The following is a 56773-nucleotide window of genomic DNA, read 5'->3' on the forward strand; positions in this document are numbered from 1 at the left end:
CAGCCACGGCGATGTCGATGCCGATGACAGTGGCGACGTGGAAAGCGGCCATACCTTCCTGTTCACCCTCAACGACGACTGGGTGATCGATGCCAACTACAAGGGCAACGACGCGCGCTGGATCAACCACAGCTGCGACCCGAACTGCGAGGCGGTGATCGAGGAAGACGAAGACGGTGACAGCCGCGGCGACAAGGTCTTCATCGAGGCGCTGCGCGATATCAAGGCGGGCGAAGAGTTGACGTACAACTACGGCATCACCCTGGCCGAGCGCCACACGGCCAAGCTGAAGAAGATCTGGGAGTGCCGCTGTGGCTCGCCCAAGTGCACCGGCACGATGCTGCAGCCCAAGCGCTGATCCGGTAGCGCCGGGCCATGCCCGGCGAGCGCGAAGCGCGGGCGGAACCAGAAGCCGCCGGGCACGGCCCGGCGCTATCCGGGCGATTCTCCACCTGCCGTGCACGTGAGGGTCACCGCCGTTCAAGGGCCACTCGGCCACCCTGTGCGCTCCCCCCTATCTGGAGCACGACATGGCACAGCGTCTACGCGGCAAACAGATCGCCATCCTCGCCACGCATGGTTTCGAGCAGTCCGAACTGATCGAGCCCAAGCACCTGTTGGAAGCGGAGGGCGCGCGCGTGAGCGTGGTGTCGCCGGCCAAGGAGGCGAGCATCAAGGGCTGGAAGGACAAGGACTGGGGTGATTCGGTCGCCGTGGATCAACCACTGGATGGCGCCGACGCCGGCGGTTTCGATGCGCTGGTCTGCCCGGTGGCGTGATCAATCCGGACACCCTGCGCACCAACGAAGCAGTACTGGATTTCATCCGCAGCATGGCCGGTGCCGGCAAGCCGGTGGCCGCGATCTGCCACGGCCCCTGGCTGCTGATCAACAGCGGGCTGGCGGAGGGACACGAGGTCACCTCGTGGCCGTCGCTGCAGCAGGACCTGGCCAATGCCGGCGCGCGCTGGCGCGACGCGGAAGTGGTGGTGGACGGCAACCTGATCACCAGCCGCAAGCCCGATGACATTCCGGCCTTCAGCGAGGCGGTGGTGAAAGCGCTGGCGGCGTAATGCGGCGCTGGTAGTGCCGGCCGCTGGCCGGCACGTGCGTGAAAGGATTGCCGGCCAGCGGCCGGCACTACCTTATTTGCCGAGGATGCCCGCCGGCACCAGGTCGCCCAGGTTCTGGTTGAAGGTCACCACCAGCTTGCCGTTCTTCACCTGTGCCGACTGCACCTGCAGGGCGCCGAGCAGTCCGGCCACGGCCGGGTCCAGCTTGTAGATCGGTTCGCGCTGGGCGTAGTCGCTCAGCCATGCGTTCAGCAGGCCACGGGTCCGTGAATCGAGACGGCCACCCTGGCTGGCCGGAGTGAAGTCATCCACGCTCGGCTGCTGCAGGTGGAAGCCCTGGGTCTGCGCGTCATAGCGCAGGCCACTGCTGAGCTTCACCGTACCCAGCTTGGCCGGGTTGCCGCCGGCGGTGGCCAGCGCCACGTCCATGCCCAGGTTCAAGCGCTCGCCTGCGGGCAGGCTCAGCTGCGGGTGGCTCATGGTCAGCGCGATCAGGCCGCCCAGCGCGTCCTGCGTGCGCGGGAAGCTGCCGTCCAGATACTGCTGCACGTCGCTGGCGCCAACCGCCAGTTCGCGACCGGAGATCGAAGGGGCGGCCTGCGCACCGATCGCAGCAGCAATCAGCACGGTCGAGGCGGCTAGGCGGGTCATCAGGGAACGCAGGCGCATGGCGGTGACCGGAAGAAGGATCCAAGAGGCCTACAGAGTAGCTTTGCCCGCTGAATCGCGGGTACACACGGTTGCAACGGTTCAGTCCAGCGTTGGTTGCAGGCTGGCCGACTGGATCTGCCAGCTGCGGCCATCGGCGCTGGGCTGCACCCGGTACCAGCCGTGGTAGCGGAAGGTGCCGTTGGCGGTCACCGCGCGGATCTTCACTGGCACCTCCAGCAGGCGTGGCGGCTGCCCATCGTCGCGTGGCAACGCCACGTCACTGTCCAGGCGCAGGCTGCGCACGTCGGGCAGCAGGCGCAGCACGGCATCGTCGGCACGGCGCGGGTCGGCGGGGGCATAGGCCCAGGCTGCATCGCTGCGCGATGTGTTGCGGTTGAGCAGATCCAGCATGTAGCGGTTGAGCATCGCTGCGGGCGTTTCGCTGCCGTTGGCAACGGCGCCATACAGCGGATCGATGGCGATCGCGTCAACGGTAGCGGCCTGCGGTGCCGCTTTCGTCGTCGGCACCGACGGGGCGGTTGTGGCGGCGCTCGCGTCGCGCCCGGTGGCATCGACCGGGGGCGCCGGGTTCGAACACCCCGCCACAAGCAGCGGGATCAACAAGGAAATAAAACCGCGCATGTCTGCCTCCTCCCCGAGGCGACCTGAAAGGCGGCAGTGTAGCGGCCGGGGGCCGCTCAGCGCGAAGTGGTCAGCGCGAAGAGGGAAGCCGTTCCAGCGCGTCCAGCGCCGGCAGGACCTGCGCGGCGACCGCTGCCAGTGCATGGCCGTCGGTGTCGGCATGGCGCTGCACGATGTCACGCAGCAGCTGGGTGGCCACCACCAGGGTGGCACGTTCGTCACCGCTCAGGCCTGCCGTGCGCGGGGCCGATTCCAGCAGGCGCATCAGGTCGCGGCTGGCGCGGTGCTCCAGTTCGATGGTGCAGCGCCCGGTGCACTGGTGCCCGTCCTTTTCGATCGGGGTCACCGAGATCCGGTAGCGGGTGGAAGGGCTGGCCATGGGGGTGCTCGCGCTGGTGGGGAGGAATGGGACCACCATAGGCAAGGCGTCGGCCGGCGGCGATGGCCGGCGCTGCACGCAGTGTTCCACCCGGTTCGTTCCTGCGCTGGAAAAACAGCGGCGCGGCCATGGGCGGCGGGCCTGTGCGGGAAATTGCGTGGGCGCGGGAAACGCTGTGTTGCGGGGGCGCAGTGGACGGCATCCACGCATGGCGTGGATCTACTGCAGAGCGAGCGCGGATGCGGGGCAAAAAAAACGGGACGGCCAAGGCCGTCCCGTCAGGTATCCGCTGCAGGGCGCGCGCTTAGAGCGCAGCGTCCTTGAGCTTCTTCAGCGGGCGAACCTTGAGCTTGGTGGTGGCCGGCTTGGCGGCGAACCACTGCTCTTCCTTGGTGAACGGGTTGATGCCCTTGCGCTTCGGCTTGGCCGGCACATTGACGGTGGTGATCTTCAGCAGGCCCGGCAGGGTGAACGAGCCGGCGCCCTTCTTGTGCACCGAGGAAGCGACAGCGCCTTCCAGCGAGGCCAGCACAGCGCGGACGTCCTTGGCAACAACGCCGGAGACTTCAGCGATGTGTGCAACCAGGCCCGACTTGGTCAGCACTTCCTTGATCGGCTTCGGAGCGGCCGGCTTGGCGGCTGCCTTCGTCGCGACTTTCTTCACTGCCTTCTTCGGGGCAGCCTTCTTAGCGGTCTTTGCCATGGTTTCCTGTTCCGTGAACGGTTGGTTGTTTGGTCGGCGCCGAACCCCGTCGGCAAGCGCAATGTAGGGCAACTCTTGGGCGCCGCCAATAGCCTGGAGCGCTGAAAGTGCATGTTTTTTCATATCCAGGCCGATTCAGTACATGGCCGGCAGTAGGGGGAGCGGGTGCGGTGGTGCGCTGCACCGCAGTGTCGGTGATTGCGACTGGATGGGCGAAATGACTGAAAACAAGGGGGAAATCGCCAGATTGCTGGCGAAGAAGTGTCCAGTCGTCGGCTCGGGACAGGCGCGCCGCATGCGGCGGGGCGACGCAGGGCTAACGCGGCGCGTGCCAGGGTATTGGTTCATCACAGCCACAACGGAGCAGGACATGGGAATCTCGCGACACGCTACCGCGCATTGGGAAGGCGACCTGAAGTCGGGCAAGGGCCAGTTGAGCACGCCGCAGAGTGGTCTTCTGGACAAGACCCGCTACGGCTTCAACAGCCGTTTCGGTGATGAAAAGGGCACCAATCCCGAAGAACTGATCGCTGCCGCGCACGCCGGTTGTTTCACCATGGCGCTGTCGGCCAAGCTCGGCGAGGCAGGCTTTACCCCGACCTCGCTGGATACCGAAGCCAAGGTCGATCTGTCGATGGAAGGCGGCCCGCAGCTGTCGCAGATCCGGCTGAAAGTGAAGGCGGTTGTGCCGGGAATCGAGGCGACGCAGTTCCGCGCGATCGCTGATGACGCCAAGCAGAACTGCCCGGTTTCCAAGGCGCTGAGCGCGGTGCCGATCAGCCTGGAAGCCGAACTGGGCTGAGAAGGTAGTGCCGGCCGCTGGCCGGCAACCACATGAAACCGGGTATAAGGTGGCAGCCGGCCAGCGGCCGGCTCTACCGCCTTGCGTTCACCAATCGATGGTGCCGGAAATCACCGTCTGCACCTGGCCGCCGGACCAGACCTCGCCCTCTTCATCGACCAGCAGCGTCAGCCGCGCATCGTGGCCGACTTCGCGTCCCTGGCTGACGTCGAAGGGCTGGCGGCCGCGCGGAAGGGCGTCGCGCAGGTCCAGCCAGGCCGCCAGCACAGCGTTGGCCGCGCCAGAAGCAGCATCCTCGAAGCGGCGCCCATTGCCGACGAAAGCGCGCACGGCCAGGTCGTAACCATCGCTGCCATCGGCAAAGGCATAGGCGAACACGCCCATGCTGTCGGTCGATTCAGCCAGCGTGGCGATCGCATCCCAGTCCGGGTGCAGGGCGCGCAACGCGGCCTCATCCGCGACCTCTACGACCCACCAGCTGCGGCCACCCTGCATGCGGGCCGGTGGCAGCGAACCCAGCGGCCAGGTGTGCAATGCGGCCTGCAGGCGTGGGTCATCGGTGGCGGCGATCTCGGCCAGCTGCGCACGGGGCGTGCGGATGGCGATGCGCTGCTGCGCGCCTTCGCCGGTCACGCGCAGTGGCAGCGCACCGGCGATGCCGTCCTGAACCAGTACCCCGTCGACCGGCATGGCCAAGCCCGCCTGCAGCACCGCGTGGGCGGTGCCGACGCTGGGATGGCCGGCGAACGGCACTTCCTTCTGCGGGCTGAACATGCGCAGCCGATAGCTGGTGCCGGCCGTCTGTGCCGGGAACACAAACGTCGTTTCGGGCAGGCGGGTCCAGCGGGCGATGGCCTGCATCGCTGCATCGTCCAGGCCTTCGGCATCGAGCACGACGGCCAGCGGATTGCCGGCGCCCGGGCGCGGGGAAAACACATCCAGCTGCAGGAAACGGCGGGTGGTCATCGGGCAGGAACTCCAGGAAACAGGCGGCATAGGGTAGCGCGGGGCCATGCCCCGCGAGCGCGCAGCGCGGCAGGCCGCCGGGCTTGGCCCGGCGCTACCAGGTGATGTTGCCGTCGATCACCAGCTGCACCTGGCCGCCGATCCACACCGTGTCCTGCGCATCCACAGTGACCTGGACGCGGCCGTCGCGGCCGACCTCGCGGCCCTGGCTGGCCACGTAGCTCCCGTCCTTGCCGGGCAGGGCGTTGCGCTGCCGCAGCCAGGCGCCGATCAGCGCGTTGGCGCTGCCGGTCACCGGGTCTTCCGGCACGTTGGGCGCATCGGCGGGGCAGAACGCGCGCACCACCAGGTCGTGCCCGGTATCGGCTTCGAGCGCGAACACGGCGATGCCGAGCGCGTCGGTGGCAATGCTCCAGTCGCGCAGGGCCGCCATGTCCGGTGCCAGCGTGCGTACGGCCTCGGCGTCGCGCAGCGGCAGCAGCCACCAGCGCGGGCCGTTGTCCCACAGCTCGGCGCGCTGGCCCTCGGCGGCAGCAGCGCGCAGGGCGTCAGGAATGTCGCCTGGCAGAGCCGGCAGCGGCCGTGCCTCTGGGCTCGCCAGGCGGATGGTGGGCGCGTTGGCTGGCCCGGTGACCTGCACCGGCAGCAGGCCGGCCGCGCACTGCTGCACCAGGGCCCCGTCGCGTGGCTGCACCAGGCCGCAGGTGACCGCAGCCCAGGCGGCGCCCACGCTGGGGTGCCCGGCGAAGGGCAGCTCGCTGGCAGGGGTGAAGATGCGCACGTGGTAGTCGGCGCCGGCAGCGGTGGGGCGAAGGAAGAATACGGTCTCGGACAGGTTCAGCCAGGCGGCCAGGGCCTGCATGCGGTCGGTGGACAGTCCATCAGCGTCGAACACGACACCGAGCGGGTTGCCGGTACCGGGCTGGTGGGCGAAGACATCGAGCTGCAGGTAGCGGTAGGCGGTCATTGACGGGTGTATTGGGCTTAGAATCGAAGGTTCCGCCCCCTCGGGCGGCTTCCCCACATTACACATAGCCTATCCATGTCAGCTTCCCCCCTTGTCGATCGTTGGATCGTACTGAAGTTCGGCGGCACCTCGGTGTCGCGTCGCCACCGCTGGGACACGATCGGGAAGCTGGCGAAAAAACGGGCCGAAGAGACCGGTTCGCGCGTTCTGGTGGTGGTTTCGGCGCTGTCCGGGGTCACCAATGAACTGACCGCGATTGCCGATGGCGCGCCGGACAGCCGCGATCGCGTGGCGGCGCTGGTCGAACGCCACCAGGCCTTCCTGGACGAGCTGGGCCTGGGCGCGGAGGTGCTGGCCGAGCGGCTGGCCGCGCTGCAGGGCCTGCTGGACGACCCGCGTGCGCCAAGCCGTCCTCTGGACTGGCAGGCCGAAGTGCTCGGCCAGGGTGAACTGCTGTCTTCCAGCCTGGGCGCGGCCTACCTGCGTGCCAGCGGCCTGGATTTCGGCTGGATGGATGCGCGCCAGTGGCTGGACGCGCTGCCGCCGCAGCCGAACCAGAGCGACTGGTCGCAGCGCCTGTCGGTGAACTGCCAGTGGCGTGCCGATGCGGAATGGGCGCAGCGCTTCCGCGCGCAGCCCACGCGCATGCTGATCACCCAGGGGTTCATCTCGCGTCACGCCGACGGTGGCACTGCCATCCTCGGCCGCGGCGGCTCGGATACCTCGGCGGCATACTTCGGTGCGCTGCTCGGCGCCAGCCGCGTGGAGATCTGGACCGATGTGCCCGGCATGTTCAGCGCCAATCCCAAGGACGTGCCGGACGCGCGCCTGTTGACCCGCCTGGACTATTACGAAGCGCAGGAAATCGCCACCACCGGTGCGAAGGTGCTGCACCCGCGCTCGATCAAGCCGTGCCGCGATGCGGGCGTGCCGATGGCGATCCTCGATACCGAGCGTCCGGAGCTGCCGGGCACCAGCATCGACGGCAATGCCGCGCCGGTGCCCGGAGTGAAGGCAATCAGCCGTCGCAACGGTATCGTGCTGGTGTCGATGGAAGGCATCGGCATGTGGCAGCAGGTCGGCTTCCTCGCCGATGTATTCGGCTTGTTCAAGAAGCACGGCCTGTCGGTGGACCTGATCGGTTCGGCCGAGACCAACGTCACCGTATCGCTGGATCCGTCCGAGAACCTGGTCAACACCGATGTGCTGGCCGCGCTGTCGGCCGACCTGTCGCAGATCTGCAAGGTCAAGGTGATCGTGCCGTGCGCGGCGATCACCCTGGTCGGCCTGGGCATGCGCTCGCTGCTGCACAAGCTGTCGGACGTGTGGGCGACCTTCGGTCGTGAGCGCGTGCACATGATCTCGCAGTCGTCCAACGACCTGAACCTGACCTTCGTCATCGACGAAGCCGATGCCGATGGCCTGCTGCCGATCCTGCACGCCGAACTGATCGACAGCGGCGCGATGCCGGTGGAAGAGACCGAAGTGTTCGGCCCGCGCTGGCGCGAAATCGCCGGCACCGTGCGTCCGCGTGGTACGCCGTGGTGGCGCGGCCAGCGTGCGCACCTGCTGCAGCTGGCCGATGCCGGCACCCCGCGCTACGTCTACCACCTGCCGACGGTGCGGGCGCGTGCCCGCGCGCTGGCGGCGATCAAGCCGATCGACCAGCGATACTACGCGATCAAGGCCAACAGCCATCCGGCCATCCTGCAGTTGCTGGAGGCCGAAGGTTTCGGCCTGGAGTGCGTGTCGCACGGTGAGCTGAAGCATGTGTTCCAGGCCATTCCGGAACTGTCGCCCAAGCGCGTGCTGTTCACTCCCAGCTTCTGCCCGCGCAGCGAGTACGAAGCGGCGTTCGCGCTGGGCGTGACCGTCACTGTCGACAACGTGGAAGCCCTGCAACGCTGGCCGGACCTGTTCCGCAACCGCGAACTGTGGCTGCGCGTGGACCTGGGCCGTGGCGAAGGCCACCACGCCAAGGTCCGCACCGGTGGCAAGGAATCCAAGTTCGGCCTGCCGATCGCGCGCGTGGACGAGTTCGTGCGCGCGGCCACCGAGCTGGGCACCCGCGTGGTCGGCCTGCATGCGCACCTTGGCAGCGGCGTGGAAACCGCCCAGCACTGGCGCCTGATGTGCGATGAGCTGGCGGGCTTCGCGCGCCGCATCGGCAGCGTGCACACCATCGACATCGGTGGTGGCCTGCCGATCCCGTACAGCGAGGAAGACGAGCCGTTCGACCTGGATGCCTGGGCCGAGGGCCTGGCCGAGGTCAAGGCGCTGCATCCGGCGTTCCGCCTGGCGATCGAGCCGGGCCGCTTCCTGGTGGCCGAATCGGGCGTGCTGCTGACCCACGCCACCCAGGTGGTGGAGAAGGATGGCGTGCGCCGCGTCGGCCTGGATGCCGGCATGAACACGCTGATGCGCCCGGCCCTGTACGACGCCTGGCACGACATCGAGAACCTCAGCCGCCAGGGCGGTTACGCCGAAGCGGCGTTCGATGTGGTCGGCCCGATCTGCGAATCCAGCGATGTGTTCGGCAAGCGCCGCAAGCTGCCGGTGTCGACCGCGCCGGATGATGTGATGCTGATCGCCGACGCCGGTGCCTACGGCTATGTGATGTCCAACACCTACAACCAGCGGGCGATGCCGCGCGAAGACGTGATCGAATGATCGCCGCCTTCCGCGCCCTGCACCCGCCCACCGACACGTCCCGCGCCTGCGCGCGGGCACGTGCCTGACCGTGCTTGAACTGGATTCACCATGACTGCTTTCGATAAACACCAGGTTTCCCGCTTCCGTTTCGTCCGCTGCGAATTCGCCGCGGACACCGGCGTGGCCAAGCTGGTCTACGCCTTCGATGACGGCCCGGAAATGGTGGAAACCGTTACCGTGCCCGGCGCTCCGTTCGTGCTGGAACCGGCCCGTGCCGATGCCGTGCAGCGCGCGCTGCGGCTGCTGCACCTGATTGCCGGTGTGAGCTACTACAAGGCCGGCGTGCCCGATACGGTCAGCATCGACAGCTACAGCATCGATGCCGATACCGCAGCGCTGGTGGAGACCATCTACCTCAACGGCCTGGGCGAATTCGCTTACCGCAACGGCCTGAACCTGCGTGGGCGCTTCCGCCTGCCGGTGCAGGGCGAAACGGTGCAGGCACCGGTGCTGGGCCTGCAATCGCACGCGCTGGTCGCCATCGGCGGCGGCAAGGATTCGCTGGTCAGCATCGAAGCGCTGCGCCGCGCCGGCGTGGACGAGACGGTGACCTGGATCGGGGGTTCGCAGTTGATCCGTGCCTGTGCCGAGCGCACCGGGCTGCCGACGTTGAACCTGGGCCGCGCGCTGGCGCCGGAGCTGTTCGAACTCAACCGCCAGGGCGCATGGAACGGGCACATCCCGGTCACCGTGGTGAACTCGGCGATCATGGTGCTGGCTGCGCTGCTGCACGGTGTGGACCAGGTGGTGTTCTCCAACGAGCGCTCGGCCAGCTACGGCAGCCAGATTCCGGGCACCGGTGAAGTGAACCACCAGTGGTCCAAGGGCTGGGCCTGCGAGCAGGCCTTTGGCAACCACGTGCGCAAGTACGTGGCCGCCGACCTGCAGTACTACTCGTTGCTGCGGCCGATGTCGGAGCTTGCGGTGGCCCGCCAGTTCGCCAAGAGCGATTTCTACGACGCGCATTTCTCCAGCTGCAACCGCAACTTCCACATCCTTGGCGAGCGCCCGGTGAACCGTTGGTGCGGCGTCTGCCCGAAGTGCCACTTCGTTTTCCTGGCGCTGGCACCCTTCATGCCGAAGACCCGCCTGGTGCGCATCTTCGGCCGCAACCTGCTGGATGACATCGAGCAGGCTGGTGGCTTCGATGCGCTGCTGGAATTCCAGGACCACAAGCCGTTCGAATGCGTGGGCGAAGGCCGCGAATCGCGTGCGGCGATGGCCACCCTGGCGCAGCGCCCGGAGTGGAAGGAAGACGTGCTGGTGAAGCGCTTCTGCAATGAAATCCAGCCGCAGCTGGATGCGGCCGAGCTGGAGCTTGCACCGCTGATGCAGCTGCAGGGCGAACATCGTATTCCGGCGGCGCTGTGGGAACGGGTGCGTGAAGATTTCGCAGCTTGAAGGCAAGCGCGTAGCGCTGTGGGGCTGGGGACGTGAGGGGCGTGCTGCGTATGCGGTGCTGCGCGCGCGCCTGCCATCGCTTGGCCTGAGCCTGTTCTGCCCGGCCAGCGAGGTCGCGGCCGCGCGTGCGGAGACGCAGGGCGTGCTGGACGTGCGTGGTGAACCGTCGGCCGAGGCCTTGGCGGCATTCGAGGTGGTGATCAAGTCGCCGGGGATCAGCCCGTACCTGCCGATCGCGTTGGCGGCGGCGGAGCAGGGCACCCGCTTCATCGGCGGCACGGCGTTGTGGTTTGCCGAACATGCCGATGCCGATGGCACCGTGCGCGACACGATCTGCGTGACCGGCACCAAAGGCAAAAGCACCACCACCGCGCTGGTCGCGCACCTGCTGCGCGCGGCGGGGCATCGCACCGGCCTGGTCGGCAACATCGGCCTGCCACTGCTGGAAGTGCTGGACCCTCAACCGGCGCCTGCGTACTGGGCGGTGGAGCTGTCCAGCTACCAGACCGGCGAGGTCGCGCGCAGTGGTGCGCACCCGCAGGTGGCGGTGGTGCTGAACCTGTTCCCGGAACACCTGGACTGGCACGGCAGCGAACAGCGCTACATCGAAGACAAGCTGCAGCTGGTGACCGGGGCCGCGCCGCGCGTTGCCGTGCTCAATGCCGCAGATCCGCATCTGGCGGCGCTGTCGCTGCCCGGCAGCGAGGTGGTCTGGTTCAACCAGCCGCAGGGCTGGCACATGCGCGGTGACATCGTGCATCGCGGCGGGCAGGCGGTATTCGATACCCGCAATACGCCACTGCCGGGCCGCCACAACCGCGGCAACCTGTGCGCGGTGCTGGCCGCGCTGGAGGCGCTGGGCCTGGATGCCGTGGCGCTGGCGCCGGCGGTGCAGGATTTCCGGCCGCTGCCGAACCGCCTGCAACGCATCGGCCAGGCCGATGACCTGACCTACGTCAACGATTCGATCAGCACCACGCCGCATGCCAGCCTGGCGGCGCTGGAGTGCTTTGCCGGCCAGCGCATCGCGTTGCTGGTCGGTGGTCACGATCGTGGCCTGGACTGGACTGATTTCATGCAGCACATGGCGCACGACGTGCCGCCGGTGGAGATCGTGACCATGGGCAGCAACGGTCCGCGCATCCACGCGATGCTGCAGCCGCTGGCCGACGCCGGCCGTTTCGGCCTGCATGCCGCTGCCGATCTGCCCGATGCGATGTCGCTGGCGCGTCGCGCACTGGGCGAACAGGGTGGGGTGGTGCTGCTGTCGCCGGGCGCGCCGAGCTATGGCGCCTACCGCGATTACGTTGCACGCGGGCGGCATTTCGCCGAGCTGGCCGGGTTCGACCCGGATACGATCAGCGCGATTCCGGGTATCGGGATCGCCTGACGGTCGTGCCGGCCGGTGGCCGGCAACCCGGGGATTTCATCCACGCATGGCGTGGATCTACTGGAGAGCCGAGCCCACGCCGGCTGCCGTCACCACGACGCGGTCAACGTTCCTCGTCGAGGAAGCTGTAGTCGCGGTCGATCAGCTGCTGCAGGTAGGCATCGAAGCTGGGGGCGATGACCGCGTAGCTGTCCGGGTCGTGCAGGTAGCGCACCACCTGTCCAACGCTGCCGCCGGGTGCGGGATCGAAATCCAGATACAGCATCGAGGTGCCGCCGTTGTTCATGCAGTGCGAGAAGCACAGGCGGCGGCTCATCGGCAGGTCGGCATCGATGCCGGCATCGAGGATCTCCGGTTCTTCTTCCAGCCATTCCTCGTAGATGGAACGGATGCTGTCGTCCCATTGCTGCTGGTCTTCGAAGATCTGCGCGATGGAGCGCAGGTAGTACGGGTAGTCGCCCACGTCCGAGCCCAGCATCAGCACGCAGACCTCGCCCTTCGGATAGTCGCGGAAGTGCGTGCCGTCCACGCGCGAAAGCAGCTCGACCAGGCTGTCGGGCACCTGCGGCCACTGCGCGCGCAGCCGTTGCAGGTCGGCCTCGCTGGCGCCTTCGGTCCACGCCCATTGCGGGGCATCGTCCTCGGGCAGCCGCGGGATCAATCCAGACAGAAAGCGATCAACAAGATTCATGCAGAAAAAAGGGGACGGAGGGGATCAAGTCGTATCCAACCACACCTGCGTCACGCCGCCAATGCAGAATGCGACGCGGGAGGGGCGATTACGGCTTAATCCCCTCCGTCCCCTTTTTCTGGAGCAGGCGCATGAACCGTTGGCGTTGCGGCGTGGCGATGGTACTGGGGCTGGCAGCGATGCCAGCGTGGGCGGCGATGAAGACCCAGCCGGTGGAGTGGAAGCACCAGGGCACGACCTTCATTGGCGTACTGGTCTATGACGATGGAGATGCTGACAAGCGTCCCGGCCTGGTGATGGTGCCGAACTGGAAGGGCGTGAACGAATCGGCCATCGAGAAGGCCAAGCAGCTGGCGGGCGATGACTACGTGGTGCTGGTGGCCGATGTGTACGGCAAGGGCGTGCGGCCGAAGACCGATGCCGAGGCCGGACCGGTGGCGACCAAGCTGCGCAATGACCGGCCGCTGCTGCGGGCGCGGGCGCTGGAGGCGGTCAACGTACTGAAGGCGCAGGCGGGCAAGGCACCGCTGGACGCCAGCCGGATCGGCGCAGTGGGCTTCTGCTTTGGCGGCACCACGGTGCTGGAACTGGCCCGCGCCGGCGCGCCGCTGGCGGGCGTGGTCAGCCTGCATGGCGGGCTCGGCTCCCCCTTGCCGGCGCAGGCCGGCGGCAGCCACCCGTCGGTGCTGGTGCTGAACGGCGCCGACGACAAGAGCGTGACCGCCGAGGATATCGGCAGTTTCCAGAAGGAAATGGATGCGGCCAAGGTGGACTGGGAGTTCACCAACTACAGCGGTGCGGTGCACTGCTTTGCCGAGCGCGATGCCAACAGCCCGCCGGGCTGCCAGTACAACGAACGCGCCGCCAAGCGCGCCTGGAAGGCACTGGATGAGTTCTTCGAGGAGCGGTTCGAGAGGCGTTGAAAAGGTGTGCCGACCAACGGTCGGCACCCACCCGTTCTTGTAGGTGCCGACCGTTGGTCGGCACTCCTCCATCAATGCGAACGCTGTACCGCGTAGCGGGCCAGGCCGCGCAGGGCGGCGACGGCATCGTTGTCGCCCAGGCCGTCAAGCGCCCGTTCGGCGGCCTCTGCATATTCCTCGGCACGACGGCGGCTGTATTCCAGACCTCCCGTGGCGTGGATCGCCGCCAGCACTTCCGGCATCGCCGAGGCATCACCGTTCTGCACGATCGCGCGCAGGCGCTGGCGGGTGGCCTCATCGGAATGGGCCATGGCATGGATCAGCGGCAGCGTCGCCTTGCCTTCGGCCAGGTCGTCACCCAGGTTCTTGCCCAGCTCGTCGGCGTTGGCCGAATAATCCAGCACGTCATCGGCGATCTGGAAGGCGTAGCCCAGGTGCATGCCGTAGTCGTACAGGGCCTGCTGGGTGGCTTCATCGACGCCGCTGGCCAGTGCACCCAGGCGCGTGCCGGCGGCGAACAGCACCGCGGTCTTGCGCTCGATCACGCGCAGGTAGGCGGCTTCGTCGGTGTCCGGGTTGTGCACGTGCAGCAGCTGCAGCACTTCGCCTTCGGCAATGCGGTTGGTGGTGTCGGCCAGGATCTGCATCACCGGCATCCGGTCCAGCTCGACCATCAGCTGGAAGCTGCGCGAGTACAGGAAGTCGCCCACCAGCACGCTGGGCGCGTTGCCCCACAGTGCATTGGCGGTGCTGCGGCCGCGGCGCAGGCTGGATTCGTCCACCACGTCGTCGTGCAGCAGGGTGGAGGTGTGGATGAACTCGATGATCGCTGCCAGCTGGTGGTGCTCGGGGCCGGAGCCGCCGACCGCATGGCCGGCCAGCATCACCAGCATCGGCCGCAGGCGTTTGCCGCCAGCGGAGATGATGTGGTCGGCGATCTGGTTGATCAGCACCACATCCGAGGACAGCCGGCGGCGGATCAGGGCATCGACGGCAGCCATGTCGACTGCGGCAAGCGACTGGATCTGGGACAGGCCCAGGGCGGGACGGGTGTCTTCAGTGATGGTCATGCGATCAGGCTTTCAGGCTCATCCCTGATTATAGGCGTTGCCTGTGAATTGGGGAGGAAACCGGGGGCCAGGCCACCGCCGCGCGCCACCGGGCGTGGCGTCTGGCGTGAATACGTATGCAGGCAGCGCCATCGTCGTGGGCCGCCGCTAAGCTTGCGGGAGTTGGTTTTCGGCCCGCTTCCAGCGGGTCCCGCATGCCCGGAGGGGGGCTGTCGATGTCGCACTATCCATGGTGGCGCGGAGCCGTCATCTACCAGATCTACCCGCGCAGTTTCCTCGACGCCAACGGCGACGGGGTAGGCGACCTGCCCGGCATCATCCAGCGCCTGGACCATATCGCCGCGCTGGGCGTGGATGCGATCTGGATCTCGCCGTTCTTCCGATCGCCGATGGCCGACTTCGGGTATGACATCGCCGACTACCGCGATGTCGATCCGCTGTTCGGCAGCCTGGACGACTTCGACCGGCTGCTGGCCAAGGCCCACGGCCTGGGCCTGAAGGTGATGATCGACCAGGTGCTCAGCCACACCTCGATCGAGCACGCCTGGTTCCGCGAGAGCCGCCAGGACCGCAGCAACCCGAAGGCGGACTGGTATGTGTGGGTGGATCCGCGCGAGGACGGCACGCCCCCCAACAACTGGCTGTCGCTGTTCGGCGGCGGTGCCTGGCAGTGGGAGCCGCGCCGCGAGCAGTACTACCTGCACAACTTCCTGGTGGACCAGCCGGACCTGAATTTCCACAACCCGCAGGTGCAGCAGGCGACCCTGGACAACGTGCGCTTCTGGCTGGACCGGGGTGTGGATGGCTTCCGCCTGGATGCGATCAACTTCTGCTTCCATGACGCGCAGCTGCGCGACAACCCGCCCAAGCCGGCCGACAAGCGCGTCGGCCGCGGCTTCAGCGCGGACAACCCGTACGCCTACCAGTACCACTATTACAACAACACCCAGCCGGAGAACCTGCCGTTCCTGGAGCAGCTGCGCGCCCTGCTGGACGAGTACCCGGGGGCGGTGAGCCTGGGCGAGATCTCCTCGGAGGATTCGCTGGCGACCACCGCCGAATACACCCAGGATGGCCGCCTGCACATGGGCTACAGCTTCGAGCTGCTGGTCAACGATTACAGCGCGGCCTACATCCGCGACACCGTTTCGCGCCTGGAAGCGGCGATGACCGAAGGCTGGCCGTGCTGGGCGGTGTCCAACCACGATGTGGAGCGGGCGGTCAGCCGCTGGGGTGGCCATCCGGCCGACCCTCGCCTGGCGCGGATGCTGGTGGCGCTGCTGTGTTCACTGCGTGGTTCGGTCTGCCTGTACCAGGGCGAGGAACTGGGCCTGGCCGAGGCCGAAGTGCCGTTCGAGGCGCTGCAGGACCCGTATGGGATCACCTTCTGGCCCAACTTCAAGGGGCGCGACGGCTGCCGCACGCCGCTGCCGTGGATCGACGCGCCGCTGGCCGGCTTCACCACCGGCAAGCCGTGGCTGCCGATCCCGGCCGAGCACCAGGCGGCGGCCGTGGCGGTGCAGGCGCAGGATCCGCATTCGGTGCTGTCGGCCTTCCGCAGCTTCCTGGCCTGGCGCCGTACCCAGCCGGCCCTGCTGCACGGTGACATCCGGTTCCTGGACAGTGCCGAGCCAGTGCTGCTGTTCGAGCGTATGCTTGCAGATGAAACTCTCCTGCTGGCCTTCAACCTGTCGGCCGAAGCGGTGAGCCATCCGCTGCCGGCGGGCAACTGGCAGCAGGTGGCTGTGCCGGGCCCGGATGCGGGGACGGTGCAGGGCAATGAACTGCAGCTGCCGCCGCGTGCGGTGTATTGCGCACGACGCAGCTGACCGATTTCTCCGGTGGCGGTACTTGCGGGGACGGGGCCGAAGCGCCCCGTCCCTTTTTTGTGGGCGCGGTTCCGGCGCAGAGCATTCACGCATGGCGTGGATCTACCAGGGGGGCGAATGGATGCCCGGCACGCATCGATTGCGATGCGGCGGGGGAGAACCACGGCATGCGTGGATGGGGCCGTACCGATCACGCTTCACTGGCCATCGCGTTGTGCGCACAAAGGAAAACCCGCTGCCTGCGCAGCGGGTTTCCGGTCCTGTTCGCTGTGTCCTGTCGCCGGGCGTGGCCCGGCGCTACCGATGGCGGTACCGGCCAGCGGCCGGCACTACCGAGTCCGGGTCGCCGGGCATGGCCCGGCGCTACCTCAGAACTTGTAGTTCACGCCCAGCATGTAGGTGCGGCCCCACTCGATGTACTCCAGCGGGCGATCCTTGGTGCCGGCGTAGGTGCGGTACGGCTCGTTGGTCAGGTTGCTTCCCTGCAGCAGCAGGGTCAGCCCACGCAGGCTGCTGCTGTCGCTGAAGGTATAGCTGACCTGCGCATCGGTCACGTTCTCGCCCACGACATAGCGCAGGGTGCGGTTGCCGTTGAAGTTGCCGATCTCGCCGATGAAGTCCGAACGGCGGCGCTGGCTCACGCGTGCCTCAAAGCCACTACGCTCGTAGTAGGCGGTGAAGTTGTACACGCGCTTGGACAGGCCGGGCAGGCTGATCGGGTCGGTGCCCACGCTGGACGCGCTTTCCGGATCCAGGATCTGGATGTCGCTCTTGTTGAAGGTCGCGCTGGCCTGCACGCCGAAGCCACGCAGGCTGTCGGTCAGCATTTCCAGCGGGAACGACGCGGTCAGCTCCAGGCCCTTCAGGGTGCCGCCCTTGCCGTTCACCGGAGTCGAGAACGTGCCGGTCGGCAGCACCGGCACCACCATGCCCGGCGGCGGCACATAGTCGCCCAGCAGGCCGGTGAAGTCGTAGTTGTCCACCGACTGGGTGTAGACGTAGCTCTTCAGGTCCTTGTAGAAGATCGCGGCGGCCACGTAGGCCTTCTCGCCGAAGTACTTCTCATAGGACAGGTCCAGCGCGGTGGCGCGCCACGGGTCCAGCAACGGGTTGCCGCCGCTGCCGCCGGGGCGACCGGTACCGGTATCCACGCCGAACTCCAGGCCCGCGCGCATCTGGTCCACGCGCGGGCGCGCGACCTGCTTGGCTGCGGCAAAACGCAGGGTCTGCTCATGCGGGAACATGAAGGCCAGGTTCAAGCTGGGCAGCCAGTCGTTGTACTTGCGGCCGTCCGAGTAGGGCTGGATGTTGTTGCCGGCCGCCTGCGAGCTATCCCAGTAGCGCGAGTCCGAGCTCTGGTCGGTGTGCTGCATCTGCACGCCGATATTGCCGCGTACGCCCACCACACCGATGTCGGTGTTGATGTTCAGGCGCGCCCAGGCGGTGGTGATCTTTTCCTGCACCGTCCACGACTTGGGAATCAGGTAGTCCAGGTTGTCGACCGGATTGAAGGTCATGTAGCGACCGACCGCGCCAGGCACGTTCCAGGCCGGGATGGTGCCCAGGCCGGCGAAGCCGAGGTTGACCGGGCGGTACTGCAGATCCGATGCGATGTTGGCATCGCCCTGCGCGCCCAGCAGGATGTTGCCTTCGGACTGGGTCTTCACCTTGCGGCGGTCGGCATAGTTCACGCCGATATCCAGATCCGGTGCCCACGACGCCATTGCTTCGGGCAGGGCGATGGTCGCGGCCAGCTTGCCACCCTTCAGGCGGTCTTCCACCTTCGGCACCTTGCCGTAACCAGAACCGTAGATGGTGTTGGTCAGGAACAGCGCGTCCGGGTTGGAGTAGTTCAGGCCCGGGCTGATCTGCGAGAAGCCATCCTGGCGGAACTGCACACCGACCGTATCCAGCTGCGGCATCGGGGTCAGCTGCAGGTTGTTTTCCAGGTTCAGTTCGTCGCGGGTGGCCTTGGAATAGTTCAGGTCGGCAACCAGCTTGACGCTGCCGAAGGTGAACTCGTTGTTCCAGCCGAACGCATCGATCTTGTCCTTGCGCTTGTTGTACATGCCGCGCACCAGCGGGTACACGCCACTGGCGGTGCCACCGGTGAAGGTGCCATTGGCGTTGACCTGCGGGTTGCTGACCAGCAGTCCCGGGGTGTAGCCGCCGTTGTAGTTGCTGAGGTTGAGCTCGAACTGGTTGGCGGTGTCGATCTGTTCCGCTTCGGTATGGAACGCGTCGAAGGTGCTGGTCCAGCTGTTGTTCGGCCGGAACTGGATCGTGGCCATCACACCGTCGCGCTTGTTGTTGCCGGTGCGGCGCAGCGCCTTGATGCCGTCGGTGAAGTAGGTGCCAGCGGCAACACCGGGGCGGTCGCCGTTGGTGGTGTGCTCGGTGGTCCACGGCTCGTACAGGCCCACCTGGTTTTCCTGGATCGGCATGTCGCTGTGCGCGTAGCCGATGGCGATGCCGAGGGTCTTGTCCAGGAACTGGTCGATGTAGCTGGCGCTGAAGCGGTTGCCGTACGGGTCGGTGTCGGCGGCGCGGCCCAGCGAGCTCTTCTGGTAGCGGCCGCTGACGGCGATGACGCGGTCGGGGAAGCTGAGCGGACGTGCGGTCTGCATGTCGATGGTGCCCGACAGGCCCTGGCCGACCAGCGCTGCATCGGGGGTCTTGTACACGGTCACGCCGTTGACCAGCTCGGACGGATACTGGTCGAACTCGACGCCGCGGTTGTCGCCGGTGCTGACCACTTCACGCCCGTTGAGCAGGGTGGTGGCGAAATCCGGCGACAGGCCGCGCACGCTGATCACCTGCGCACGACCGGCCACACGCTGTGCGGCAAGGCCAGGCAGGCGCGAGATCGATTCGGCGATGCTGACGTCGGGCAGCTTGCCGATGTCCTCGGCGGAGATGGCTTCGACCACCGAGGTGGCGTCCTGCTTGGTGGCGATGGCGCTTTCGATGCCGCGACGGATGCCGGTGACCTGCACCGTGTCCAGGTTGGTGGCGGCGGTGCCGGTTGGCGGGGTTGCCGTGCTCTGCGTGGACTGCGCTGCTGCCAGCGATGGCGTCAGTACGACGGCCAACGCGATGCTCAGCGCACTGCGCTTGTGGTTCAACATTTTCCCCTCCCAGGCAATGTTGTAGTGCGATTCGTGGTCGTCCCGATGGTGTCGAGGACGTGCGACGCGGTGGCCGCTGTCGTCGCCGCTATGGTAGGCAGCGCGTTCTTCGTGGGAATCACCCTGCATACGTATTCAATGGCGTTTGCAGGGTTGTAATCGCTTCCAGATCATCATTCCGGTAGTGCCGGCCACTGGCCGGCAACCATCCACGTCGCAACGATGCCGGCCAGCGGCCGGCACTACCTGCGCATTCACAGCGGGGTGAAGCGGATGGCCTGTCCGCCGCCCGGCGCCAGCACCAGGGTGAGTGAATCGGTGCTGCTGACCTCGCGTGTTTCGCGCTTGAAGGCGAAGGGACTGCTGCGGAAATCCGCGCCATCGCCATCGCGGTAGACCTCGGCGCGGTAGCGCACGCCCGGCTCCAGGAAACCCAGCGACACCGGCAGCACGCGGCCGTTCTCGTCGGTGATGCTGCCCAGGAACCAGTCGCGGCTGTTGCGGTCGCGGCGTACGATCGTCACGTAGTCGCCGACCTCGCCATCGAGCACGCGGCTCTGCTCCCAGTCCACCGCCACGTCCTCGATGAAGCGGAACGCTTCGCGGTGCTGCAGGTAGTGCTCGGGCAGGTCGGCAGCCATCTGGATCGGGCTGTACAGCACCACATACAGGGCCAGCTGGCGGGCCAGCGTGCTGGGAATGGCCTGGCCGTGGCGGCCCTTCAGGCTGAGGATGCCGGGCGTGTAATCCATCGGCCCGGCCAGCATGCGGGTGAACACCAGGTTGACCTCATGCTCGGGCGGGTTCGGTGGCTGGCCCCAGGCGTTGTATTCCATGCCACGTGCGCCTTCGCGGGAAATCCAGTTCGGGTAGGTGCGGCGCAGGCCGGTGTCCTTGATCGGCTCGTGCGGGTTCACCGACAGGTGCCGACGGGCGGCTTCCTGCACCACCTTCAGGTGATGGCGGGCCATGAACTGCCCGTCGTGCCACTCGCGCCACAGCGGGCCGCCGGCCGGATTGCGGCGATCAACCTGGCCGTCGTCGCAGACGTAGCCGGTCTTGAACTGGTCCACGCCCAGCCGCGCATACAGATCCAGCGCAGCACCCAGCTGGTCTTCGTAGTGTTCGATCGCACAGCCGGTTTCATGATGGCCGATCAGGTGCACGCCCTTCTTCAGCCCGTACGCCGACAATGATTCGATGTCGAAATCCGGCGTGGCGCGGGTGAAGTCGAAGTCGTAACCGTTGCCGACCCAGTTGCCGTCCCAGCCAGGATTCCAGCCTTCCACCAGCACACCACGGAAGCCGTGCGCGGCGGCGAAATCGATCACTTTCCGCGTCTTTGCGGTGGTGGCCGCATGCTTCGGTCCGGTGGCCCAGCTCTCTTCATCCAGGTGCATCGACCACCACACGCCCAGATACTTGGCCGGTTTCACCCAGCTCACATCGCCCAGCGCATTGGGCTCGTTGAGGTTGAGGATCAGGTCGGACTCGACCAGGCCGCCGGCACGGTCGGCGATCTGCAGGGTGCGCCATGGCGTGGCGAAGGGCAGGGCGCGGCGCACCTTCCAGCCTTCGGCCGAAGGCGAAAGCTGGGCGCGCAGGCGCTGGCCCTCGGTGCGGCGCAGCCACATGCCCGCGTAGTCGACCAGTGCCGCCTCATGGATGGCCACGTGCAGGCCGTCGTGGCTGCGCAGGGTCATCGGCGTGTGCACCAGCGGCACTTCGCGCAGCGGGGTGCGCTGGTACAGGTATTCGTAATGGATCGGCTCGCCCGCGGGTATCCACCATGCGGTGGACTCCGGCGCGATGGCGAACTCGGTCAGCTCGTCATCGATGATCGCTTCGCGCAGGTTCGGTTGCTCGGGGAACACATAGCGGAAGCCCAGGCCGTCGTCGTAGGCGCGGAACACCAGGTCCAGCCGGCGCTTGCTGCCGGTGCCTTCGGCCAGGTGCACGGTCAGTTCGTTGAAGTGGTTGCGGGTGAGCCGGCGCTCGCCCCAGGGCTGTTCCCAGCTGTCATCGACACTGCGCCGTTCCTGCGCCAGCAGGCTGAAGTCGCGGTCGAGGCGACCATCGCGCAGTTCAAAACCCAGCTTCGAATCGGCCACCACGGTCTGGCCGAGGCGCTCGACGCGGTAGCGCGCGGTACCGCCGTCCAGCACCAGGCTGACCTTCAGCACCTTGTCCGGTGATTCTACGCTGGCGATCTGCGGTGCCGCCGCCTGTGCCAGCGCGGCCCATCCCAGCAGGGCCAGGCCGAAAGCGTGCGCGAACACTGCGCGTACCATTGTGGGTGACGTCGGCATTTCCCCTCCCAAGGCGCCGTTGACAGACCCGGACCATAAGCCAGGCCGACAGGCCTGCCGGTACTGCACGCCATGAATACGTATGCAGCTGGACGCAGTCGACAGCCCCGCGTCTACCATGGGGCCAGGGCACCTTGAGGGAGGTGCCGCGCCCGCACGCCGGCAACGGCAGTGCGGACCCACAACGGTGCAGAGAGGGAGGGAGGTCGACGGGCGCAAGCCGGTCTGCCGCTTCGATGCTGAAGATCATTTGCCTGACCGCTGCCCTGGGGGCAGCGCTGGGGACGACCGCGCACGCGGCCGACCTGACATTCGACGGCCGCCAGGCGCGCGCCGAATCCGCTGCCAAGGGCAGCTTCGTGCTGCATGCGCCGAAGGGTGAGGTGCGCATCGCCGCCGCGCCCATGCGCAGCCAGACCGGCAGCGTGATGTTCGATGCGCTGTTCGCGCTGGCCCAGCAGGAAATGGACCAGGACCGGGTGGATGCCATCCGCGATCCGGCCTTCGACGAAGGCCGTCCGGTACCGTGCGAGTGCTTCCAGACCGGCGCGCGCTGGCCGTATGTGTGGACGCGTGACGTCAGCTTTGCAGCCGATCTGGCGCTGGCGAAGCTGGACCCGAAGCGCACCCGTCAGTCGCTGCAGTTCAAGTTGTCGGCTGCGCGCGACGGGCATACGCCCGGCCTGTTCGTGGCCCAGGACACCGGCTCCGGTGGCAGCTGGCCGATCAGCAGCGACCGCGTGGTGTGGTTCCTCGCCGCACGCCACCTGCTGGATGATCCTGCGTTTGCCGAGCAGGTCTGGCAGGCCCTGCAGGGCACATTGGCGCAGGACCGGGCGATGGTGTTCGACGCGCAGATGGGCCTGTATCGCGGCGAGACCTCGTTCCTTGACTGGCGCGAGCAGACCTATCCGGACTGGACGCGCGAGGACGTGCGCTTCATCGGTGATTCCTACGCGCTGTCCACCAACGTGCTGCATTACCAGGCGCTGCGCCTGGCGCAGCAGATGGCCGCGCAGCTTGGCGACGAGCGCAGCGAGCAGTACAGGGCCTGGGCCGATGCACTGGCGGTGCAGATCGACGCGCGCTTCTGGCGCGAAGACATGGGCCAGTACATGAGCTACATCGGCGAGGCGGCGCACCCGGTGCCGTACGCCAAGATCGATCTGCTCGGCCTGTCGCTGGGCATCCTCGCCGACGTGCTGCCTGCTGAGCGTGCGCGGCGGGCGCTGGCGGGCTATCCGATGGGTGCTGCCGGCAGCCCGGTGGTGTGGCCGCAGGAAGCGCAGCAGCCGATCTACCACAACCGTGCGATCTGGCCGTTCGTCAGTGCGTACTCGCTGCGCGCGGCGCGCGAGGTGGACGATGCGCCGCGCATTGCTGCCGAGATCCGCTCGCTGATGCAAGGGGCGGCGCTGGCAGGTTCCAACATGGAGAACTACGAGCTGGTCAGCCAGGCCGTGCACGTGGACGAAGGCGCGTTGAGCGGGCCGGTGGTCAACTCCGAGCGCCAGCTGTGGTCGGTGGCCGGCTATCTGTCGATGGTCACCGAAGGCGTGTTCGGCGTGCAGGACGACGGTCGCGTGCAGCCCAAGCTGCCGGCCGAGCTGGTGCCGGAGCTGTTCGGAAAGCAGAAGCGGATCAGTCTGGAGGCGGGCGGCAAGCGCTATGTGCTGGAGCGCCCGAAGCAGGTGGGCGCTGGCTTGTTGATCGCGGGAAAAACGCGTACGCGCGGCACCACGACCACCGTGCAGCTGGTCGCTGCGCCGGCAGCCGTGAGCCGTGATGTGCCGCGTGCCGATGCCAATGCGCGAGCACCGGCCACGCCGCTGGCACCGCAGGCAAAGCGCAGTGGCAAGGGCTGGTCGGTCGCGGTGGCTGCCGGCCAGGTCCTCTGGCAGGACGGTGTCGCGGCCACGGCCAGCAAGGGCCAGGTGCGCGTCGGCGATGATGGCCTGCAGCACTGCCTGAGCCTGACCCGGCGCGAAGGTGCGCTGGAATCCCTGCACAGCCCGATGGTCTGCGTCGGCCCGCAGCAGGTGCTGCGGGGCAGCCGGCAATGGCAGTTCAATGCAGCCAGCGCGGGCCACGTGCGCCTGCGCCTGCAGTACAGCAACCCGAACGGCCCGATCAACACCGGTGTGACCGCGGCGGTGAAGCAGCTGGCCGTGCAGTGCAAGGGCCAGCCTCCGCAGCGGCACACGGTAACGCTGCCGCACAGCGTGGCGGCGCAGGACTCGACCGCGGCAACCTTCGCGGTACCCAAAGGCCGCTGCACGGTGACGCTGGAAGAGGGCTTCAACATGAGCGCGCTGCAGCACTTCGCGCACTACACCGGCGGCAAGGGCGGGCGTGATGGCGTGCTGAACCAGGCCCAGGTCCAGGCGCTGAAGATTGCGCCGGTGGCGGCAGCAGAGGACGCACGATGAGCCGTCCTGCAAAGCCGCAGTTGTCGTTCTGGCAGATCTGGAACATGTGCTTTGGCTTCCTTGGCATCCAGTTCGGCTTTGCCCTGCAGAACGCCAACGCCAGCCGCATCTTCGAAACACTGGGTGCGGACATGGACGCGGTGCCCGGACTGTGGATCGCCGCACCGCTGACCGGCCTGCTGGTGCAGCCGGTGATCGGCTACCTGTCCGACCGCACGTGGACACGCTGGGGACGGCGCCGCCCGTTCTTCATGATCGGCGCGGTGCTGACCACGCTGGCCCTGCTGGTGATGCCGAACTCGCCGACGCTGTGGATCGCGGCTGGCACGCTGTGGGTGCTGGACGCCTCGATCAACGTGTCGATGGAGCCGTTCCGCGCTTTCGTTGGCGACCAGCTGGCACCGCGGCAGCGCCCGGCGGGCTATGCCATGCAGAGCTTCTTCATCGGCGTCGGCGCGATCGTTGCCAGCTTCCTGCCCTTCATCCTGGCCCACTTCGGTGTTGCCAACACGGCAGCGGCGGGCGAGGTGCCCGATACCGTGCGCTATGCGTTCTACTTCGGCGCGGTGGTGCTGCTGGCGGCGATCACCTGGACGGTGGTCAGCACCCGTGAGTATTCGCCCGACGAGCTGGCCAGCTTCGATGATGCCGAACCACCGGCGCATCACGCCGGGGCCGCGGTCAGCGGGCCCGCACCGTGGACGCAGGTTGCGCTGTGGCTCGGTCTCGGCGTGCTGCTGGCGGCACTGATCGCGTGGCGCCAGGGCGACAAGATGCTGTACGTGCTGGCCGGCCTGTGCGCGGGTTACGGCGCACTGCTGGCGGCGGCGCGGGTACTACCGGGTACGCACATGCTGGCCGCCATCGTCGGCGACCTGCGCGCGATGCCGATCACCATGCGCCGGCTGGCCTGGGTGCAGTTCTTTTCCTGGTTCGCCCTGTTCGCGATGTGGATCTTCACCACGCGCGCAGTGGCCGGCATGCATTTCGGCTCCACCGATGTCGAATCGGCGGCCTACAACGAAGGTGCCAACTGGGTGGGCGTGCTGTTCGGTGCCTACAACGGTTTCGCCGCACTGGCCGCGCTGCTGATCCCGCCGATGGTGCGGGCGATCGGCCTGCGCTGGAGCCACCTGGTCAACCTGTGGCTGGGTGGGGCAGGGTTGATCTCGATGATGTTCATCGACGATCCGCAGTGGCTGCTGCTGTCGATGGTCGGCGTCGGCTTTGCCTGGGCCTCGATCCTGTCGCTGCCCTATGCGCTGCTGTCGGACAGCGTCCCGGCAGCGAAGATGGGCGTGTACATGGGCATCTTCAATTTCTTCATCGTGATCCCGCAGCTGGTCGCGGCCAGCGCGCTCGGTTTTGCCCTGCGTGCATGGCTGGGGGGGCAGCCGATGCATGTCCTGGTGCTGGGTGGCTGCAGTCTGTTGATTGCCGGTCTGTGCGTGTTGCGGGTTCCGTCCCGTCCGGAGGTGGTGTGATGCGTGGTGCCCTGTCTGCTGCTGTATCCCTTGTGCTGTTCGCTGGCCATGCTTCGGCCGCGCCACGCCCGGCCTATGTTGGTACCACCGAGCCGTTCGCCAGTGACGCGGTGTACTTCGTGGTCACCGACCGCTTCGTCAACGGCGATCCGTCCAACGACCATCGCGACCAGGGCGGCAAGCACCGTACCTTCGATATTCCGGTGCCATGCCCGGACAAGGTGGACGGCAACATCGGCTATCTCGGTGGCGATTTCCGTGGTGTGCTCGACAATGCCGACTACATCCGCAACCTCGGTTTCGGCGCGGTGTGGATCACGCCCATCGTCGACAACCCGGATGAAGCCTTCACCGGCAGCAAGCCGATCAGCTGTACCAGCACCCTGACCGACCGTGGCAAGACCGGCTACCACGGCTACTGGGGCGTCAACTTCTACGCGCTGGACGAGCACCTGCCGAGCAGGGACCTGGATTTTGCCGGGTTGACCAAGGGCCTGCACGGCGCCGGCCTGAAGGTGGTGCTGGACATCGTCGGCAACCACGGTTCGCCGGCCTGGACCATGCCCAAGCGGCAGCCGCAGTTCGGCCAGATCTTCGACAAGGGCGGCAGGTTGATCGCCGACCACCAGAACCTGCCGCCACAGAAGCTGGACCCGAAGCACAATCCGCTGCACGCGTTCTACAACAACATCGGCCCGGTCGACAGCAAGGACGGCTCGATCTTCGATGGCAACCTGGCCGAGCTGGGCGACTTCAACCAGGACAACCCGGCAGTGATGGACTACCTGGTGGGGGCGTACCTGCAGTGGACCGCGCAGGGCGTGGATGCGCTGCGCATCGACACCATCGGCTGGCTGCCGCATCCGTGGTGGCACGAGTTCGTCAACCGCATCCGCGCGCAGCATCCGGGCATGTTCATGTTCGGCGAAGCGTTCGACTACAACGCCGCCAGCATCGCCGAACACACCTGGCCGGCCAACGCCAATGTCAGCGTGCTCGACTTCCCGCTGCGCGGCGCGCTGGAGCAGGCCTTCGGCAGCGCCGGCAAGGGCTTTGAAACGCTGGCTGAGCCGCTGCACCTGACCGGTGGCCCGTACGCCAACCCGTATGAGCTGATGAGTTTCTACGACAACCACGACATGCCGCGCCTGCAGGCCAGGGACAGCGGCTTCATCGACGCGCACAACTGGTTGTTCACCGCGCGCGGCATTCCGGTGGTCTATTACGGATCGGAAACCGGCTTCATGCGCGGCCGTGCGGAGCACGCCGGCAACCGTGCCTACTTCGGCCAGCCGCGGGTGGATGCAGCCCCGCAGAGCCCGATCTTCGCCCCGCTGCAGCGCATCGCCAAGCTGCGCGAGAGTACGCCGGCGTTGCAGCGCGGCCTGCAGGTGAACGAACGTCTGCAGGGCGATGAAGCGGTGTTCTTCCGTGTGCTGCAGCATGGCGACGTGGCGCAGACCGCGCTGGTGCTGCTGAACAAGGGCGATGCCACGAAGACCTTCAGCGTCGACCGCTACCTGCAGCCCGGCCTCTGGCGCGACGCGCTGGACGGTGGCCAGGTGACGGTGAAGGGCAGCCTGAAGGCGGAGGTGCCGGCGCACGGGGTGAAGGTGTTTGTGCTGGATGCGGACGTGCAGCAGCCGGCCCTGCAGGCCGAACTGGACAAGGCCATGGCAGACCAGCTGGCGCGCGACCAGCGACTGAAGCGCTGACCGCGCAGTGACCAGCGGAAACGGTAGTGCCGGCCGCTGGCCGGCAGCCTCTTCGTCGTTGGACCCAGTGCAGTTGCCGGCCAGCGGCCGGCACTACCTGGTGTGGCGGCATCCGGCACAATAGGCACCCCCTGATGCCGCGCTCGTACTGCCATGACCGACCTTGCCCCGCAGACTCCCATCGAATCCCTGCTCAAGGCTGCGATGGACGGAACAGTGCCGATCCGGGCATTCATGGAGGCCTTCGTTGCTTCCCAGGTGGTGCTGCTGACGGGCAGCCTGGTCACGCCCGATGGGAGTGGCTTCGATCCGCTGCTGTTCGACAAGCAGGGCACCCTGCACGTGGCCGTGTTCACCGATCCGGCGCGGGTGGGCATCTACAGCCAGCAGGCCGAGCATCAGGTCCGCTGGCTGATGCTGGACGTGCTGCGCCGCGTGCCGGGCGGCTACGGCGTGGTGATCAACCCGGGTACTACGCTGGGCTTCGAGATCTCGCCCAGCGGCGTCGGCGAGATCCTGAAGGACTTCTCGCAGGGCTGAGGTGCATATCGCCGGGGAGCCGATCCCATGCACGGTTGGATTGATTGCAACGATTTGCAGTGACTGCAGGGGTGAAGCATGCTTTCCTGAAGGACGATCAGGACAGCGAGGTTACCCATGGAGTTCAGGACGCTGGCGCCGGCAGCGCCGGAGTGCGAGCAGCTGGCGCAGTGGTATCACGCGCAGTGGGGAAAGGATGCAGGCTTCACTCTGGAAGATGAGCGTCTGCGGCTGCGCAAGCCCAAGGACGCGCAGGGATTCCCGCATCTGCTGGCGGCAATCGACGATGGGCAGGTGGTCGGCGCCGTGCAGCTCAAGCGCGGTGAGATGCCCGGTTTTCCCGAGTATGAGCACTGGCTGGGAAGCGTGTATGTGGCCGACAGCCAACGCGGGCGAGGGTTGGCCAGCACGCTTGTCGAACACGCAGTGAAGCAGGCCCGGTCGATGGGCATATCGCAGCTCTATCTGCAGACCGAGTCGCTGGACGGTGGTCTGTATGCGCGGTTGGGGTGGAAGCCCGTTGTCGAGTCCGACACGCGTGGCTTCCCGGTGCTGGTGATGGTCCGCGGGTTGAGCGCATGAGCACCGCCTCGGCCCGCCATTCCCGTCTTGCCCTGGTCTTCCTGATCGGCGCCATCGTCGCAGCCCTCATCGCCGCGCCATTGCTGAGCGCGGTCGGCATCGTGCAGTGGCCGGTGTTCGTCATCGCCTGGCTGATCAATCTTGGCGCTGCCTGGCATCTGGGCGTTTGGGCAGGGCTGCAGGGCCGTTCGGAGTTTGCCTTCATGTTGCTGGCTGCACTCGGCACCGTGGCGTCGATCGTGATCTACGTGCTGCTGGCGGTGCTGGGGCCGAAGGCCGGTTCGCAGGGCCCCGCAGCGTAGCCCAGGGCGTCAACCGGTCAGTACGGCATCCACGCCGCGCATGGATGCATTCCAGTAGATCCACGCCATGCGTGGATGCATCCCCGTAGATCCACGCCATGCGTGGATGCCGTAGGAGATCGGTGCCGGCCCGAAGGCCGGCACCGCCACTCACATCACATCGTCACCTTGCGCCGGTTGTCTTCGCTCACCCGGTCGATCAGCTTGTTGTACGGATCGAAACCGGCCTCGTCCGGCTTGGCATCCACCATCACCGTGATCGTCGGCGCTGCCGTGGTGATGTGATGGCGCTGCAGGTACAGCACCTTCTGGTCGCGTTCCTTGCCCGAGGGACCGTTGGCGAACACGCCGATCTCGACCCAGTCGTCCAGCGTGGCCGGCGTTTCCTTGCCCTGGCCATCGGCATGGACCTTGGCGGCGTGCAGCTTCAGGGTGACGTCGTAGCGGCCATCGGCACGCTTGCGCGCGCTGGCGGTCTCCAGCCGGTTGTCGTACAGCGTGATCTTCTCGAACAGATCGGTCAGCAGCTGCTGGCGGTCGGCCGGGGTCTCCGCACGCAGGTAGTCCAGCAGCTCCCGCGAGGTGGTGTACGGCGGCTGCTGGTAGCCCTTGTCCTGCAGGAAGCGCTGCAGGGCGCGGTTCAGCGCCTGTTCGCCGATTTCCTCACGCAGGCGGTAGAACACCAGCGAGCCCTTGCGATAGTGGATGTACTGCTGGTTCTCCACCCGTTCCAGCGGCAGTTCCTCGATGCGCTCGCCGCCACGGCCGGCCAGGTAGCGGTCCAGTTCGGTCTTCAGGAACTGGCGCATGTGCGCGCGGCCGTACTCCTTTTCCATCACCATCAGCGCCGAGTACTGCGACAGCGATTCGGACAGTACCGTGGCGCCCTGCACGTTGGCACCGATCACCTGGTGCGCCCACCACTGGTGTGCGATCTCATGCGCGGTGACGTAGAACACGTAGTCCACCTTGTCCGGGTCACGCAGGTCGGCGATGAAGCCGATCGACTCGGAGTAGGGGATGGTGTTGGCGAAGGACTGGGCAAAGCTCTGGTAGCCCGGGAACTCGATGATGCGCACCTGGCGGTGCTGGTAGGGCGTGAAGTTCGCCTCGTAGTAGGCCAGCGACTTCTGCACCGCTTCGATCATGCGGTCCACGTTGTAGGCATGGGCCGGGTCGAAGTACACCTCGATCGGAATGTCCTTGTACATGCCCTTCTTCACCTGCCAGCGCGCAGACAGATAGGCGTAGAAGTTGAGCATGGGCCGGTCCATCGCATAGCTGAAGCAGCGGCGGCCGTTCACGGTGGTCTCGTGCTGCAGGTAGCCCGGGGCCAGCGCGACCTGGTCCGGTGCGGTGCAGATGGTGGTACGGAAGTCCAGCCAGTCGGCGTCGTCGGAGATGTAGGTGTTGGCACGTGCTGCTTCATCCTCCAGCTTCGGCATGCGGGTCGGCTCACCCAGCCCGCGCTTGCGCCGTTCGTTGCGGTCCTCCAGCTCGCCGCGCGGGTCGTAGCCGAATGACGGCAGCAGGGTGCTGTTGAAGAACGTGCCGTTGTCCACGATGTTGCTGGGTGCCTGGCCGGCGGTGATGCCCTTGGGGCGTTGTTCGACGCGGAAGTGCACCTGGCGCTGCTCGCCGGGTTGCAATGGCGTGGCCAGGCGGTAGATGCGGTAACCCAGGTCGACATCATGGAAGGCCAGGGTCTGCCCGCCCAGGTCGACTTTGACCAGATTCCGGTCATCGCCCATCGCGATGTGGATGTCACTGATCGGGGCAGCGTGGGTGTTGCGCACCGTCCAGTCGGCATCGATGACCATCGACTGGGTTTCCGGATGCAGGTCCACGCGGTTGTCGACGGCGATGATGCGCGGTTGCGGCAGGTTCCTGTACTTGGACAGCTCGCGCTCGTAGCGCACCTGCAGGTCGCGCTGCTGGTCGGGAGACAGGAATTCATTGCGGATGTTGGTGCTCCAGTACAACCATCCGCCGAGCGCGACAAAGCCGAGCAGGGATACGGCAAAGCCCGCGCCGGTAGGACCGCGCAGGCGGCGTGCCGCCAGCTTCAACCGGTCACGCGCACTGGCGCCGACGCCGCGCACCCAGAACGCGGAGGCAAGGAACAGCAGCGCGGCCAGCAGCAGGCCCCAATAGGCCTGGAAGACCAGCTGCCCAGGCAGGAAGTGGCCGTAGCCGTTCATGTCCGAGTACGGGGCGTTGGGCCAGTTGCCGAAGTTGTACAGGTTCTGGGTGTAGTCCAGCAGGCCCAGCGCGACCTGCGCGATCATCACCACGATCAACAGCGCGTAGCCGAAGAACTTGTTGTTGGTCAGGACCTGCAGGACCAGCGCCATGCCGCCCATCAGCACATAGAACACCGAACCGAGGGCCAGCACCTTCAGGTACAGCAGCGGCTCCAGGTGGGTGTAACCCTGCACCAGCTGCATGGCCATCGACACCACCGCACCGATGGCCTGGAAGCAGGCGACGATCACCACCAGGGTGGTCAGCCGGGCCAGCAGCGGTACCCAGTTGGGTACGGGCATGGCGTCGTTGACTTCGTTCAAGCGGACCGCGCGCTCCTTCCAGACCAGTTCGCCGGAATAGAACAGCACGATGATCACCAGCAGCCAGCTGTAGGCGCCCTGCAGGGCCGACAGCATTTCGGTGGTGACCGGCCAGATCGGCGTGCCATAGACCGCGCTCTGGTGCAGGGCGGCGGGGATGAAGTTTGCCAGGCCCAGCACCAGCAGCACGATGAACGGCACCCCGCGCAGGACGCCGAGGGTGTCAAAGCGCACCTGGCGCACGAACTGGTGCCAGCCGGTTGCCGCGCTGAAGCGGGGGCGCACGCGCGGCGCGGTGATCGCCGCCGGTCGCGGCGCATCGGCGCTGGCCACGGCCTGGCGACGGCCCCAACGCCTGCGCCCACTGCCGGTACGCTCGGTGCGGAACAGAGCGAAAGTGGCGGTGAACAAGACGGCGGCCACCCCCAGCCACAGGGCACGGTTGGCCAGCAGGTAGCCCGCCACCTCGGGCAGGCGGGTGTTGCTCTGCTCGGCGGCCCAGTAGCGGACCGTGCGGCCGAGCGCGCGCATGCCCAGTGGCTCGGTCAGCGTGGCGACCCAGACGTTGTCGATATCGCTCAGCAGCGAGGCACTCACGCCATACAGCACGAAGTAGCCGACCAGGCCGATGTAGACCCACAGGATCGAGCGCGTCAGCGCCGCCAGCAGCGACAGCAGGGCGGTGGTGAACAACACGTTGGGCAGCACGATCCAGGTGAAGGTCCAGGCATAGCTGGCCAGCGAAACCGGGCCGACGCGGGCCTTGTCCACCCAGGGCATGAACGGCCCCAGGAAGATGCCCAGCGCGATGATCAGGTACACCACCAGGCTGGCGCAGATCGCTGCCAGGATGCGTCCGGCCAGGTAATCGCGGCGCTTGATCGGGCTTGCGAAGATCAGCTCCGAGGTGCCCAGCTCGAAGTCGCGCAGCAGTGCATTGCTGACGAACAGCGTGGACACCAGCATGCCCATCATGGTGAAGATGCCCATGAAGCGCGCGACGACGATCGGCGCATTGCTGTGCACGTTGTTGACGCCGCCGCCGATCTGTACGGCTTCGGAGGAGGCGGCGGCGAAGGCCAGCGCGGCGAACAGGAACGCCAGCAGCCACAGCAGCGGCGAACGCAGCTGCTCGCGCAGCTCGAAGCGGAAGAAGGTGAGGATCATGGTGTGCTCCGCTCAGGCTGCACGGGCACGCGCCTGCAGGCGCAGGCGCTGGAAGTACACATCCTCGAGATCGGGGGCCACTGCAGTGAAGCCATCACCGGGGTCGCTGGCGCTGTGCACGTGGATCACCGGGCGGCCGCCGACCAGGCGCGAGGACAGCACCGTGTAGCGCGCCTCGTGGTCGGCCAGTTCGGAAGGCTCCACCTGCTTGCGCCAGACCTGCTGCTGCAACGCCTCGATCGCATCGGTGGGGCGACCGGTCAGCAGCACCTGGCCCTTGTTCATGATCGCCATGGTGGGGCACAGGTCGGTCACGTCCTCGACGATGTGGGTGGACAGGATCACCGCCACGTTCTCGCCGATGGCCGCCAGCAGGTTGAGGAAGCGGTTGCGCTCTTCCGGATCAAGGCCGGCGGTGGGTTCGTCGACGATCACCAGGCGCGGGTCGCCCAACAGCGCCTGGGCGATGCCGAAGCGCTGGCGCATGCCGCCGGAGTAGGTGCCCAGCTTGCGCTTGCGTGCATCCCACAGGTTCACCTGCTGCAGCAGGCCATCGACCACCTCGCGGCGCTGACCGCGCTGGGTCAAGCCCTTCAGTACGGCAAAGTGTTCCAGCAGGTCCAGTGCGCTGACCTTCGGGTACACGCCGAAATCCTGCGGCAGGTAGCCCAGCCGGCGGCGCACGGCATCCTTGTCGCGCAGCACGTCGATCGGCGACTCACCCGGAATGCTCAGGGTGGCACTGCCGCTGTCGGCCTCCTGCAGGGTGGCCAGCGTGCGCATCAGCGAGGATTTCCCCGCGCCGTTGGGCCCGAGCAGGCCAAACATGCCGCGGGGAATATCCAGTGTGACCCCGTTCAACGCGTGTACGCCGTTGGCGTACGTCTTGGACAGCGAATCGATCTTCAGCATGCGACGTACACCTTTCCGTGTGTTGATCTGCTGTTTATCGCGCTGAACGGGGGTGGCGTCATGCCCCTTTGGTCATGGTGCCGTTGGCGGGCGGCCCAGCTGCCAGCACAGCAGCGCACCGTCCTCGGCATCCATGCGCTGGCCGGCCACGCAGAAACCGTTCCGGCGCAGCACAGCCTGCGAGGGCAGGTTGGCCACGGCGGTTTCCGCCTTCAGCATGTGTACGCGCGGGTCGGTCCACGCCCATTGCACGAACGCGGCCAGTGCGGCGCCGGCAAGCCCGCGTCCCTGGTGGGCCGGGGCGACGCCATAGCCGAGGGTGAGTACGCCGGCGCGCGGCGCGCAGGTCAGGGACAGCAGGCCAACCGTGTGGCCGGCCTCGACGATCCGCCATGCGGCTGGAGCAAAGCGGGGCTCGATGGAGGCGGTGAGGTCGGCCAGCATGGCGATCACATCGGGCGGGGCGACCGCTTCGTCAGCGGGATCGGTGCAGGACAGCAGCGCGCGCACGTCGTGCGCGGACGCGGGAATGAGCATGGGAACCTCGACAGGGAACTGCCCGGAAGGGCATTGCCGGTACGAGGGCAGGAGCGTGGGCCTCAGCCCAGGTGCAACGCGCCGTCCGCCGCCGTCACCGGTGCGGTGTGGGAAATGCTGGCGGAGGACAAAGGCCTTCTCCCGGAAGGGTGGATTGGTGCGTCGTGGCGCCAATCTAGCGCATCGCACGCGCGTCGGCACTGGCGTGCGGGCCCAAGGCCGGAACCGGCGCCAACGCCGTGAAGGCATTCTGAATGCGGATCTGGACTTGCGCTGGATCACACAATGCGTCGACAGGGGCGCCGATAGGCTTTCCCCCTCAAACGTCGACGTCGATGCAGGCACGCATGCGGATCACAACCGGAATTGAAGGACTGGACAGCATCATTGGTGGCGGGCTGCCGCAGGCGCGGCTGTACCTGCTTGAGGGGCCGCCGGGCTCCGGCAAGACCACGCTGTCCCTGCAGTTCCTGCTGGAAGGCCTGCGGCGCGGCGAGCGCTGCCTCTACATCACCCTGTCCGAGACCGCCGAGGAGCTGCGCGAAGTCGCGTTGGCGCACGGCTGGTCGCTGGACGGTCTGCACCTGTTCGAGCTGGGTTCGGCCGAAGGGGCGATGGGCAATGGCCGCCTGCAGTCGGTGCTGCATTCGTGGGAAATGGAGCTGGACGAGACGGTCAACCTGATCATGTCCAAGGTGGACAGCATCGGGCCGACCCGGGTGGTGTTCGATTCGTTGTCGGAACTGCGCCTGCTGGCACAGGATTCGCTGCGCTATCGTCGGCAGATCCTCGCACTCAAGCAGTTCTTCGCGCCCAAGAGTGCGACGGTTTTCCTGGTGGACGACCTGACGTCCACCGGCGATGAGCGCGACGGCCAGCTGCACAGCCTGTGCCACGGCGTGGTCTCGCTGGAACGCCTGACCCTGGACTTCGGCCCTGCCCGGCGCCGGATGCAGGTGCAGAAGCTGCGGGGCGTCGATTTCGTTGCCGGCTACCACGACATGGTGATCCGTCGCGGTGGCGTGCAGATCTTCCCCCGCCTGATCGCCTCGGAACATCACGGACGGTTCGTCGGAACGCCCATCAGCAGCGGCGTGGCCGAGATCGACCGGCTGCTGGGCGGCGGTCCGCTGCGCGGTACCTCCACCCTGTTGACCGGCCCGGCCGGCAGCGGCAAGACCAACGTGGCGCTGCAGTATGTGTGGGCGGCCTGCGAGCGCGGCGAGCGCAGCTGCATCTTCGAGTTCGACGAGCGCGTGGGCACGCTGCTGGCGCGCGCTTCGGCGCTGGATATCGATCTGGACAAGCATCTGCGCTCCGGCCTGCTGGAGATCCTGCAGATCGACCCGGCCGAAGTGTCGCCCGGGGAGTTCTCCTGGAACCTGCGCAAGTCCGTGGAGGAGCGCAACTGCCGTGTGCTGGTGATCGACAGCCTCAACGGCTACGTGACCGCCATGCCGCAGGAAAAACAGCTGATGCTGCAGCTGCACGAGATGCTGTCCTACCTCAACCAGAAGGGTGTGGCGACCTTCATGATCAACCCGCAGCATGGGCTGGTCGGCACCATGTCCACCGGCAGCCTCAATGTGTCCTACATCGCTGATGCGGTGGTGCTGTTCCGATTCTTCGAAGCCCAGGGACGCATCCGCAAGGCGATCTCGGTGATCAAGAACCGCGGCGGTGCGCATGAAGACACCATCCGCGAACTGAAGATCGACGGGCGCGGCATCACGGTCAGTGCCGCATTGGCCGATTTCCAGGGCATCCTCACCGGCACGCCGGAGTTCGTCGGCGACAGCGCAGCGCTGCTGGGCCAGTCCGATGTCCGATAGCGATGAGGGCGGCACCGTTGTCCGTATCGTCGCCCCCTTCGGCCGTGATGCCGACAGCATCGCGGCGGTGCTGGCCGGCGCAGGGTTGAGGACAGGCATCGCGCCAAGCCTGGAAGTGCTGGCTGAGCAACTCGATGACTGCACCGGGCTGGTGGTGGTGACCCAGGAAGCGGTGGCACGCGGCAGCGAGGTACTGCTGCAGGCGCTGCAGCAGCAGCCGGCCTGGTCGGACATTCCGTTCATCCTGCTGCGCTCGGCGCGTTCCTACCGGCGTTCCACCCGTGAACCGTTGTTGCCCGGCTCGATCAACGTAGTGGAGATGGACCGGCCATTGGGCAGCATGTCGTTGCTCAGCGCTGTGCAGGGCGCGCTGCGCGCGCGCGGCAAGCAGTTCGTGGTGCGCGACCAGGTCACCGCCTTGGCCGATGGCCGTGCGGCGCTGGCGCGCAGCGAGTCCGAGCTGCGATTGATCGCCGATGCAATGCCGGTGCTGATCGCATTCGTGGACCGCTCGCTGTGCTTCCGCTTCGCCAACAAGGCCTATGAAAACTGGTTCGAACTGGCTACCGGCGAAGTGATCGGCACGCATGTGCGCGAGGTCATCGGCGAGACCGTATGGCAGCAGCGTCGCCCGGCGATGGAAGCCGCGTTGGCCGGTCGCGAGGCCATGTTCGAGATCGTCTGGCCACATCGCGTGTATGGGCGCCGGGACTGCGAAGTGCGTTACTCGCCGCGCCGCAATGGCGAGGGGCGCATCGACGGCTTCCACGTATTCGTCACCGATATCACCGCGGCCAAGCTGGCCCTTGCCAGCAGCCAACAGCACGCGCACGCGCTGGAGGCGATGGTGGCCGAGCGCACCCGTGAACTGGAAGCGCAGATGGCGGCGCGCGAGGCCAGCGACGCTGCATTGCGGCAGTCACAGAAGATGGAGGCGATCGGCCAGTTGACCGGCGGCATCGCCCACGATTTCAACAACATGCTGACCGGCATCCTGTCCGCGTTGGACATCGTCCGGCTGCGCCTGGACATGGGCCGGGTCGACGACCTCGAACGTTTTCTCGACACCGCCACCGCCTCGGCCCAGCGTGCCGCGGCACTGACCCAGCGCCTGCTGGCGTTCTCCCGGCGGCAGTCGCTGGATGCGCGTCCGGTGGAGCTCAACACGCTGTTGGTTTCGGTGCAGCACCTGCTGCACAGCACCCTGGGCGAGGCGGTGCGCATCCACGCCGAACCCTCGCCGCTGCCCCTGCACGCCACGCTGGATGCCAACCAGTTCGAGAGCGCGCTGCTGAACCTGGCTATCAACGCGCGTGATGCGATGCCGGACGGCGGCGATCTGACTCTGCGTGCCTCGTCGGTAAGCGTAAGGGAAGGCCAGTACACGGCCGTGCCTGCCGGTGACTACGCACTGGTGGAGGTGGCCGACACCGGTGCCGGCATGGCGCCGGAAGTGGTCGAGCGCGCCTTCGAGCCCTTCTTCACCACCAAGCCCATCGGCAAGGGAACGGGGCTGGGCATGTCGATGGTGTACGGCTTCATGCAGCAGTCCGGTGGACACATCGCGATCCAGTCCAATGTCGGCGAAGGGACGACGGTGCTGCTGTTCATTCCGTTGTCGGAGGCCGTTGTGGAAGACGCGCCTGCACCTTCGCAGCCGATCCGGCGCGGCGCCGGCCAGTCCATCCTGGTGGTGGAGGATGACGAGCAGGTACGGATGCTGGTGACGGTGGTGCTGGAAGACCTGGGCTACCACGCCCAGGTGGTGGGTGATGCCGATGCGGCGATTCCCATCCTCACTTCGGCGCAGAGCATCGATCTGCTGGTCACCGATGTCGGGCTGCCGGGGCTCAACGGGCGACAGCTGGCGGAGATCGCGCGGCAAACGCGGCCGGCGCTGCCGATCCTGTTCATGACCGGCTATGCGGAAAAGGCACAGGAGCGCGCGGCCTTCCTCGACGAAGGCATGGCGATGATCGCCAAGCCCTTCCTGCTGGATGAATTCAGCATGGCGGTACGCACGGCCATGCCGGGCGGCGCGTAGCGATGCAGGTCCTGTAGAGCCGGGCCATGCCCGGCTGTCGTCGGCCTTGCGTCCCACGCATGCATGCCGGGCATGGCTTGGCGCCACCGAAGGGCTACGTGCGCAGCGACGACTCGCGCACCACCAGCTTCACCGGAATGCTCTGGCCTTCCACCGGCTGCCGGCCGATCAGCGCCAGCAGCTTCTCCACCAGCAGCTGGCCGGCCTGCTTGGTGTCCTGCTGCACGGTGGTCAGCGGCGGCGACACCGAGGCTGCCAGCGGGATGTCATCGAAGCCGGTCACCGCCACGTCCTGCGGCACCCGCAGGCCCTGTTCGCGCAGCGCGCGCACCGCGCCGATGGCGATCAGGTCGCTGGCCGCGCAGACCGCATCGATGGAACGGTCCTGGGCCAGCAGTGACAGGCACGCCTCATGCCCGGACGCCTCGGTGGTGATCGCATCGTGCTGCAGCGCCGGGTCGGCGGTCAGGCCATTCGCACGCAGCGCCTCGACGTGGCCGCGATAGCGCTCCTGGAATTCCGGGTAATGGCTGGAGGCATGGCCGAGGAAGGCGATGCGGCGGCAGCCCTGTTCCAGCAGGTGGGCAGTGATGTCATGCCCGCCCTGGAAGTTGTCGCTGCCGATCGACACCCCCGGCTGGCCGGGCAGGGCCGCGCCCCAGCGCACGAAATGGGTGCCTTGTTCCACCAGCCGCTGCAGGCGGTCGCGCGACTGGTGGTAGTCGCCATAGCCCAGCAGGATGATGCCATCGGCCTTGTTGCTGTCTTCGTAATCGGCCTGCCAGTCGGTGGACAGCTGCTGGAAGGACACCAGCAGGTCCTGCCCATGCAGCGCGCAGGCGCGGGTGATCGACCCCAGCATCGAGTGGAAGAACGGGTTGATCAGCGAGTCGTCGTTGGTCGGGTCCTCGAAGAACAGCAGGGCCAGCGTGCCGGCATTGCGCAGGCGCAGGCTGGAGGCGTTCTTGTCGACCTTGTAGTTCAGCTCGCGGGCGATGCGCAGGATGCGCTCGCGGGTCTCGGCGTTGACCATCGGGCTGCCGCGCAGGGCCCGCGACACCGTGGGCTGGGAGACCCCGGCCAGGTGGGCGATGTCCAGGGAGGTGGCTTTGCCTTTGATGGTCATGGGGGCCGGCAGGGAAATGATCGGGGAATGATGCCATGGGGCGCCGATGGGCTGGCGCCGCGCGCCGGGGCAGGGCGCGCGCAGTGCCCTGCCCAGGGGGCTGCAGGCCGGATTCCGGCCATGGCCGGGGGCTTTCCCGACCCAGGTGTCGGCCGAGGGGATGGTAAGATGACCCGTTCTCGTATTCCCCCAAATTTCCCGGGGGCGACCCCAGCGCTCTGCACCCCCGCCCGGGGACGTGCTATCACTGGCGGCCTGCCCCTGGACAACGGACGAAGGTACCTATGGCGCGCGGCATCAACAAAGTCATCCTGGTCGGCAACCTCGGCAACGACCCGGACGTGAAGTACACCCAGAGCGGCATGGCGATCACCCGCATCAGCCTGGCTACCACCAGCGTCCGCAAGGACAAGGATGGCAACCAGCAGGAACGTACCGAATGGCACCGCGTGGTGTTCTTCGGCAAGCTCGGCGAGATCGCCGGCGAGTACCTGCGCAAGGGCAGCTCGGTGTACGTCGAAGGCAGCCTGCGTTACGACAAGTACACCGGCCAGGACGGCGTGGAGAAGTACTCCACCGACATCGTCGCCGATGAAATGCAGATGCTGGGCGGCCGCGGTGAAGGCGGCGGTGGCGGCGGCGGTGGCAACTTCGCTGGCGGAGAGCGTCCGCAGCGCCAGCAGGCCCCGCGCCAGGAATACGGCGGCGGTGGTGGTGGCAACCAGCGTGGCGGCCAGGGCGGTGGTTACAACCAGGGCGGCAACCAGGGCGGTGGCTACGGCCAGCAGCGTCCGCAGCAGCAGCAGCCGCAGCAGTCGGCGCCGCCGATGGATGACTTCGCTGACGACGATATTCCGTTCTGATTCCCGCCAGGCTCCGGCCTGCAGAACCCCGGCAAGGCCCAGCGCCTGCCGGGGTTTTTTGTTGTAGCGTGGGTGCACATGACGCGCTTCCGCCTAGCCACCGTCGCCCTGCTGCTGATTCTCGGCGGCTGCAGCGACGGCGGTAACCGCGATTCCCGGGGCCAATCAGCTACGACCGCGCCACCTGGCCTGCCTGCGATGGCGTCGCGTACACCGCACTTCCTCATCCACAGCGCCGCAAACCCGCAACAGACCGCTGCGGTCGGCATGGCCGTGGAAGCGCTGCATCGGTCGTATGCGATGACCGTAGGGCAGCGAGGCACCGCCGGGCCTTTCCAGTTGGTGCTGTACCGCGACCAGGTCGACTTCAAGGCACACAACCGCAGCAGCCCATGGGCCGAGGCGTACTACCGCCGACCTTACGCCTTTGCCTACCCCGGCGAGGGCGACGCGCCCCATCAGTGGATGCTGCATGAAGTGACCCATCAGCTGCTGGCCGAGGCCAGTGGCCTGTCCCCGCGACGCTGGATGAACGAAGGCATGGCCTGTTACTTCGGCGCCAGCAGGCTTTCAGGCGGAACGCTGCAGGTGGGCACGCCGGATCCGGCCGGCTACCCGGTCTGGTGGCTGAGCGAACTACGCTTCGATAGCGCCGGGCGCCCCAGCCTCGAAAATGCGCCGCTGCCCACCCTGCAGCAACTGGTGGAAGACAGCGGGCCGCCCGTCGCAGCGCACGTGAACGGCTACTACCTGGCATGGTGGAGCCTGGTTCACTTCCTGATGGAAGGCGACGACCAGGCCCATCGTCGGCAAGCTCTGCTGCTTCTGCACCGACGCGGAGATCCAGCGGCCTTCCAGCAGCTGATCGGCAGCTACGCGGAATTCGAACCGCGCTGGCATCAACACCTGCGCGCCTTGGCCCGGTCCCAGGGCAAGCGGGAACTGCACTGAGCTTCACGCGCGTTCGCTTCCCCGCAGCGCTGCACACCTTGGCCGCTCAGCTGCGATGCCGGAATCGGGCTTGCCGTGGTGCCTCGCAGCATTGATTTTCGTGCACCGCGACTTGCAAACAGACAATTTCCTCCCCTATGGTGCAATCGATTGCATTGCCGTAAATCGTTGCGTTTGATACCGGTTGGGAGGCCGGCAGGTGGATGTCCATCCATTCGATCAGACCGGCCCCGGGCCTCACGCGGCGCGATGCGCTGCGCATGGCGGCCGCTGCGAGCCTTGGCTTGGGGGCGGCGGGCGTTCTGCCTGCGTTTGCCGCCACGGCGCCGCTCAAGGGCAACCTGAAGCATTCCGTGGCCCGCTGGACCTTCCCGCAGCTGTCGGTCGCCCAGCTCTGCCAGACGGTGAAGGGCATCGGTTTTGCCGCCATTGACCTGGTGGGCCCGGAGGATTGGCCCACGCTGAAGGTCCACGGCGTATACAGCTCGATGTGCAACGGCGCGGAGCTGGGCCTTACCAAGGGCTTTGCCGGCCGTGAGTTCCACGATCAGCTGGTGGAGCGCTACACGCGGCATATCGACCTGGTGGCCGATGCCGGTTACCGCAACCTCATCTGCTTTTCCGGCAACCGCAACGGGATGGACCCGCAGGAGGGCATGGCCAATGCCGAGGCCGGCCTCAAGCGCATCCTCGGGCATGCCGAGAAACGTGGCGTGGTGCTGGTGATGGAGCTGCTGAACTCCAGGGTCGATCATCGCGACTACCTGTGCGACCACTCCGCCTGGGGCGTGGAGCTGTGCCAGCGGCTCGGCTCGGACAACTTCGGCCTGCTGTACGACATCTATCACATGCAGATCATGGAGGGCGACATCATCGCCACCATCGGCAGGCACCACGCCTGTTTCAAGCATTACCACACCGCGGGCGTGCCGGGCAGGCACGAGATCGGGGACCAGCAGGAACTCAATTACCCCGCCATCTGTCGCGCGATCCGCGACACCGGTTTCGATGGGTATCTGGCGCAGGAATTCATGCCTGTGGCACCGGATCCCGTCGGTTCGCTGCGCGAGGCCATCCGCCTCTGCGACGTCTGAAACGATATCCACCAGGTGAGAGATCCATGGCAGACAATCATTACGACGCCATTGTTGTTGGCTCGGGAATCAGTGGCGGTTGGGCGGCGAAGGAACTGACCGAGAAGGGCCTGAAGGTCCTGATGCTGGAACGCGGACGCAACATCGAGCACGTCAAGGACTACGTCAACGCGATGAAGGAGCCGTGGGATTTCCCGCATCGCAACCGGCCTACACAGGCGATGAAGGCGGCCTTCCCGGTGCTGATGCGCGACTACGCGCTGGCCGAGAACCTGCAGGGCATGTGGGCCGACGAACAGGAATCGCCGTACATCGAGACCAAACGATTCGACTGGTTCCGCGGCTACCACGTGGGTGGCCGTTCGCTGATGTGGGGCCGTCAGAGCTATCGCTTCTCCGATCTGGATTTTGAGGCGAACCTGAAGGACGGCATCGCCACCGACTGGCCGATCCGCTACGCCGACATCGCATCCTGGTACGACCATGTGGAGAAATTCGCCGGCATCGCCGGTACGCGCGAAGGGCTGGACGTGCTGCCGGACGGCGAGTTCCTGCCGCCGATCCCGTTGAACATCGTCGAAAAGGACGTGGCCGCGCGGATCAGGAAGGCCTTCGGAGGAACCCGGCACATGATCCACTCGCGCACGGCGAACATCACCAAGCCGATGCCCGAGCAGGGCCGCGTCAACTGCCAGTACCGCAACAAGTGCATCCTCGGCTGTCCCTTCGGTGCCTATTTCTCCACCCAGGCGGCGACACTGCCGGCGGCGATGAAGACCGGCAACCTGACCTTGCGGCCGTTCTCCATCGTCAAGGAAGTGCTCTACGACAAGGACCGCAAGCGGGCGCGGGGCGTGGAGATCATCGACGCAGAGACCGGCCAGACCTACCAGTACACGGCCAAGGTCATCTTCCTCAACGCCTCCTCCTTCAACTCGACCTGGCTGCTGATGAACTCGGCCACCGATGTGTGGGAGGGTGGGCTGGGCTCTTCGTCCGGTGAGCTGGGACACAACGTGATGGACCATCATTTCGGCGCGGGTGCCTCCGGCCGGGTCGAAGGCTTCGAGGACAAGTACTACTTCGGCCGTCGTCCCTGCGGCTTCTACATTCCCCGCTTCCGCAACGTGGCCGCTGACAAGCGCGGCTACCTGCGCGGCTTCGGCTACCAGGGCGGTGCCAGCCGCACGGGGTGGTCGCGCGAGATTGCCGAGCTGAACATCGGCGCCGACCTGAAGGAGGCGCTGACCGTGCCCGGTGACTGGCGCATCGGCATGACCGGCTTCGGCGAAATGCTGCCGCACCACGACAACACGATCCGCCTGGACCGGGACCGCAAGGACAAGTGGGGTCTGCCGGTGCTGGCGATGGATGTATCCATGCGCGCCAACGAACTGGCCATGCGCAAGGACATGGCCGCCGATGCCGCCGAGATGCTCGAGGCCGCCGGCGTCAAGGAAGTGGAGATGCACGACAACGACTACGCCCCGGGCAAGGGCATCCATGAGATGGGGACCGCGCGCATGGGCCGTGACCGCAGGACGTCCGTGCTGAACCAGCACAACCAGGTCTGGGATGCGCCCAACGTCTATGTGACCGACGGTGCCTGCATGACCTCCAGCGCGTGCGTGAATCCTTCGCTGACCTACATGGCGCTGACCGCGCGGGCTGCCGACCACGCCGTGCGCGAACTGAAAGCGGGGAACCTCTGATGGACCGCCGCGAACTGCTGAAGATGATCGTCGCCGCCACCGGCGCGGCGATGATCGGCCTGCCCGCGCTCGGTCAGGCACAGGCTCCCGCCGCAGGGGCGAAGACGCGCTTCTCGGACGCGGATGTCGGCACGCTGGACGAGATCGCCGAGACCATCCTGCCGCGGACGAAAACGCCGGGGGCGAAAGACGCAGGCGCCGGTGCGTTCATGGCGACGTTCGTCAGCGACTGCTACACCGCCCGGCAGCAGGCGACATTCCGCGCTGGCCTCGCCGATATCGACAAACGCGCCGGCGGCCGCTTCGTTTCACTTGCGCCGCAGGCCCGCACTGAACTGCTGCGCGCGCTGGATGCAGAGGCCAGGAAGCACGCGGTCGAGGTGACCGAAACCGGCACCGCCGAAGCAGGAGAGCCGATGCCGCATTACTTCACGATGTTCAAGCAGCTCACCATCTTCGGTTTCTTTACCTCCAAGGTTGGCGCGACCGAAGTGCTGCGTTACGTCGCCGTGCCGGGCCGCTACGACGGCGAGCTGGCCTATGTTCCCGGCACGCCCGCATGGGGGACCAGCTGATGGATCACGCCATGAAGATCGCGCCGCTATTGATCGCCGCCGGCGTGCTCGCCGCTGCACCGGCGTTCGCGCAGGCCAACACCGATCCTGCGCGCGACCCGGCGAAGACCGAGGTGTGGACGCCCGTGCCTGCAACCGTGGCCACGCCGCCGGGCAAGGCGCCGTCCGACGCCATCGTGCTGTTCGATGGCAAGGATGCCTCCGCCTGGGAGTCGGAGCAGGGCGGGCGTGTGCCCTGGACCGTCGCCGACGGCGCCATGACCATCGTGCCGGGCAGCAAGGGCATCCGCACCAAGCAGCGCTTCTGCGACATCCAGCTGCATGTCGAGTGGCGCACACCTGTCGAGACCAAGGGTTTCGACGGCCAGAACCGGGGCAACAGCGGCATCTTCCTGCAGGAACTCTATGAGCTGCAGGTGCTGGACAGCTACAACAACCCGACCTATGCCAACGGTCAGGCCGGCTCCATCTACAAGCAGGCCATGCCGCTGGTGAACGCCTCGCGTGCACCGGGGCAGTGGCAGGCCTACGACATCCTCTGGAAGGCGCCGCGCTTCTCAGTGGGCGGTGGGCTTGTGTCGCCTGCGCGCATCACCGTCCTGCACAACGGCGTGCTGGTGCAGGACGACACCGTGCTGGCGGGCAGGACCGAGTACATCGGCCCGCCCTCGTATTCACCGCATGCGTGCGCGCCGATCCATCTGCAGGAGCACGACGCCAAAGTCAGCTACCGCAACATCTGGGTGCGCGAGCTGTAACGCTGGCGGCCTATTTCGCCAGATAACTGGTGATGTCGTCGATCTCCTGTTGCGACAGCTGGGAGAACGGCGGCATCAGTCCGCCGCCCTTCCTGATCTTGTCCTTGATCTGCGCGGCATCCAGGCGCTTGCCGATGTCGGTGAGCGCGGGGAATGCGCCCGGCATGCCGGCGCGATCGGCACCATGGCAGGCCGTGCAGTTCGCTGTGTAGAGCTTTGCGCCGGCTGCAGGGTCGTCCTTGGACCATGCCGTGGTTGCCAGCATCGCCGCACAGAGAATCACAGCCACTTTCAGCATCGTTTTCAATCAGGACTCCTTCGCGTACTAGCGCTGCGCGCTGGCTGGCAGGCGGGGGGACAGGTGTTCACGCAGGTAGTCCGCGCCGGTCTGGATGACCTTGGCCGGATCACGTGGCTGGTCGTGCTCGAGGATGTACCAGTGCACGCCGGCCGCTGCGGCGGCTGGCAGGATCGCGCGCCAGTCCAGCACACCCTGGCCGACGGCAGCGAAGCCGCCCTCGTCTTCGGCCTGGCCCTCGGCTGCATTGTCCTTGGCGTGCACCGCGAACAGGCGGCCGCGGAACTTGCCGAGCATCACCGCCGGGTCCAGGCCCGCACGCGCGACCCAGGCCAGGTCCAGCTCGGTCTGCAGGTCCGGTCCGGCCGCTGCGAACAGCAGTTCCAGGCCGGTCCGGCCATTGAAGTCGACCAGTTCGAAGTCATGGTTGTGGTAGGCCAGGCGCATGCCCTTGGCCCGTACCTGCTTGGCGATCGCGCCCAGTTCCTTGCCCAGCGCGGTCCAGCCTGCGGCATCGGTCGGCCGATCCTTCGCGTCCAGGTAAGGCACCACCAGGGTGGTGTTGCCGATCGACCGGTTGAAGGCCACCACGCCGTCCAGGTCCTTGCGCAGCTCGGCCAGTTGCACGTGGGAGGAAATCGCCCTGATCGAATACCGGTCCAGCAACTGCTTGAGTTCGGCCGCGCTGACGCCCTGCGTGCCCACCGTTTCCACCGCATCCACGCCGGCGTCGTGGACGATCTTCAACTGCTGGTCGAGCGGGCCGGCGTTGCGCAGTGAGTACATCTGCACGGCGATGGGCTTGTGCGGGCTGACGGCTTCGTGTGCCAGGACGGGCAGGGCAGCGAACAGCAGCAGGGCGAGGGTGGCAGTTCTGCGGGCAGGCGTGTTCATCATGAGATGCTCCCGGGGTTCAACCGATGGCGGTCCAGGCACGGGTCCTGGCCGAGGTGATGACGCGGTCGACGATCAGCGCCGAGCGCACGCCGTCTTCGAAGGTGGGCAGGCCATCCGGTCGCTCGCCTTCGATGGCGCGGTAGGTGTCGGCGACGAATGCCTCGAAGCAGTGGCCGTAGCCCTGCGCGTGCCCGGCCGGCAACAGCGACAGCCGGCGCTGTTCGGCACTGCCGGCGCCCGGCCCGCGCACGAATACTTCCTCGCGCTGGTCGGGCTTGCCGATCCACAGGCGCTCGGCATCTTCCTGGTTGAACGCCACGCTGGCCCTGGCACCATCAATCTCGAACCAGAGGCGGTTGTGGCGTCCGGCCGATACCTGGCTGACCGTCAACGATGCCAGCGTCCCGGCGCCGGTACGGAACATCGCCGCGGCCACGTCCTCGCTGGTGACCGCCTGCATCGCGCCACCGGCCGCTGCTGTGGTGAAGCTCTGCCCGGTGTCGGTGCTGCGTTCGGCGATCACCGTGTCGAACGCCGCGCTGACCTCGGTGAAGCGCTCGCCGCTGACCCATTCCACCAGGTCACACCAGTGCGAGCCGATGTCGGCGAACACGCGCGAGGCGCCGCCCAGCGCCGGGTCCACGCGCCAGTTGTTGCTGGCCGGGTCCAGCAGCCAGTCCTGCAGGTAGCTGCCGTGGATGAGGTGCAACGGCCCCAGTTCGCCATGGGCGATGCGTGCGCGCGCCTCGCGGACCACCGGGTGGTAGCGGTAGACGAAGGGCACCGTGGCGACCAGCGCGTTGGCGGTAGCCAACGCCGCCAGCGCCCGGGCGTCTTCCAGCGTAGTGGCCAGCGGCTTCTCGCAGACCACGTGCTTGCCGGCTTCCAGTGCGGCCTGTGCCATGGGGCGGTGCAGGTGGTTGGGCGTGCATACGTGCACGACCTGCACCTGTGGATCGGCGACCACCTCCTCGATGTCCCGATAGGCACGCGGGACACCCCACGCCTGCGCCACGTCGCGTGCGCGCTGCGGAGAAGAGGCGGCCACGCCACGGATGTCGGCACCCGCCAGCAGCGCCGCGCGACGGTGCACGGCACCGATCATTCCTGTGCCGACGATGGCGATTCCAGGCTTTGGCATCAGTTAGGGTCCTCAGGGCGTGGAAGGTGCGGCCGCAACCACTGGCCGGTCGCGGAAAAGCAGCAGGAAGGCGATCAGCACGAGCAGCGCGACCCCTGCCGGGAACAGCCAGATCTGCTGCCAGTCCGGACCGGCTGCAGTGGTGAAGTGCTCCACCACCGCGCCGGACAGGAACGTGCCGATCAGCATGCCCACGCCATACGTGGCCAGGGTGATGAATCCCTGCGCGCTGCTGCGCGCGGCCGGCCCGGCATGCGCATCGGTGTAGATCTGGCCGGTGACGAAGAAGAAGTCGTAGCAGATGCCGTGCAGCACGATGCCGATCACCAGCAGCGAGAAGCCGCCGCCCGCATCGCCAAAGGCGAACATGACGTAACGCACGACCCATGCGGCCATGCCCACCGCCAGCATCGTCTTCACCCCCAGCCGCACGAACAGGAACGGCATGGCCAGCATCAGCAGGACTTCGGAGACCTGTCCCAGCGACTGCAGGCCCGCCGCGCCGCGCACGCCCAGATCGTTGAGATACGGGTTGGTGAAGTTGTAGTAGAACGCCAGCGGGATGCAGATCGCGATGGACGCAAGGAAGAACACCAGGTACGAGCGTGACTTCAGCAGGCGCAGCGAATCCAGCCCCAGGATCTGTCCCAGGCCGGCGTCGCGCTGCTGTGCCAGCGGCGGGGTGTGCGGCAGGGTGAACGCATACAGGCCCAGCGCCAGCGACGCCATCGCCGCCATCCGGAAGGTCAGCTCGAGCCGGTGCGCCTGTTCCCAGCCCAGCCAGCCGATCAGCACGCCTGCCACGATCCAGCCGACGCTGCCGGCCACCCGCACCAGCGGGAACTGTTTCTCGGGCGACTGCATGTGCCGCATCGCCACGCTGTTGGCCAGTGCCAGCGTCGGCATGAACAGCAGCATGTAGCCCATGACGCAGGCGGAGAACATGCTGAAGCTGGTTGCGGTGGACGCCAGCCACATCAGTACTGCGCCAGCCAGGTGCAGGACCGCAAGGATGCGCTGCGCCGCGAAGTAGCGGTCAGCGATCAAGCCAACCAGGAAAGGCGCGACGATGGCACCGATGGACTGGCTGAGGAAGGCCGTCGCCACCTGGCTTGCGCTGGCCTGCAGCGGGCCCTGCACCAGATAGGTTCCCAGGGTGACGAACCATGCCCCCCAGATGAAGAACTGCAGAAACATCATCGCGCCCAAGCGCGACATGGTGTGCGTCATGGCTTGCCCTCCCAGGCAGTGATGTCTCAGATCCCGAGCATGCGGCGCAGTGATCCGGGATCGGTGCCGCTGTCGGCAAAGTCGTCGAAGGCGCGTTCGGTCACGCGGATGATGTGGTCGCGGATGAAGGTGGCTCCTTCCCGTGCACCGTCTTCCGGGTGCTTCAGGCAGCACTCCCATTCCAGCACTGCCCAGCCGGGGAAGTCGTACTGGGCGAATTTCGAGAAGATCGCCTTGAAGTCGATCTGCCCATCGCCGAGTGATCGGAATCGGCCCGGACGATCGATCCAGTCCTGGTAGCCGCCATACACGCCACTACTGGCACTGGAGTGATATTCCGCGTCCTTGACGTGGAAGATGCTGATGCGATCGTGGTAACGGTCGATGAAGCCGAGGTAGTCCATCTGCTGCAGCAGCAGGTGGCTGGGGTCGTACAGGATTTTCGCGCGGGGATGGTGGTCCACCACGTCGAGGAAGCGCTCGAAGGTCGCGCCGTCATGCAGGTCCTCGCCGGGATGGATCTCGAAGCACAGGTCCACGCCGCAGGCGTCAAAGGCATCCAGGATCGGGCGCCAGCGTCGGCCGAGTTCGGCGAAGGCTTCGTCCACCAGCCCGGGTGGCCGCTGCGGCCAGGGATAGAAGTAAGGCCAGGCCAGTGCGCCGGAGAATGTGGCATGCGCGGTCAGCCCCAGGCGTTGGCTGGCCTTGGCGGCCAGCAGCAGCTGCTGCACCGCCCAGGCCTGGCGGGCGGCCGGATCGCCACGCTTGTCCGGCGGCGCGAATCCGTCGAACAGGCTGTCATAGGCCGGATGGACGGCAACCAGCTGCCCCTGCAGGTGGGTGGACAGCTCGGTGATCTGCAGGCCATGTCCGCCCAGCATGCCGCTGACATCGTCGCAGTACGCCTGGCTGCGCGCCGCCTCGGCCAGATCGAACAGGTGGGGCGCGCTGGTCGGCACTTGTACGCCAGAATAGCCCAGCCCCGCGGCCCATCCGGCCAGCGTGTCCAGCCGATCAAAGGGTGGTGTGTCGCCGATGAACTGCGCCAGGAACAGCGCTGGACCCTTGAGCGTCTTCACGTTGATTCGCCCTCGATGCAATCGATTGCATTATCCTAGCAGGGGCATTCGAAAGACCCGTTGTGCACTGCACAGCGAAAGGAAGAGGTAGCGCCATGGCCACCATCTACGACATCGCAAGGCACGTCGGCGTCTCCGCAGGCACGGTGTCGCGAGCGCTTTCCCGGCCGGACAAAGTGCTGCCGGCTACTCGCGCGCGCATCGAGCAGGCCGCTGCTGCGCTGGGCTACGTGCCCAACACGGTGGCCAGGACACTCAAGACCCAGCGCAGCGGCAAGATCCTGGTCACCGTGCCGGACATCGCCAACCCGTTCTTCGCGCAGATCCTGCAGGGCGCGGAGGATGCGGCGCAGGCCGTTGGCTACGCCGTACTGCTGGGCGACACCCAGAACCTGCCCGAGCGCGAGGAGCGCTACGCGCAGATGCTCCGGCGCAACGAGGCCGATGGTCTGATCGTGCTGGGGCATCGCCTGCCGCCGACGGCGCGCGAAATTGTCCAGCAACGAGGTACCGCTGCACCGGTGGTCAATGGATGCGAATTCGATCCCGCGCTGGGCATCCCCAGCGTCCACATCGACAACGCGGCCGCCGCGCGCGCTGTGATGGAGCACCTGTACGGACTGGGGCACGAGCGGATCGCTGTGGTGGGCGGACCGCCCGACAATCCCCTGCACACGCAACGGCTGGAAGGCGTGCGCGCCGCCGGCAGGGCGCGTGGCCGCCTGCGCCACCTCAGCGTCGTGCCGGGTGACTTTTCCGTGGAGTCCGGCCATGCGGCCGCGATGGCGCTGCTGCCGCCCGCAACCGCACCCACCGCGATCTTCTGCTTCAGCGACCAGATGGCGCTGGGTGCGCTGGCAGCCTGCCGTGACCTGGGCATCCGCGTGCCGGATGACGTCTCCATCGTCGGCTTCGACGACCTGGCGTCATCGCGTTACCTCACGCCTCCGTTGACGACCATCAGGCAACCGATGCGGGAGATCGGTGAGCGCGCGGTCAACCTGCTGCTCGCCATCATCGAACAGGTCGATGTACCGCTTCAGCAGACGCTGGATTTCAGCGTGATGCTGCGGGGTTCGACGGCCCCGCCCAAGGGTCGCTGAGGCAAGGGCAGGGCGGCGGGATGCCGCGCTTTGCCCGGCTCAGGGCTTGCCGCGCCTGGCGTCCACGCTGAAGCGGCCAGGCCCGCTGCAGGCCAGCAGCAGGAAGCCGCCGGCGATGGCCAGATTTTTCAGGAACATGATCTGCTGCACCGGGTCGGCGAGCTGGTGGTGGAAGATGAAGGCCGTGACCAGGCTGAAGGCGGCCAGCACCGCGGCTACTGCCCGGGTCTGGAAACCGAGCAGGATGCACAGGGCCGTGCCGATCTCGAACAGGATGGTCGGCCACAACAGGATGCCGGGAAGACCCATCGCCGCCATGTAGCCCTGTGTTGCCGCCGGGTCGGACAGCTTGCCCAGGCCCGATACCAGGAACAGCAGCATCAGCAATACGCGGGCGGCCAGCTTCGCAAGGGAGTGAAGTGATGTGTCCACGGCAACGTCCTCAGGGTGGGCAGGGCGGGGGATGATCAACAACCATGCAGGGCGGTATGCCCTTGCCCCAACCGACCGGGCGCTGCAGCAGGAGCTCCTGTCCGGCCATCGAATCCCATCACGGGTGAAGTGGATGTTGAGAGCGATGGCGTCGGCAGCCTGGGCGACCTGCGCGGTGCGTGCTTGCCTCAGCGCCGCTCGTACCAACCGCGCGATGCATTGACGATGCGCACCACCGACAGCATCACCGGTACTTCGATCAGCACGCCGACCACGGTCGCCAGCGCCGCGCCGGAATGCACGCCGAACAGGCCCACGGCGGTGGCCACGGCCAGTTCGAAGAAGTTGCTGGCGCCGATCAGCGCCGAGGGACCGGCCACGCAGTGGGCAACACCCAGGCGCCGGTTGAGCAGGTAGGCCAGCCCGGAGTTGAAGTAGACCTGGATCAGGATCGGCACCGCCAGGATGGCGATGACCAGCGGCTGCCGAACGATCTGCTCGCCCTGGAAGCCGAACAGCAGTACCAGCGTCAGCAGCAGGGCCAGCAGCGAGACCGGGCCCAGCGTGCGCAGCGCGGACTGCAGGCCAGCCTGGCCGCGACGGGCCAGCATCCAGCGCCGCAGCAGTGCGGCCACCAGCACCGGTGCGATGATGTACAGCGACACCGACAGCAGCAGCGTGTCCCATGGCACGCTGATCGCCGACAGGCCCAGCAGCAGCGCTACCACCGGTGCATAGGCCACCACCATGATCGCGTCGTTCAACGCCACCTGGCTGAGGGTGAAATTGGCATCGCCGCGGCACAGGTTGCTCCACACGAAGACCATCGCGGTGCAGGGCGCTGCTGCCAGCAGGATCAGCCCGGCGATGTAGCTGTCGATCTGCGCGGCGGGCAGCGCGTCGGCGAACACGTGGCGCAGGAAGAACCAGCCCAGCAACGCCATCGAGAAAGGCTTGACTGCCCAGTTGATGAACAGCGTTACGCCGATGCCTTTCCAGTGCTGGCCGAGCTGGCGCATCGCACTGAAATCGACCCGCAGCAGCATCGGGATGATCATCAGCCAGATCAGCACCGCGATGGGCAGGTTGACCTTGGCCACCTCTGCCGACGCCAGCGCAGCGAAAGGCTGCGGCAGCGCGTGGCCAAGCAGGGTGCCGGCCACGATGCACAGCGCCACCCACAGGGTCAGGTAACGCTCGAACAATCCCATCGGTGCCGGTGCGCTCACGCCTGGCCGTCCCCGGGCTGCACGAAACCCATGCGATCCAGCGCATCTTTCAACGGCCCGCGGTCGGACCATGTGTCTGCGGGCAATGCCAGCAGGGCCAGCAACCGTGCCTTGACGATGGCGTGGGCCTGCGCGAACGCAGCCGCCTTGTCCTCCGCGCTGCCATCAACGGCGGCCGGATCAGGCAGGCCCCAGTGCGCGCGCACGAAATCGCCGAACACCACCGGGCATGCCTCGGCGGCCGCGGCATCGCAGACCGTGATCACCAGGTCCATCGGCGCGCCGCCGGCGAACTCGTCCCACGATTTGCTGCGCAGGCCTGCCGTTGCAATGCCCTCGGCCTGCAATTGCGCAAGTGCGAACGGATTGACCTCGCCGGTGGGCTGGCTGCCGGCGCTGAAGACCTCGAAGCGATGACCGGCCCACGCCCGCAGCGTGGCTTCGGCAAGGACGCTGCGGGCGGAATTGCCCGTGCACAGGAACAGGACGCGTTGGGTGGTCACGAAGCAGATCTCCGGTCAGCAGGCGCAATCAGGGGAGGTGGGGCTGCAGGCAGGATCGGGCGAGCCTGCGCAGCAGTTGTGGGTGAGGTAGTCGATCAGGCCGGTCATCGCGCTGAAGTTGGCGCGGTAGCAGACATTGCGGCCCTGGCTCTCGCTCTCGACCAGCCCGGCCTGCAGCAGCTCCTTCAGGTGGAAGCTGAGCGTGGCCGGCGGCACCTGCAGGGCGGCGGCGATGTCACCGGCCATGCGTCCGGCCGGGCCGGCTTCGACCAGCAGCCGGAACGCGGCCAGGCGGGTGGCATGGCCCAGGGCGGTAAGGGCGGTGATTGCATTCTTCGTTTCCATATTTCTAGAATAGTCGAATGAATGAATCCATCGCAAGCGCCACCCTTCCGAATCTGGTCGAAGCCTCGCTTCCCCAGCCCGACCCGACCCTGCTGGGCGCCGGCCGCGCACACCCGCCGCGGATCCTGCTGCTGTATGGCTCGCTGCGCCCGCAGTCGTTCAGCCGCAAGCTGGCGCTGGAGGCCGAGCGCCTGCTGCGCCACCTCGGCTGCGAGACCCGGGTGTTCGATCCGCATGCGTTGCCCATGCTCGACAGCGTCGGCGCCGATCACCCTGAAGTGCAGCGCCTGCGCGCGTGGTCGCACTGGTCCGAAGGCCAGGTCTGGATCAGCCCGGAGCGCCACGGCACGGTCACCGGCGTGTTCAAGAACCAGATCGACTGGCTGCCGCTGGAAGACGGCAGCGTGCGCCCGACGCAGGGCAGGGCGCTGGCGGTGATGCAGGTCAGTGGCGGTTCGCAGTCGTTCAACACGGTCAACACGCTGCGCGTGCTGGGGCGGTGGATGCGCATGCTGACCATCCCCAACCAGTCTTCGGTGGCCAAGGCATGGCAGGAGTTCGACGAGAACGGGCGGATGAAACCCTCGGCGTACTACGACCGGGTGGTGGATGTGATGGAGGAACTGGTCAAGTTCACCCTGCTCACGCAGGGTCGTGCGGACTACCTGGTGGATCGCTACAGCGAGCGCAAGGGTGATCGGGAGGCGGCCGCATTGGCGCGTGCGGCAGGGGCAGTGGCCGCACGTTGATGGCACGCTGATGGCACGCGGCGGCCGCAGGGACGCGCGCATGCGCGGGCGCATCACCTCAATCCACTACCATGGGCCACCCCACCAGGATGTGCCCCGATGTCCCTCGTCATCCCGACCCTGCCCAGGCCTCCCGCCGCACGCATCGCCGCCTGGCTGATGATGCTGCTGGGCATGTGGCTGGCACTGAAGCTTGGCCTGGTGGTGACCCTGCTGTCGGGGCTGCTGGTGTTCCAGCTGACCCATGTGCTGGCCTCCACCGTGGAAGGCAAGCTGCGTCCCGGCCGGGCGCGGGCGATCGCGGTGATCGTGCTGTCGGCGGTGATCATCAGCGTGCTGGTGCTGGCCGGTATCGGCGTGGCCTCGTTCTTCCGCAACGAGACCGGTGGCCCGGACGTGCTGCTGGCGCGGTTGATGGACATCCTCAACACCTCGCGCCACCAGGTGCCGGCCCTGCTGCAGCCCTACATTCCCGAGGATCTGACGGCGCTGCGCGCCGCCGTGAACGAATGGGCCGCCGAGCACCAGCGCCAGCTGGGCGTGGCCGGCACATCGGTGGTGCAGGTGGGCGTGCGGGTGCTGATCGGCATGGTGCTGGGCGCGATGATCGCGCTGTACGACGAACTGCCGCTGCCGAAGATGGGCCCGCTGGCGCAGGAACTGATCGGCCGCACCAGCCGCCTGGCCACCGCGTTCCGCCAGGTGGTGTTCGCGCAGGTGAAGATCTCGCTGCTCAACACCGTGTTCACCGCCATCTTCCTGCTGGGCGTGCTGCCGTTGTTCGGCGTGCACCTGCCGTTGTCGAAGACGCTGGTGCTGATCACCTTCCTGGCGGGCCTGCTGCCGGTGGTGGGCAACATCATCTCCAACACCATCATCGCCATCGTCGCGCTGTCGGTGTCGTTCTACGTGGCCGTGGCTGCGCTGCTGTACCTGGTGGTGATCCACAAACTGGAGTACTTCCTCAACGCCCGCATCGTCGGCGGCGAGATCCAGGCGCGCGCCTGGGAGCTGCTGCTGGCCATGCTGGTGATGGAGGCGGCCTTCGGCCTGCCCGGGCTGGTAGCCGCGCCGGTGTTCTACGCCTACGTGAAGCGCGAACTGGTGGACCAGCGCTGGATCTGACCCGCCTTCACCCGGGCAGAGCGCTACACTGATCCGCACGCCAGGGGACACATCGATGGGCCGCAGGGCATCGCCAAACGGACTGCAGACCTGGCTCTGGATCCTCGGTGGCCTGTTCGTGCTGTGCACGCTGCCGCTGATGGCCATCGCGCTGGTGCAGGGCACGCAGCGCTACACCGAAGCCGAGGCCAACCTGGTCAGCCTGCAGCAACTGCGGCAGACCTTCGAACTGGCCAATCTGGTGTCGGCCGAGCGTGGACCGGCCAACAGCCTGCTCGGCGCAGACAGCACCGATGTGCAGGAGCAGCGCCGACTGGCCGCGCAGTTGGCGGTCGCACGGCAGCGGGTGGACGCAGCGACGCAGCACCTGCAGAGCGTGTTCCAGAACGACCCGCGGGTGGTGGACGAAACACCGCGCCTGCACGAAGCGCGGCGCCGGTTGCAGACTGCGCGCGCCGCGGTCGACCGGGTGGCCGCGCTGCCAAGAGGCGAACGCTCGGCAGAGGAGGTGGAGCACGCGATCAACAACATGTTCGCGGTGTATGACCGGCTGCAGGTGCTGACCTCGGTGCAGATCAGCGATCTGGTCGCGGCTGATCGCGAAGCCGCGATTCCTGCCATGCAGGGGCAGATCCTGATCGACCTGCGCGAGCACGGTGGCCGCTTGGCATCCAACGTGATGGCGCCGCTGGCCGTGCCCGGCGCGTGGCGGGAGTCGCAGGTACGCGCTGCGCAGCAGACCGAGGGCCGCCTGCTGGAGCTGTGGCGGTTGGCCGCCAGCCATGAATCGGTGTTCCGCAGCGAGCCGGCGCTGTCCCTGCACTGGGACATGGCGCGCCGGCAGTTCTTCGGCCAGTCGCTGCCGATGGTGGAACAGCTGATCGACGATGGCCAGCGCGGCGTACCGCCACCCTGGACGGCGGCCGAGTTCACCGCGCGCTACGTGCCCACCCTGCAATCGCTGGAAGCGCTGCGTGATGGCTACCTCGGCGTTTCGATCGCGCGCTTCCAGCACACCCGCAACAAGGAAGCGGTACGCCTGGCCGTGCTGGGCGCCACCGTGCTGGGTACGCTGCTGCTGCTTGCGCTGGCACTGCGCATCGCCCACGTGCAGATCCTGCGGCCGTTGCTGCAGGCGCAGGCGCAGGTGATCCAGATCGCCTCGGACACGCCGGGTGCAGAGCAGCATGCCACCCACCCGATGGCGGAAATGCAGCGCCTGTTCGATGCCATCGAGGTACTGCGGGCGAAGTCGCACCAGCGCTCGGCATTGACCCGTGAGCTGCGCGAGCTGGCCGATACCGATCAGCTGACCGGCCTGTTGAACCGGCGCTCGCTGGAGGAACGGGTACGACAGCGGCGTGCCGAGGGAAGCACGCAGGCGGTGGTGATTCTGCTGGACGTGGACCATTTCAAGGCGATCAACGATGGCCAGGGGCACGCGGCCGGCGATGACGTGCTGGTGCAGGTGGCGCAGTTGCTGCGCAGCCATCTGCGCCGCAACGACAGCATCGCCCGTTATGGCGGCGAGGAATTCCTGGTGCTGCTGGCCGATGGTGATCTGGCCAGTGGCCGGCGGTTGGCCGAGTCGCTGCGGGTGGCATTGCGTGCGCACGACATCGTGCTGGGCAGCCGTGACATCCTGCGGGTCACGGCCAGCTTCGGTGTTGCCCAGGGCGCGCTTGATCCGATTGGCTGGCACGCGCTGGTGCGCGCCGCCGACGCCGCCATGTACGAGGCCAAGGCGCTGGGCCGCGACCGGGTGCAGGTGGCGGGCAGCGGACGCGCCGCGCGCTGATCGGGTCAGCCATTGTCCG

General features: G+C 66.9%; 49 protein-coding genes and 1 pseudogene (2 of these 50 running past the window's edge). 26 read left to right on the forward strand and 24 right to left on the reverse strand.

Translation table 11 applies throughout. The annotated features are described in order from the left end of the window. Window positions 1-358: the 3' portion of an SET domain-containing protein gene (locus AC1DCU_RS10345; protein ID WP_010483549.1), read on the forward strand. The gene continues 110 nt to the left of window position 1, outside the view; the window shows 358 of its 468 coding nt (coding positions 111-468); its start codon lies beyond the left edge, outside the window; its stop codon occupies window positions 356-358. 172 nt (window positions 359-530) lie between these two features. Beyond that, window positions 531-1072: pseudogene (locus AC1DCU_RS10350) on the forward strand (type 1 glutamine amidotransferase domain-containing protein). 72 nt (window positions 1073-1144) lie between these two features. Here the strand turns inward: AC1DCU_RS10350 and AC1DCU_RS10355 are convergent. The 4 genes from AC1DCU_RS10355 to AC1DCU_RS10370 all read right to left on the reverse strand — a co-directional run bounded on the left by AC1DCU_RS10355 (window position 1145) and on the right by AC1DCU_RS10370 (window position 3447). Beyond that, entirely contained in the window at window positions 1145-1741 is a 597-nt protein-coding gene (locus tag AC1DCU_RS10355) for a YceB family lipoprotein (RefSeq protein ID WP_025873976.1), read from the reverse strand. Window positions 1742-1822: 81 nt separating this feature from the next. Then, the gene (locus AC1DCU_RS10360; protein ID WP_032975858.1) at window positions 1823-2365 is read right to left on the reverse strand and encodes a hypothetical protein; all 543 of its coding nucleotides are present in this window, start codon (window positions 2363-2365) and stop codon (window positions 1823-1825) included. 70 nt (window positions 2366-2435) lie between these two features. Further along, window positions 2436-2744, reverse strand: coding sequence for a DUF3861 family protein (locus AC1DCU_RS10365; protein ID WP_032975859.1), 309 nt, complete (start codon window positions 2742-2744; stop codon window positions 2436-2438). A 304-nt stretch (window positions 2745-3048) separates the two neighbouring features. Continuing rightward, on the reverse strand, window positions 3049-3447 hold the full coding sequence (locus AC1DCU_RS10370; RefSeq protein WP_025873973.1) for an HU family DNA-binding protein: 399 nt from the start codon (window positions 3445-3447) through the stop codon (window positions 3049-3051). Window positions 3448-3817: 370 nt separating this feature from the next. On the opposite strand from AC1DCU_RS10370, the gene AC1DCU_RS10375 reads away from it, so the two are divergent. Further along, the gene (locus tag AC1DCU_RS10375) at window positions 3818-4249 is read left to right on the forward strand and encodes an OsmC family protein (RefSeq protein WP_025873972.1); all 432 of its coding nucleotides are present in this window, start codon (window positions 3818-3820) and stop codon (window positions 4247-4249) included. Window positions 4250-4336: 87 nt separating this feature from the next. On the opposite strand, the gene AC1DCU_RS10380 is transcribed toward AC1DCU_RS10375, so the two are convergent. After that, window positions 4337-5215: a PhzF family phenazine biosynthesis protein gene (locus AC1DCU_RS10380; RefSeq protein ID WP_309909792.1), complete on the reverse strand. Its 879-nt coding sequence runs from the start codon at window positions 5213-5215 to the stop codon at window positions 4337-4339. 94 nt (window positions 5216-5309) lie between these two features. Beyond that, on the reverse strand, window positions 5310-6182 hold the full coding sequence (locus tag AC1DCU_RS10385) for a PhzF family phenazine biosynthesis protein (protein ID WP_442252078.1): 873 nt from the start codon (window positions 6180-6182) through the stop codon (window positions 5310-5312). Between the two features lie 75 nt (window positions 6183-6257). On the opposite strand from AC1DCU_RS10385, the gene AC1DCU_RS10390 reads away from it, so the two are divergent. The 3 genes from AC1DCU_RS10390 (at window position 6258) to murD (ending at window position 11685) form a co-directional block, all read left to right on the forward strand. After that, window positions 6258-8852, forward strand: a complete 2595-nt coding sequence (locus tag AC1DCU_RS10390) for a bifunctional aspartate kinase/diaminopimelate decarboxylase (protein WP_442252079.1) — start codon at window positions 6258-6260, stop codon at window positions 8850-8852. Window positions 8853-8942: 90 nt separating this feature from the next. Next, window positions 8943-10295 carry a UDP-N-acetyl-alpha-D-muramoyl-L-alanyl-L-glutamate epimerase gene (murL, locus tag AC1DCU_RS10395; RefSeq protein WP_442252080.1) on the forward strand — a complete coding sequence of 451 codons (1353 nt, stop codon included), beginning with the start codon at window positions 8943-8945 and terminating at the stop codon, window positions 10293-10295. Beyond that, window positions 10276-11685 (forward strand): UDP-N-acetylmuramoyl-L-alanine--D-glutamate ligase, encoded by a 1410-nt coding sequence (gene murD / locus AC1DCU_RS10400; protein ID WP_134832103.1) that lies wholly within the window; start codon window positions 10276-10278, stop codon window positions 11683-11685. Before murL ends, murD begins: the two co-directional genes overlap by 20 nt. Before the next feature lie 103 nt (window positions 11686-11788). Here murD and AC1DCU_RS10405 read toward each other — a convergent pair whose 3' ends face one another. After that, a complete protein-coding gene (locus AC1DCU_RS10405) occupies window positions 11789-12376 on the reverse strand; it encodes an SMI1/KNR4 family protein (protein ID WP_442252081.1) in 588 nt (195 codons plus the stop codon). 131 nt (window positions 12377-12507) lie between these two features. Here AC1DCU_RS10405 and AC1DCU_RS10410 point away from each other — a divergent pair, with 131 nt between their 5' ends. Continuing rightward, window positions 12508-13299 carry a dienelactone hydrolase family protein gene (locus AC1DCU_RS10410; protein WP_442252082.1) on the forward strand — a complete coding sequence of 264 codons (792 nt, stop codon included), beginning with the start codon at window positions 12508-12510 and terminating at the stop codon, window positions 13297-13299. Window positions 13300-13370: 71 nt separating this feature from the next. Here the strand turns inward: AC1DCU_RS10410 and AC1DCU_RS10415 are convergent, their stop codons facing one another. Then, entirely contained in the window at window positions 13371-14369 is a 999-nt protein-coding gene (locus tag AC1DCU_RS10415) for a polyprenyl synthetase family protein (RefSeq protein ID WP_442252083.1), read from the reverse strand. A gap of 215 nt (window positions 14370-14584) precedes the next feature. On the opposite strand from AC1DCU_RS10415, the gene AC1DCU_RS10420 reads away from it, so the two are divergent. Further along, a complete protein-coding gene (locus tag AC1DCU_RS10420; RefSeq protein WP_134832106.1) occupies window positions 14585-16198 on the forward strand; it encodes an alpha-glucosidase family protein in 1614 nt (537 codons plus the stop codon). 368 nt (window positions 16199-16566) lie between these two features. Here the strand turns inward: AC1DCU_RS10420 and AC1DCU_RS10425 are convergent, their stop codons facing one another. Continuing rightward, window positions 16567-19326 (reverse strand): TonB-dependent receptor, encoded by a 2760-nt coding sequence (locus AC1DCU_RS10425; protein WP_032976056.1) that lies wholly within the window; start codon window positions 19324-19326, stop codon window positions 16567-16569. Window positions 19327-19580: 254 nt separating this feature from the next. Beyond that, complete coding sequence (locus AC1DCU_RS10430; protein WP_442252085.1) at window positions 19581-21635, reverse strand: glycoside hydrolase family 97 protein; 2055 nt, start codon at window positions 21633-21635, stop codon at window positions 19581-19583. A 236-nt stretch (window positions 21636-21871) separates the two neighbouring features. On the opposite strand from AC1DCU_RS10430, the gene AC1DCU_RS10435 reads away from it, so the two are divergent. The 6 genes from AC1DCU_RS10435 (at window position 21872) to AC1DCU_RS10460 (ending at window position 28687) form a co-directional block, all read left to right on the forward strand. Next, window positions 21872-24064, forward strand: a complete 2193-nt coding sequence (locus AC1DCU_RS10435; RefSeq protein WP_442252086.1) for an alpha-L-rhamnosidase-related protein — start codon at window positions 21872-21874, stop codon at window positions 24062-24064. After that, window positions 24061-25548, forward strand: a complete 1488-nt coding sequence (locus AC1DCU_RS10440) for an MFS transporter (protein ID WP_313444264.1) — start codon at window positions 24061-24063, stop codon at window positions 25546-25548. Before AC1DCU_RS10435 ends, AC1DCU_RS10440 begins: the two co-directional genes overlap by 4 nt. Continuing rightward, window positions 25548-27263 carry an alpha-amylase family glycosyl hydrolase gene (locus AC1DCU_RS10445; RefSeq protein WP_478013568.1) on the forward strand — a complete coding sequence of 572 codons (1716 nt, stop codon included), beginning with the start codon at window positions 25548-25550 and terminating at the stop codon, window positions 27261-27263. The genes AC1DCU_RS10440 and AC1DCU_RS10445 overlap by 1 nt, the downstream gene beginning before the upstream one ends. 153 nt (window positions 27264-27416) lie before the next feature. Then, complete coding sequence (locus AC1DCU_RS10450) at window positions 27417-27803, forward strand: SseB family protein (RefSeq protein WP_442251611.1); 387 nt, start codon at window positions 27417-27419, stop codon at window positions 27801-27803. A gap of 117 nt (window positions 27804-27920) precedes the next feature. Further along, entirely contained in the window at window positions 27921-28385 is a 465-nt protein-coding gene (locus AC1DCU_RS10455) for a GNAT family N-acetyltransferase (protein WP_442251612.1), read from the forward strand. Continuing rightward, window positions 28382-28687 (forward strand): hypothetical protein, encoded by a 306-nt coding sequence (locus AC1DCU_RS10460; RefSeq protein ID WP_033830565.1) that lies wholly within the window; start codon window positions 28382-28384, stop codon window positions 28685-28687. The genes AC1DCU_RS10455 and AC1DCU_RS10460 overlap by 4 nt, the downstream gene beginning before the upstream one ends. Before the next feature lie 155 nt (window positions 28688-28842). Here the strand turns inward: AC1DCU_RS10460 and AC1DCU_RS10465 are convergent, their stop codons facing one another. The 3 genes from AC1DCU_RS10465 to AC1DCU_RS10475 all read right to left on the reverse strand — a co-directional run bounded on the left by AC1DCU_RS10465 (window position 28843) and on the right by AC1DCU_RS10475 (window position 33870). Further along, on the reverse strand, window positions 28843-32421 hold the full coding sequence (locus tag AC1DCU_RS10465) for an ABC transporter permease/M1 family aminopeptidase (protein ID WP_478013567.1): 3579 nt from the start codon (window positions 32419-32421) through the stop codon (window positions 28843-28845). 12 nt (window positions 32422-32433) lie between these two features. Beyond that, complete coding sequence (locus AC1DCU_RS10470; RefSeq protein WP_059063355.1) at window positions 32434-33333, reverse strand: ABC transporter ATP-binding protein; 900 nt, start codon at window positions 33331-33333, stop codon at window positions 32434-32436. 72 nt (window positions 33334-33405) lie between these two features. Further along, window positions 33406-33870, reverse strand: a complete 465-nt coding sequence (locus AC1DCU_RS10475) for a GNAT family N-acetyltransferase (RefSeq protein ID WP_442251614.1) — start codon at window positions 33868-33870, stop codon at window positions 33406-33408. A gap of 335 nt (window positions 33871-34205) precedes the next feature. Between AC1DCU_RS10475 and AC1DCU_RS10480 the strand changes: the two genes are divergently transcribed. Both AC1DCU_RS10480 and AC1DCU_RS10485 read left to right on the forward strand, forming a co-directional pair. Next, window positions 34206-35702 (forward strand): ATPase domain-containing protein, encoded by a 1497-nt coding sequence (locus AC1DCU_RS10480; protein WP_032975881.1) that lies wholly within the window; start codon window positions 34206-34208, stop codon window positions 35700-35702. After that, window positions 35692-37746 (forward strand): PAS domain-containing sensor histidine kinase, encoded by a 2055-nt coding sequence (locus AC1DCU_RS10485; RefSeq protein WP_080149458.1) that lies wholly within the window; start codon window positions 35692-35694, stop codon window positions 37744-37746. The genes AC1DCU_RS10480 and AC1DCU_RS10485 overlap by 11 nt, the downstream gene beginning before the upstream one ends. A gap of 94 nt (window positions 37747-37840) precedes the next feature. On the opposite strand, the gene AC1DCU_RS10490 is transcribed toward AC1DCU_RS10485, so the two are convergent. Then, window positions 37841-38872, reverse strand: a complete 1032-nt coding sequence (locus tag AC1DCU_RS10490) for a LacI family DNA-binding transcriptional regulator (protein WP_442251615.1) — start codon at window positions 38870-38872, stop codon at window positions 37841-37843. 284 nt (window positions 38873-39156) lie between these two features. On the opposite strand from AC1DCU_RS10490, the gene AC1DCU_RS10495 reads away from it, so the two are divergent. The 6 genes from AC1DCU_RS10495 to AC1DCU_RS10520 all read left to right on the forward strand — a co-directional run bounded on the left by AC1DCU_RS10495 (window position 39157) and on the right by AC1DCU_RS10520 (window position 44825). Then, window positions 39157-39735: a single-stranded DNA-binding protein gene (locus AC1DCU_RS10495; RefSeq protein WP_442251616.1), complete on the forward strand. Its 579-nt coding sequence runs from the start codon at window positions 39157-39159 to the stop codon at window positions 39733-39735. Window positions 39736-39813: 78 nt separating this feature from the next. After that, on the forward strand, window positions 39814-40686 hold the full coding sequence (locus AC1DCU_RS10500; protein WP_313444249.1) for a hypothetical protein: 873 nt from the start codon (window positions 39814-39816) through the stop codon (window positions 40684-40686). Between the two features lie 203 nt (window positions 40687-40889). After that, a complete protein-coding gene (locus AC1DCU_RS10505; RefSeq protein ID WP_313444247.1) occupies window positions 40890-41780 on the forward strand; it encodes a hydroxypyruvate isomerase family protein in 891 nt (296 codons plus the stop codon). Between the two features lie 26 nt (window positions 41781-41806). Continuing rightward, window positions 41807-43492 carry a GMC oxidoreductase gene (locus AC1DCU_RS10510; protein ID WP_442251617.1) on the forward strand — a complete coding sequence of 562 codons (1686 nt, stop codon included), beginning with the start codon at window positions 41807-41809 and terminating at the stop codon, window positions 43490-43492. Beyond that, window positions 43492-44067 (forward strand): gluconate 2-dehydrogenase subunit 3 family protein, encoded by a 576-nt coding sequence (locus AC1DCU_RS10515; RefSeq protein ID WP_032975889.1) that lies wholly within the window; start codon window positions 43492-43494, stop codon window positions 44065-44067. The genes AC1DCU_RS10510 and AC1DCU_RS10515 overlap by 1 nt, the downstream gene beginning before the upstream one ends. After that, window positions 44052-44825 carry a 3-keto-disaccharide hydrolase gene (locus AC1DCU_RS10520; RefSeq protein ID WP_282280691.1) on the forward strand — a complete coding sequence of 258 codons (774 nt, stop codon included), beginning with the start codon at window positions 44052-44054 and terminating at the stop codon, window positions 44823-44825. The genes AC1DCU_RS10515 and AC1DCU_RS10520 overlap by 16 nt, the downstream gene beginning before the upstream one ends. Before the next feature lie 10 nt (window positions 44826-44835). Here the strand turns inward: AC1DCU_RS10520 and AC1DCU_RS10525 are convergent, their stop codons facing one another. Genes AC1DCU_RS10525 through AC1DCU_RS10545 form a run of 5 tightly spaced genes read right to left on the reverse strand, consistent with a single transcriptional unit; the run spans window position 44836 to window position 49470 of the window. Further along, window positions 44836-45123: a c-type cytochrome gene (locus tag AC1DCU_RS10525; RefSeq protein ID WP_032951568.1), complete on the reverse strand. Its 288-nt coding sequence runs from the start codon at window positions 45121-45123 to the stop codon at window positions 44836-44838. Window positions 45124-45150: 27 nt separating this feature from the next. Next, window positions 45151-46017 carry a sugar phosphate isomerase/epimerase family protein gene (locus AC1DCU_RS10530; RefSeq protein WP_282280692.1) on the reverse strand — a complete coding sequence of 289 codons (867 nt, stop codon included), beginning with the start codon at window positions 46015-46017 and terminating at the stop codon, window positions 45151-45153. A gap of 19 nt (window positions 46018-46036) precedes the next feature. Next, window positions 46037-47161: a Gfo/Idh/MocA family protein gene (locus AC1DCU_RS10535; protein ID WP_032975890.1), complete on the reverse strand. Its 1125-nt coding sequence runs from the start codon at window positions 47159-47161 to the stop codon at window positions 46037-46039. A gap of 12 nt (window positions 47162-47173) precedes the next feature. Beyond that, entirely contained in the window at window positions 47174-48391 is a 1218-nt protein-coding gene (locus AC1DCU_RS10540) for a nucleoside permease (RefSeq protein ID WP_025873936.1), read from the reverse strand. 26 nt (window positions 48392-48417) lie between these two features. Then, window positions 48418-49470 carry a sugar phosphate isomerase/epimerase family protein gene (locus tag AC1DCU_RS10545; protein ID WP_140227580.1) on the reverse strand — a complete coding sequence of 351 codons (1053 nt, stop codon included), beginning with the start codon at window positions 49468-49470 and terminating at the stop codon, window positions 48418-48420. 95 nt (window positions 49471-49565) lie between these two features. Between AC1DCU_RS10545 and AC1DCU_RS10550 the strand changes: the two genes are divergently transcribed. Further along, window positions 49566-50573, forward strand: coding sequence for a LacI family DNA-binding transcriptional regulator (locus AC1DCU_RS10550; RefSeq protein ID WP_025873934.1), 1008 nt, complete (start codon window positions 49566-49568; stop codon window positions 50571-50573). A gap of 39 nt (window positions 50574-50612) precedes the next feature. Here AC1DCU_RS10550 and AC1DCU_RS10555 read toward each other — a convergent pair whose 3' ends face one another. The 4 genes from AC1DCU_RS10555 to AC1DCU_RS10570 form a co-directional block, all read right to left on the reverse strand. Further along, entirely contained in the window at window positions 50613-51005 is a 393-nt protein-coding gene (locus AC1DCU_RS10555) for a DoxX family protein (RefSeq protein WP_025873933.1), read from the reverse strand. A 188-nt stretch (window positions 51006-51193) separates the two neighbouring features. After that, the gene (gene arsB, locus AC1DCU_RS10560) at window positions 51194-52216 is read right to left on the reverse strand and encodes an ACR3 family arsenite efflux transporter (protein WP_032951566.1); all 1023 of its coding nucleotides are present in this window, start codon (window positions 52214-52216) and stop codon (window positions 51194-51196) included. A gap of 14 nt (window positions 52217-52230) precedes the next feature. Beyond that, window positions 52231-52737, reverse strand: coding sequence for an arsenate reductase ArsC (locus tag AC1DCU_RS10565; protein WP_442251618.1), 507 nt, complete (start codon window positions 52735-52737; stop codon window positions 52231-52233). Window positions 52738-52752: 15 nt separating this feature from the next. Continuing rightward, entirely contained in the window at window positions 52753-53082 is a 330-nt protein-coding gene (locus AC1DCU_RS10570) for an ArsR/SmtB family transcription factor (RefSeq protein WP_032975893.1), read from the reverse strand. 17 nt (window positions 53083-53099) lie between these two features. Between AC1DCU_RS10570 and arsH the strand changes: the two genes are divergently transcribed. The 3 genes from arsH to AC1DCU_RS10585 all read left to right on the forward strand — a co-directional run bounded on the left by arsH (window position 53100) and on the right by AC1DCU_RS10585 (window position 56754). Beyond that, complete coding sequence (arsH, locus tag AC1DCU_RS10575; protein ID WP_442251619.1) at window positions 53100-53831, forward strand: arsenical resistance protein ArsH; 732 nt, start codon at window positions 53100-53102, stop codon at window positions 53829-53831. Between the two features lie 99 nt (window positions 53832-53930). Further along, window positions 53931-54956 (forward strand): AI-2E family transporter, encoded by a 1026-nt coding sequence (locus tag AC1DCU_RS10580; RefSeq protein WP_032975895.1) that lies wholly within the window; start codon window positions 53931-53933, stop codon window positions 54954-54956. 55 nt (window positions 54957-55011) lie between these two features. Further along, window positions 55012-56754, forward strand: coding sequence for a GGDEF domain-containing protein (locus AC1DCU_RS10585; protein WP_442251621.1), 1743 nt, complete (start codon window positions 55012-55014; stop codon window positions 56752-56754). A gap of 5 nt (window positions 56755-56759) precedes the next feature. Here the strand turns inward: AC1DCU_RS10585 and AC1DCU_RS10590 are convergent, their stop codons facing one another. Then, a protein-coding gene (locus AC1DCU_RS10590) for a PaaI family thioesterase (protein WP_033830583.1) crosses the window boundary here: on the reverse strand, window positions 56760-56773 show its end. It continues 493 nt past the right edge of the window; 14 of the gene's 507 nt are visible here — the last part of the coding sequence; its start codon lies beyond the right edge, outside the window; the stop codon is at window positions 56760-56762.

The organism is Stenotrophomonas sp. 10L48, assembly GCF_056395105.1.

Coding starts and splice junctions, on each gene's coding strand:
- AC1DCU_RS10355 (WP_025873976.1), bottom strand. CDS start 1,741: ATGCGCCTGCGTTCCCTGATGACCCGCCTAGCCGCCTCGACCGTGCTG.
- AC1DCU_RS10360 (WP_032975858.1), bottom strand. CDS start 2,365: ATGCGCGGTTTTATTTCCTTGTTGATCCCGCTGCTTGTGGCGGGGTGT.
- AC1DCU_RS10365 (WP_032975859.1), bottom strand. CDS start 2,744: ATGGCCAGCCCTTCCACCCGCTACCGGATCTCGGTGACCCCGATCGAA.
- AC1DCU_RS10370 (WP_025873973.1), bottom strand. CDS start 3,447: ATGGCAAAGACCGCTAAGAAGGCTGCCCCGAAGAAGGCAGTGAAGAAA.
- AC1DCU_RS10375 (WP_025873972.1), top strand. CDS start 3,818: ATGGGAATCTCGCGACACGCTACCGCGCATTGGGAAGGCGACCTGAAG.
- AC1DCU_RS10380 (WP_309909792.1), bottom strand. CDS start 5,215: ATGACCACCCGCCGTTTCCTGCAGCTGGATGTGTTTTCCCCGCGCCCG.
- AC1DCU_RS10385 (WP_442252078.1), bottom strand. CDS start 6,182: ATGACCGCCTACCGCTACCTGCAGCTCGATGTCTTCGCCCACCAGCCC.
- AC1DCU_RS10390 (WP_442252079.1), top strand. CDS start 6,258: ATGTCAGCTTCCCCCCTTGTCGATCGTTGGATCGTACTGAAGTTCGGC.
- murL (WP_442252080.1), top strand. CDS start 8,943: ATGACTGCTTTCGATAAACACCAGGTTTCCCGCTTCCGTTTCGTCCGC.
- AC1DCU_RS10405 (WP_442252081.1), bottom strand. CDS start 12,376: ATGAATCTTGTTGATCGCTTTCTGTCTGGATTGATCCCGCGGCTGCCC.
- AC1DCU_RS10410 (WP_442252082.1), top strand. CDS start 12,508: ATGAACCGTTGGCGTTGCGGCGTGGCGATGGTACTGGGGCTGGCAGCG.
- AC1DCU_RS10415 (WP_442252083.1), bottom strand. CDS start 14,369: ATGACCATCACTGAAGACACCCGTCCCGCCCTGGGCCTGTCCCAGATC.
- AC1DCU_RS10420 (WP_134832106.1), top strand. CDS start 14,585: ATGTCGCACTATCCATGGTGGCGCGGAGCCGTCATCTACCAGATCTAC.
- AC1DCU_RS10425 (WP_032976056.1), bottom strand. CDS start 19,326: ATGTTGAACCACAAGCGCAGTGCGCTGAGCATCGCGTTGGCCGTCGTA.
- AC1DCU_RS10430 (WP_442252085.1), bottom strand. CDS start 21,635: ATGCCGACGTCACCCACAATGGTACGCGCAGTGTTCGCGCACGCTTTC.
- AC1DCU_RS10435 (WP_442252086.1), top strand. CDS start 21,872: ATGCTGAAGATCATTTGCCTGACCGCTGCCCTGGGGGCAGCGCTGGGG.
- AC1DCU_RS10440 (WP_313444264.1), top strand. CDS start 24,061: ATGAGCCGTCCTGCAAAGCCGCAGTTGTCGTTCTGGCAGATCTGGAAC.
- AC1DCU_RS10445 (WP_478013568.1), top strand. CDS start 25,548: ATGCGTGGTGCCCTGTCTGCTGCTGTATCCCTTGTGCTGTTCGCTGGC.
- AC1DCU_RS10450 (WP_442251611.1), top strand. CDS start 27,417: ATGACCGACCTTGCCCCGCAGACTCCCATCGAATCCCTGCTCAAGGCT.
- AC1DCU_RS10455 (WP_442251612.1), top strand. CDS start 27,921: ATGGAGTTCAGGACGCTGGCGCCGGCAGCGCCGGAGTGCGAGCAGCTG.
- AC1DCU_RS10460 (WP_033830565.1), top strand. CDS start 28,382: ATGAGCACCGCCTCGGCCCGCCATTCCCGTCTTGCCCTGGTCTTCCTG.
- AC1DCU_RS10465 (WP_478013567.1), bottom strand. CDS start 32,421: ATGATCCTCACCTTCTTCCGCTTCGAGCTGCGCGAGCAGCTGCGTTCG.
- AC1DCU_RS10470 (WP_059063355.1), bottom strand. CDS start 33,333: ATGCTGAAGATCGATTCGCTGTCCAAGACGTACGCCAACGGCGTACAC.
- AC1DCU_RS10475 (WP_442251614.1), bottom strand. CDS start 33,870: ATGCTCATTCCCGCGTCCGCGCACGACGTGCGCGCGCTGCTGTCCTGC.
- AC1DCU_RS10480 (WP_032975881.1), top strand. CDS start 34,206: ATGCAGGCACGCATGCGGATCACAACCGGAATTGAAGGACTGGACAGC.
- AC1DCU_RS10485 (WP_080149458.1), top strand. CDS start 35,692: ATGTCCGATAGCGATGAGGGCGGCACCGTTGTCCGTATCGTCGCCCCC.
- AC1DCU_RS10490 (WP_442251615.1), bottom strand. CDS start 38,872: ATGACCATCAAAGGCAAAGCCACCTCCCTGGACATCGCCCACCTGGCC.
- AC1DCU_RS10495 (WP_442251616.1), top strand. CDS start 39,157: ATGGCGCGCGGCATCAACAAAGTCATCCTGGTCGGCAACCTCGGCAAC.
- AC1DCU_RS10500 (WP_313444249.1), top strand. CDS start 39,814: ATGACGCGCTTCCGCCTAGCCACCGTCGCCCTGCTGCTGATTCTCGGC.
- AC1DCU_RS10505 (WP_313444247.1), top strand. CDS start 40,890: ATGTCCATCCATTCGATCAGACCGGCCCCGGGCCTCACGCGGCGCGAT.
- AC1DCU_RS10510 (WP_442251617.1), top strand. CDS start 41,807: ATGGCAGACAATCATTACGACGCCATTGTTGTTGGCTCGGGAATCAGT.
- AC1DCU_RS10515 (WP_032975889.1), top strand. CDS start 43,492: ATGGACCGCCGCGAACTGCTGAAGATGATCGTCGCCGCCACCGGCGCG.
- AC1DCU_RS10520 (WP_282280691.1), top strand. CDS start 44,052: ATGGGGGACCAGCTGATGGATCACGCCATGAAGATCGCGCCGCTATTG.
- AC1DCU_RS10525 (WP_032951568.1), bottom strand. CDS start 45,123: ATGCTGAAAGTGGCTGTGATTCTCTGTGCGGCGATGCTGGCAACCACG.
- AC1DCU_RS10530 (WP_282280692.1), bottom strand. CDS start 46,017: ATGAACACGCCTGCCCGCAGAACTGCCACCCTCGCCCTGCTGCTGTTC.
- AC1DCU_RS10535 (WP_032975890.1), bottom strand. CDS start 47,161: ATGCCAAAGCCTGGAATCGCCATCGTCGGCACAGGAATGATCGGTGCC.
- AC1DCU_RS10540 (WP_025873936.1), bottom strand. CDS start 48,391: ATGACGCACACCATGTCGCGCTTGGGCGCGATGATGTTTCTGCAGTTC.
- AC1DCU_RS10550 (WP_025873934.1), top strand. CDS start 49,566: ATGGCCACCATCTACGACATCGCAAGGCACGTCGGCGTCTCCGCAGGC.
- arsB (WP_032951566.1), bottom strand. CDS start 52,216: ATGGGATTGTTCGAGCGTTACCTGACCCTGTGGGTGGCGCTGTGCATC.
- AC1DCU_RS10570 (WP_032975893.1), bottom strand. CDS start 53,082: ATGGAAACGAAGAATGCAATCACCGCCCTTACCGCCCTGGGCCATGCC.
- arsH (WP_442251619.1), top strand. CDS start 53,100: ATGAATGAATCCATCGCAAGCGCCACCCTTCCGAATCTGGTCGAAGCC.
- AC1DCU_RS10580 (WP_032975895.1), top strand. CDS start 53,931: ATGTCCCTCGTCATCCCGACCCTGCCCAGGCCTCCCGCCGCACGCATC.
- AC1DCU_RS10585 (WP_442251621.1), top strand. CDS start 55,012: ATGGGCCGCAGGGCATCGCCAAACGGACTGCAGACCTGGCTCTGGATC.